55 protein-coding genes, 1 tRNA gene and 1 pseudogene are annotated in these 55,920 nt (G+C 62.6%); 37 read left to right on the forward strand and 20 right to left on the reverse strand.

Annotated features, from left to right (window positions below; genetic code table 11):
- Positions 1–274: 274 nt before the first annotated feature.
- From choV to NKJ09_RS14865, 4 genes are all read right to left on the reverse strand, one after another.
- On the reverse strand, positions 275–1,456 hold the full coding sequence (gene choV, locus NKJ09_RS14850; RefSeq protein WP_023719229.1) for a choline ABC transporter ATP-binding protein: 1,182 nt from the start codon (positions 1,454–1,456) through the stop codon (positions 275–277).
- A complete protein-coding gene (gene choW, locus NKJ09_RS14855; RefSeq protein WP_352494787.1) occupies positions 1,453–2,307 on the reverse strand; it encodes a choline ABC transporter permease subunit in 855 nt (284 codons plus the stop codon). The genes choV and choW overlap by 4 nt, the downstream gene beginning before the upstream one ends.
- A 117-nt stretch (positions 2,308–2,424) precedes the next feature.
- Positions 2,425–3,360 carry a choline ABC transporter substrate-binding protein gene (locus NKJ09_RS14860; RefSeq protein ID WP_023719231.1) on the reverse strand — a complete coding sequence of 312 codons (936 nt, stop codon included), beginning with the start codon at positions 3,358–3,360 and terminating at the stop codon, positions 2,425–2,427.
- Positions 3,361–3,375: 15 nt separating this feature from the next.
- On the reverse strand, positions 3,376–3,504 hold the full coding sequence (locus NKJ09_RS14865; RefSeq protein WP_280940418.1) for a hypothetical protein: 129 nt from the start codon (positions 3,502–3,504) through the stop codon (positions 3,376–3,378).
- Between the two features lie 93 nt (positions 3,505–3,597).
- Between NKJ09_RS14865 and NKJ09_RS14870 the strand changes: the two genes are divergently transcribed.
- From NKJ09_RS14870 to NKJ09_RS14910, 9 genes are all read left to right on the forward strand, one after another.
- Entirely contained in the window at positions 3,598–4,209 is a 612-nt protein-coding gene (locus tag NKJ09_RS14870; protein WP_023719232.1) for a thymidine kinase, read from the forward strand.
- Between the two features lie 120 nt (positions 4,210–4,329).
- A complete protein-coding gene (locus NKJ09_RS14875; protein ID WP_023719233.1) occupies positions 4,330–4,719 on the forward strand; it encodes a c-type cytochrome in 390 nt (129 codons plus the stop codon).
- A gap of 212 nt (positions 4,720–4,931) precedes the next feature.
- The gene (locus NKJ09_RS14880; RefSeq protein ID WP_352494786.1) at positions 4,932–6,020 is read left to right on the forward strand and encodes a hypothetical protein; all 1,089 of its coding nucleotides are present in this window, start codon (positions 4,932–4,934) and stop codon (positions 6,018–6,020) included.
- Between the two features lie 35 nt (positions 6,021–6,055).
- Positions 6,056–7,201, forward strand: coding sequence for a hypothetical protein (locus tag NKJ09_RS14885; RefSeq protein WP_023719235.1), 1,146 nt, complete (start codon positions 6,056–6,058; stop codon positions 7,199–7,201).
- A 24-nt stretch (positions 7,202–7,225) separates the two neighbouring features.
- Complete coding sequence (locus tag NKJ09_RS14890; protein WP_352494785.1) at positions 7,226–9,136, forward strand: AAA family ATPase; 1,911 nt, start codon at positions 7,226–7,228, stop codon at positions 9,134–9,136.
- Positions 9,137–9,273: 137 nt separating this feature from the next.
- Positions 9,274–9,690, forward strand: coding sequence for an endonuclease domain-containing protein (locus tag NKJ09_RS14895; RefSeq protein WP_084642682.1), 417 nt, complete (start codon positions 9,274–9,276; stop codon positions 9,688–9,690).
- A gap of 109 nt (positions 9,691–9,799) precedes the next feature.
- Positions 9,800–11,104: a DUF6638 family protein gene (locus NKJ09_RS14900; RefSeq protein WP_352494784.1), complete on the forward strand. Its 1,305-nt coding sequence runs from the start codon at positions 9,800–9,802 to the stop codon at positions 11,102–11,104.
- A 15-nt stretch (positions 11,105–11,119) separates the two neighbouring features.
- On the forward strand, positions 11,120–12,244 hold the full coding sequence (locus tag NKJ09_RS14905) for a DUF2333 family protein (RefSeq protein WP_023719239.1): 1,125 nt from the start codon (positions 11,120–11,122) through the stop codon (positions 12,242–12,244).
- Positions 12,245–12,547: 303 nt separating this feature from the next.
- Entirely contained in the window at positions 12,548–14,227 is a 1,680-nt protein-coding gene (locus tag NKJ09_RS14910; protein ID WP_352494783.1) for a formate--tetrahydrofolate ligase, read from the forward strand.
- A 71-nt stretch (positions 14,228–14,298) separates the two neighbouring features.
- On the opposite strand, the gene NKJ09_RS14915 is transcribed toward NKJ09_RS14910, so the two are convergent.
- Positions 14,299–14,946: a cysteine hydrolase family protein gene (locus tag NKJ09_RS14915; protein ID WP_352482061.1), complete on the reverse strand. Its 648-nt coding sequence runs from the start codon at positions 14,944–14,946 to the stop codon at positions 14,299–14,301.
- A gap of 128 nt (positions 14,947–15,074) precedes the next feature.
- Here NKJ09_RS14915 and NKJ09_RS14920 point away from each other — a divergent pair, with 128 nt between their 5' ends.
- Positions 15,075–16,061, forward strand: coding sequence for a helix-turn-helix domain-containing protein (locus tag NKJ09_RS14920; protein ID WP_352482060.1), 987 nt, complete (start codon positions 15,075–15,077; stop codon positions 16,059–16,061).
- Positions 16,062–16,067: 6 nt separating this feature from the next.
- Here NKJ09_RS14920 and NKJ09_RS14925 read toward each other — a convergent pair whose 3' ends face one another.
- Positions 16,068–16,625 carry a sugar O-acetyltransferase gene (locus NKJ09_RS14925; RefSeq protein WP_352494782.1) on the reverse strand — a complete coding sequence of 186 codons (558 nt, stop codon included), beginning with the start codon at positions 16,623–16,625 and terminating at the stop codon, positions 16,068–16,070.
- A gap of 146 nt (positions 16,626–16,771) precedes the next feature.
- Here NKJ09_RS14925 and NKJ09_RS14930 point away from each other — a divergent pair, with 146 nt between their 5' ends.
- The 3 genes from NKJ09_RS14930 to NKJ09_RS14940 all read left to right on the forward strand — a co-directional run bounded on the left by NKJ09_RS14930 (position 16,772) and on the right by NKJ09_RS14940 (position 19,796).
- Positions 16,772–17,233, forward strand: a complete 462-nt coding sequence (locus NKJ09_RS14930; protein ID WP_352482058.1) for a DUF4126 domain-containing protein — start codon at positions 16,772–16,774, stop codon at positions 17,231–17,233.
- The gene (locus tag NKJ09_RS14935) at positions 17,230–18,606 is read left to right on the forward strand and encodes an FAD-containing oxidoreductase (RefSeq protein ID WP_352494781.1); all 1,377 of its coding nucleotides are present in this window, start codon (positions 17,230–17,232) and stop codon (positions 18,604–18,606) included. Before NKJ09_RS14930 ends, NKJ09_RS14935 begins: the two co-directional genes overlap by 4 nt.
- Positions 18,607–18,746: 140 nt before the next feature.
- On the forward strand, positions 18,747–19,796 hold the full coding sequence (locus NKJ09_RS14940) for a M14 family metallopeptidase (RefSeq protein ID WP_352494780.1): 1,050 nt from the start codon (positions 18,747–18,749) through the stop codon (positions 19,794–19,796).
- A 14-nt stretch (positions 19,797–19,810) separates the two neighbouring features.
- Here NKJ09_RS14940 and NKJ09_RS14945 read toward each other — a convergent pair whose 3' ends face one another.
- Positions 19,811–20,581, reverse strand: coding sequence for an isocitrate lyase/PEP mutase family protein (locus NKJ09_RS14945; RefSeq protein WP_023719246.1), 771 nt, complete (start codon positions 20,579–20,581; stop codon positions 19,811–19,813).
- Between the two features lie 319 nt (positions 20,582–20,900).
- Here NKJ09_RS14945 and NKJ09_RS14950 point away from each other — a divergent pair, with 319 nt between their 5' ends.
- Together NKJ09_RS14950 and NKJ09_RS14955 are read left to right on the forward strand one after the other, a co-directional pair.
- The gene (locus tag NKJ09_RS14950; RefSeq protein ID WP_352494779.1) at positions 20,901–23,090 is read left to right on the forward strand and encodes an anthranilate synthase; all 2,190 of its coding nucleotides are present in this window, start codon (positions 20,901–20,903) and stop codon (positions 23,088–23,090) included.
- Between the two features lie 32 nt (positions 23,091–23,122).
- Complete coding sequence (locus NKJ09_RS14955; protein WP_023719249.1) at positions 23,123–24,052, forward strand: cation diffusion facilitator family transporter; 930 nt, start codon at positions 23,123–23,125, stop codon at positions 24,050–24,052.
- A 216-nt stretch (positions 24,053–24,268) separates the two neighbouring features.
- On the opposite strand, the gene NKJ09_RS14960 is transcribed toward NKJ09_RS14955, so the two are convergent.
- Positions 24,269–24,517: an antitoxin gene (locus tag NKJ09_RS14960; protein ID WP_023719250.1), complete on the reverse strand. Its 249-nt coding sequence runs from the start codon at positions 24,515–24,517 to the stop codon at positions 24,269–24,271.
- Between the two features lie 24 nt (positions 24,518–24,541).
- Entirely contained in the window at positions 24,542–25,642 is a 1,101-nt protein-coding gene (locus NKJ09_RS14965; RefSeq protein WP_352494778.1) for a hypothetical protein, read from the reverse strand.
- A gap of 102 nt (positions 25,643–25,744) precedes the next feature.
- On the opposite strand from NKJ09_RS14965, the gene NKJ09_RS14970 reads away from it, so the two are divergent.
- The 4 genes and pseudogenes from NKJ09_RS14970 to NKJ09_RS14985 all read left to right on the forward strand — a co-directional run bounded on the left by NKJ09_RS14970 (position 25,745) and on the right by NKJ09_RS14985 (position 28,783).
- A complete protein-coding gene (locus NKJ09_RS14970) occupies positions 25,745–26,197 on the forward strand; it encodes a DsrE family protein (protein ID WP_352450551.1) in 453 nt (150 codons plus the stop codon).
- A gap of 72 nt (positions 26,198–26,269) precedes the next feature.
- Positions 26,270–27,067, forward strand: coding sequence for an SDR family NAD(P)-dependent oxidoreductase (locus tag NKJ09_RS14975; protein ID WP_352494777.1), 798 nt, complete (start codon positions 26,270–26,272; stop codon positions 27,065–27,067).
- A 49-nt stretch (positions 27,068–27,116) separates the two neighbouring features.
- The gene (locus NKJ09_RS14980; protein WP_352494776.1) at positions 27,117–27,425 is read left to right on the forward strand and encodes a putative quinol monooxygenase; all 309 of its coding nucleotides are present in this window, start codon (positions 27,117–27,119) and stop codon (positions 27,423–27,425) included.
- Between the two features lie 270 nt (positions 27,426–27,695).
- Positions 27,696–28,783 (forward strand): annotated as a pseudogene (locus tag NKJ09_RS14985) (AbrB family transcriptional regulator).
- A gap of 19 nt (positions 28,784–28,802) precedes the next feature.
- On the opposite strand, the gene NKJ09_RS14990 reads toward NKJ09_RS14985, so the two are convergent.
- Complete coding sequence (locus NKJ09_RS14990; protein WP_352494774.1) at positions 28,803–29,117, reverse strand: nuclear transport factor 2 family protein; 315 nt, start codon at positions 29,115–29,117, stop codon at positions 28,803–28,805.
- A 591-nt stretch (positions 29,118–29,708) separates the two neighbouring features.
- Here NKJ09_RS14990 and leuA point away from each other — a divergent pair.
- The 4 genes from leuA (at position 29,709) to NKJ09_RS15010 (ending at position 35,058) form a co-directional block, all read left to right on the forward strand.
- On the forward strand, positions 29,709–31,385 hold the full coding sequence (gene leuA, locus NKJ09_RS14995) for a 2-isopropylmalate synthase (protein ID WP_352494798.1): 1,677 nt from the start codon (positions 29,709–29,711) through the stop codon (positions 31,383–31,385).
- 142 nt (positions 31,386–31,527) lie between these two features.
- Positions 31,528–33,318: a tetratricopeptide repeat protein gene (locus NKJ09_RS15000; protein WP_023719258.1), complete on the forward strand. Its 1,791-nt coding sequence runs from the start codon at positions 31,528–31,530 to the stop codon at positions 33,316–33,318.
- A 185-nt stretch (positions 33,319–33,503) separates the two neighbouring features.
- Positions 33,504–34,307, forward strand: coding sequence for an alpha/beta fold hydrolase (locus NKJ09_RS15005; RefSeq protein ID WP_352494773.1), 804 nt, complete (start codon positions 33,504–33,506; stop codon positions 34,305–34,307).
- Between the two features lie 133 nt (positions 34,308–34,440).
- Positions 34,441–35,058, forward strand: coding sequence for a hypothetical protein (locus NKJ09_RS15010; protein WP_352494772.1), 618 nt, complete (start codon positions 34,441–34,443; stop codon positions 35,056–35,058).
- A gap of 76 nt (positions 35,059–35,134) precedes the next feature.
- Here NKJ09_RS15010 and NKJ09_RS15015 read toward each other — a convergent pair whose 3' ends face one another.
- Positions 35,135–36,079, reverse strand: coding sequence for a metallophosphoesterase family protein (locus NKJ09_RS15015; protein WP_352494797.1), 945 nt, complete (start codon positions 36,077–36,079; stop codon positions 35,135–35,137).
- A gap of 53 nt (positions 36,080–36,132) precedes the next feature.
- On the opposite strand from NKJ09_RS15015, the gene NKJ09_RS15020 reads away from it, so the two are divergent.
- Both NKJ09_RS15020 and NKJ09_RS15025 read left to right on the forward strand, forming a co-directional pair.
- Positions 36,133–36,630, forward strand: a complete 498-nt coding sequence (locus tag NKJ09_RS15020; RefSeq protein ID WP_023719262.1) for an NUDIX domain-containing protein — start codon at positions 36,133–36,135, stop codon at positions 36,628–36,630.
- 93 nt (positions 36,631–36,723) lie between these two features.
- Positions 36,724–37,197, forward strand: coding sequence for an ABZJ_00895 family protein (locus tag NKJ09_RS15025; RefSeq protein ID WP_280940419.1), 474 nt, complete (start codon positions 36,724–36,726; stop codon positions 37,195–37,197).
- A 10-nt stretch (positions 37,198–37,207) separates the two neighbouring features.
- Here NKJ09_RS15025 and NKJ09_RS15030 read toward each other — a convergent pair whose 3' ends face one another.
- Positions 37,208–38,197: a glutathione S-transferase family protein gene (locus tag NKJ09_RS15030; RefSeq protein WP_352494771.1), complete on the reverse strand. Its 990-nt coding sequence runs from the start codon at positions 38,195–38,197 to the stop codon at positions 37,208–37,210.
- Positions 38,198–38,469: 272 nt separating this feature from the next.
- On the opposite strand from NKJ09_RS15030, the gene NKJ09_RS15035 reads away from it, so the two are divergent.
- From NKJ09_RS15035 to NKJ09_RS15050, 4 genes are all read left to right on the forward strand, one after another.
- Positions 38,470–39,006, forward strand: a complete 537-nt coding sequence (locus NKJ09_RS15035) for a GNAT family N-acetyltransferase (protein ID WP_352494770.1) — start codon at positions 38,470–38,472, stop codon at positions 39,004–39,006.
- 63 nt (positions 39,007–39,069) lie between these two features.
- Positions 39,070–39,831: a 3-hydroxyacyl-CoA dehydrogenase gene (locus tag NKJ09_RS15040; protein ID WP_352494769.1), complete on the forward strand. Its 762-nt coding sequence runs from the start codon at positions 39,070–39,072 to the stop codon at positions 39,829–39,831.
- A gap of 16 nt (positions 39,832–39,847) precedes the next feature.
- The gene (locus tag NKJ09_RS15045) at positions 39,848–40,609 is read left to right on the forward strand and encodes a HugZ family pyridoxamine 5'-phosphate oxidase (protein WP_352494768.1); all 762 of its coding nucleotides are present in this window, start codon (positions 39,848–39,850) and stop codon (positions 40,607–40,609) included.
- A gap of 173 nt (positions 40,610–40,782) precedes the next feature.
- The gene (locus tag NKJ09_RS15050) at positions 40,783–41,121 is read left to right on the forward strand and encodes an ArsR/SmtB family transcription factor (RefSeq protein ID WP_023679553.1); all 339 of its coding nucleotides are present in this window, start codon (positions 40,783–40,785) and stop codon (positions 41,119–41,121) included.
- Between the two features lie 80 nt (positions 41,122–41,201).
- Here the strand turns inward: NKJ09_RS15050 and NKJ09_RS15055 are convergent, their stop codons facing one another.
- On the reverse strand, positions 41,202–42,206 hold the full coding sequence (locus NKJ09_RS15055; protein ID WP_352494767.1) for a L,D-transpeptidase family protein: 1,005 nt from the start codon (positions 42,204–42,206) through the stop codon (positions 41,202–41,204).
- Positions 42,207–42,506: 300 nt separating this feature from the next.
- Between NKJ09_RS15055 and NKJ09_RS15060 the strand changes: the two genes are divergently transcribed.
- The gene (locus tag NKJ09_RS15060) at positions 42,507–43,304 is read left to right on the forward strand and encodes a TrmH family RNA methyltransferase (RefSeq protein ID WP_023719270.1); all 798 of its coding nucleotides are present in this window, start codon (positions 42,507–42,509) and stop codon (positions 43,302–43,304) included.
- Between the two features lie 137 nt (positions 43,305–43,441).
- Here NKJ09_RS15060 and NKJ09_RS15065 read toward each other — a convergent pair whose 3' ends face one another.
- Entirely contained in the window at positions 43,442–44,605 is a 1,164-nt protein-coding gene (locus tag NKJ09_RS15065) for a coiled-coil domain-containing protein (RefSeq protein ID WP_352482035.1), read from the reverse strand.
- 168 nt (positions 44,606–44,773) lie between these two features.
- Positions 44,774–45,310, reverse strand: a complete 537-nt coding sequence (locus NKJ09_RS15070; protein ID WP_245278600.1) for a DUF1134 domain-containing protein — start codon at positions 45,308–45,310, stop codon at positions 44,774–44,776.
- 385 nt (positions 45,311–45,695) lie between these two features.
- On the opposite strand from NKJ09_RS15070, the gene chpT reads away from it, so the two are divergent.
- Together chpT and NKJ09_RS15080 are read left to right on the forward strand one after the other, a co-directional pair.
- Positions 45,696–46,325, forward strand: a complete 630-nt coding sequence (gene chpT, locus NKJ09_RS15075) for a histidine phosphotransferase ChpT (protein WP_023719273.1) — start codon at positions 45,696–45,698, stop codon at positions 46,323–46,325.
- Positions 46,326–46,561: 236 nt separating this feature from the next.
- On the forward strand, positions 46,562–46,930 hold the full coding sequence (locus NKJ09_RS15080; RefSeq protein WP_023719274.1) for a response regulator: 369 nt from the start codon (positions 46,562–46,564) through the stop codon (positions 46,928–46,930).
- A 94-nt stretch (positions 46,931–47,024) separates the two neighbouring features.
- On the opposite strand, the gene ctrA is transcribed toward NKJ09_RS15080, so the two are convergent.
- A complete protein-coding gene (gene ctrA, locus NKJ09_RS15085) occupies positions 47,025–47,720 on the reverse strand; it encodes a response regulator transcription factor CtrA (RefSeq protein WP_006203583.1) in 696 nt (231 codons plus the stop codon).
- A 450-nt stretch (positions 47,721–48,170) separates the two neighbouring features.
- Between ctrA and NKJ09_RS15090 the strand changes: the two genes are divergently transcribed.
- Positions 48,171–48,548 (forward strand): flagellar export protein FliJ, encoded by a 378-nt coding sequence (locus NKJ09_RS15090; RefSeq protein WP_023719275.1) that lies wholly within the window; start codon positions 48,171–48,173, stop codon positions 48,546–48,548.
- A 62-nt stretch (positions 48,549–48,610) separates the two neighbouring features.
- Here the strand turns inward: NKJ09_RS15090 and NKJ09_RS15095 are convergent, their stop codons facing one another.
- The gene (locus tag NKJ09_RS15095) at positions 48,611–49,006 is read right to left on the reverse strand and encodes a winged helix-turn-helix transcriptional regulator (protein WP_023719276.1); all 396 of its coding nucleotides are present in this window, start codon (positions 49,004–49,006) and stop codon (positions 48,611–48,613) included.
- 94 nt (positions 49,007–49,100) lie between these two features.
- Between NKJ09_RS15095 and NKJ09_RS15100 the strand changes: the two genes are divergently transcribed.
- Positions 49,101–50,027 carry an NADP-dependent oxidoreductase gene (locus NKJ09_RS15100; RefSeq protein ID WP_023719277.1) on the forward strand — a complete coding sequence of 309 codons (927 nt, stop codon included), beginning with the start codon at positions 49,101–49,103 and terminating at the stop codon, positions 50,025–50,027.
- Between the two features lie 57 nt (positions 50,028–50,084).
- On the opposite strand, the gene sciP is transcribed toward NKJ09_RS15100, so the two are convergent.
- Positions 50,085–50,360 (reverse strand): CtrA inhibitor SciP, encoded by a 276-nt coding sequence (gene sciP, locus NKJ09_RS15105; protein ID WP_023679563.1) that lies wholly within the window; start codon positions 50,358–50,360, stop codon positions 50,085–50,087.
- Between the two features lie 260 nt (positions 50,361–50,620).
- On the opposite strand from sciP, the gene mnmA reads away from it, so the two are divergent.
- Complete coding sequence (gene mnmA / locus NKJ09_RS15110; RefSeq protein ID WP_023719279.1) at positions 50,621–51,811, forward strand: tRNA 2-thiouridine(34) synthase MnmA; 1,191 nt, start codon at positions 50,621–50,623, stop codon at positions 51,809–51,811.
- A 14-nt stretch (positions 51,812–51,825) separates the two neighbouring features.
- Here mnmA and NKJ09_RS15115 read toward each other — a convergent pair whose 3' ends face one another.
- Positions 51,826–52,785, reverse strand: a complete 960-nt coding sequence (locus tag NKJ09_RS15115; protein ID WP_352482033.1) for a Gfo/Idh/MocA family protein — start codon at positions 52,783–52,785, stop codon at positions 51,826–51,828.
- Between the two features lie 236 nt (positions 52,786–53,021).
- Here NKJ09_RS15115 and NKJ09_RS15120 point away from each other — a divergent pair.
- Positions 53,022–53,098, forward strand: a tRNA-Met gene (locus NKJ09_RS15120).
- Here the strand turns inward: NKJ09_RS15120 and NKJ09_RS15125 are convergent.
- A complete protein-coding gene (locus tag NKJ09_RS15125) occupies positions 53,055–54,689 on the reverse strand; it encodes a recombinase family protein (RefSeq protein WP_352515703.1) in 1,635 nt (544 codons plus the stop codon). The two genes, NKJ09_RS15120 and NKJ09_RS15125, sit on opposite strands and share 44 nt — an antisense overlap.
- A 347-nt stretch (positions 54,690–55,036) precedes the next feature.
- On the opposite strand from NKJ09_RS15125, the gene NKJ09_RS15130 reads away from it, so the two are divergent.
- Positions 55,037–55,552, forward strand: coding sequence for a hypothetical protein (locus NKJ09_RS15130; RefSeq protein ID WP_023719281.1), 516 nt, complete (start codon positions 55,037–55,039; stop codon positions 55,550–55,552).
- Positions 55,553–55,920: the final 368 nt, after the last annotated feature.

Here is a 55,920-nt window from a genome sequence, read left to right on the forward strand (position 1 = left end):
CAAGGCAGGAAATGGCAGTCGCTCCTTCGCTCAACTGCCTCTCCAAAGAATCCTTTCTCAGCCTAAACTCAACCCCAAAATCGCCATATGCGATTCCCCTGCCCACAGGTGGGAGATTGGCTGTCGTCGCCGATTTCGCCAACTACAAACGTTGGAGTGTGAGAGCCGTCTGCGAAACCGCCGATCTCCCCCAAGTGGGGGAGATGTCCGGCAGGACAGAGGGGGGCGCGACAGAACTCGGCGTTGGTCTTGGTTCTCTCCCCAAGGAGAAAAACTACCGCCGCAACACCGCGCTCAGCACATCCCTGACGCCGATGGCGCCGACGAAGCGCGATTGGTCGTCGAATAGCGCCACGGGTGCTGTCTGTGAGCGATGCATGGCCAGCATCACCGTCTTCAGCGAGGTGCCGGGATTGGCCCAGAACACCTGCGCCGTCTCCTCCGGCTGAGCCTCGACGTCGGCGCAGGAGACCCACACCGCCGGCTTGCCGTCGCGCTCGGCCGCCGCCACCAGCCCATGCTCGTCGATCTTGAAGCGCGTCGTCTTGCGGCGGTCGAGCCACACCCAGCCGTTTTCGCCATGTTCGAGGTCGCGGCGGTCGCGCATGACGTTCCAGGCGGTCAGCACCGAGAGCGGGTTCACATTGGCGATGAAGTCGCGGACATAGTCGTTGGCAGGCCGCAGCACGATGTCTTCCGGCGCGCCGGTCTGCACGATGCGCCCGCCCTCCATGATGGTGATGTGGGTGCCGATCTTCAGCGCCTCCTCGAGGTCGTGGCTGACGAAGATGATGGTCTTCTTCAGTTCGGCCTGAAGCTGCAGCAGCTCGTCCTGCAGCTTGGTCCGGATCAGCGGATCGAGCGCCGAGAACGGCTCGTCCATCAGCAGGATCGGCGCCTCGGTGGCGAAGGCGCGCGCCAGGCCGACGCGCTGCTGCATGCCGCCGGAAAGCTCATGCGCGTATTTCTTCGACCACTGGTCGAGATGAACCAGCTTCAGCTGTTTGCTCACCCGCTCCTTGCGCTCGGCTTCCGGTACGCCGGCGAGCTCGAGGCCAAGGCCGACATTTTCCTCCACTGTGCGCCAAGGCAGCAGGCCGAACTGCTGGAACACCATTGCCACCTGCTTTTGCCGCAACCGCCGAAGCGTCGCCTCGTCGCAGGTGACGACGTCGACCGTACCATCGCCGTCCTTGACCAGCACCTGGCCGCGCGAGACGACGTTCAGCCGGTTGACGGCCCTGAGCAGCGTCGACTTGCCGGAGCCGGACAGGCCCATCAGCACCGAAATCTCACCCTCGTGCACGGTGAGGCTGGCACCGGCACAGCCCAGCACGTTACCGGTCTGTTCGAGGATCTCGGCACGGGTGGCGCCGCTGTCGATCAGCGCCAGCGAACCGGCCTGGTCGGCGCCAAAGACGATGTCGACATTCCTGAAATCGACGGCGACGGTCATTTCTTGCCTCCCACGCCGATGCGCGTCATTCGATCAAGCACGATGGCGAGCACGACGATGGCCAGACCTGCCTCAAGCCCGAGGTCGATCCGGCGCGACCCGAGCGCCCGGTTGATCTCTGTGCCGAGGCCGCCGGCGCCGATCAGGGCGGCGAACACCACCATCGACAGCGACAACATGATCGATTGGGTCAGCCCAGCCATGATGGTCGGCAGTGCCGAAGGCAGCTCGACCTTCCACAGCAGCTGGCGCTTGGTGGCGCCGAACGCTTCGCCCGCCTCGACGATCGATTTCGGCACCGAGGTGACGCCGAGATGGGTGAGCCGAACCGAGGTCGGGATGACGAAGATGATGGTGACGATCAGGCCGGGCGCGTTGCCGAGGCCGAACAGGGTCAGCACCGGGATCAGGTAGACGAAGGTCGGCAGCGTCTGCATCAGGTCGAGCACCGGCAGCATGACGCGATAGATCTTCGGCTTGTGCGCGGCCCAGATGCCGAGCGGCACGCCAATGGCCATCGAGACGGCGGCGGCGGCAACGACCAGCACCAGCGTCTCCACTGTCTGCCTCCACAGGTTCTGGTTGAGGATGAACAGCAACCCGATGAACACCGCCAAAGCAAGGCCTTTCGAACGCTGCAGGAAATAGGCGAGCAAAGCGATCAGGGCGATCAGCAGAACCGGCGGCAGCAACAGCAACCCGTCGACGATGCCATCGAGCAGGAAGTTGAGGCTGTTGGAGAAAGCCCTGAAGACGGTGTCGAAATTGTCGGTGAGAAAGCCGAAAAACGCCTTCCCCCACGCGCCAATGGGGATCTTGTAGCTGACCAGGAATTTGGAGATCGGATCCATCTAGCCCCTCTTCTGCCGGCGCCGTCCTTTGCCGGACGGTCATCTTGTCACAGGATATGAAAAAGGGCAGCCATTTCTACCGTGGCTGCCCCTCGTCTTGTCGTGCAAGCGGTCAGGTCAGCTTCCGAGCGCTGTTTTCACCGCTGCCGCCGCGTCGCCGCCGTCGAAGGTGGTGACGCCGGCGATCCAGGGAGCAACCGCGTCCGGGTGCTTCTTCAGCCAGTCGGTCGCGACCGTATTGGCGTCGCCACCCTTCAGGATCGCGTCCATCATCTCGCCTTCCATGTCCAGGTTGAACTTCAGGTTGGTGATGAACTTGCCGGCATTCGGGCACTCGGTCGTATAGCCCTTGCGCACGATCGTATGCACGGTGGCGGCGCCGAAGCCAGTGTCGCCCATGCCGTCGAGATAGGTGATCTTCATGGCGCCCATCACCGGATGCGGCGTCCAGCCGAGGAAAGCGATCCATTCATTGTTTTTGATCGACTGCTCGGCCTGGGTGAGCATGCCGGCTTCGGAGGATTCGACCAGCTCGAAGCCTTCGAGATTGTCGGCCGGGTTCTTGATCATGTCGAGGATGATGCGGTTGCCGTCATTGCCGGCCTCGATGCCGTAGATCTTGCCGTCGAACTTGTCCTTGAACTTGCCGAGATCTGTCAGCGTTTTGACGCCGGCGTCGGCGACATAGGTCGGCACGACGATGCCGTAGCCGGCACCGCTCAAATTCTCGCTCACGGTCTCGATCGAGCCTTCTGCGGTGTAGTCCTTGATGTCGTTGGTCATCGACGGCATCCAGTTGCCGAGGAAGACATCGAGGTCCTTGTTCTTCAGCGACGCCATCGTCACCGGCACCGAAAGCTGGATTACCTGCGGCTCGTAGCCGAGCGCGGTGAGCAGCACCGAGGCTATGCCGGTTGTCGCCTGGATGTCGGTCCAGCCGACATCGGACATGCGCACCGTCTTGCAGCTTTCCGGATCGCCGGCGAAGGCCGCAGTCGTGGATAGAAAAGCCGCCAGGCCGAGACCGGCGACGAATGAATTCATGCGCGACATCAAAATTCTCCCATTTCAGTTCTCGGTGAAGCGAAGTGGCGGTTTTATCTCCACCTTTGTTCCGTCAGCCAAACACCATTCTGCTGCGGTTTCAAGCACTAAGGCAACCACGATCAACGGCGCAGGCTGGTCGATCAACGACACGCCCGCCGCTTTCCGGATGGAAGTCGTCTTTTCCCGGTGGAATGTAGGCGCTCCCCCTCCCCGCTTTGTTGCAACTCGGCTTAAAAGGACGGCATGGCCAAGCTGTACTTCCACTATGCAACGATGAATGCCGGCAAGACGACGATGTTGTTGCAGGCCTCGTATAATTACCGCGAGCGCGGCATGACGACGATGCTGTTCATCGCCGGCCACTATCGCAAGGGCGATACCGGGCTGATCTCGTCGCGTATCGGCCTGGAGACGGAAGCCGAGATGTTCCGCGACGGCGACGACCTATTCGCCCGGGTCGCCGAGCATCATGACCACGCCACGGTCCATTGTGTCTTTATCGATGAGGCGCAGTTCCTCGAAGAGGAGCAGGTCTGGCAACTCGCCCGCATCGCCGACCGGCTGAACATCCCGGTCATGTGCTACGGCCTGCGCACCGATTTCCAAGGCAAGCTGTTTTCCGGCTCGCGCGCCCTGCTGGCGATCGCCGACGACCTGCGCGAGGTGCGCACCATCTGCCGCTGCGGCCGCAAGGCGACGATGGTGGTGCGCCTCGGCGCCGACGGCAAGGTGGCCAAACAGGGCGAACAAGTGGCGATCGGCAAGGACGTCTATGTCTCGCTCTGCCGCCGCCATTGGGAAGAGGAAATGGGCCGCGCCGCCCCAGACGATTTCATCGGCTTCACCAAAGCCTAAACCAGCGCTATTGCTTTCATCCGACCTCCCGGCTGACATTCGTTCCGCAATCGCGCCATTGCGGCCTTTGTTGAGCGTGCTGCCTATTTTGATCCACTGCCAGAGCCGTCGGGAGTTCCCATGCTTCGAGTAATTTCGTCTGCAACTGCTTTCCTCATTGCCGGCATCGTTGCCGCGCATGCCGACGGCGATGCTGCTCTCGGCAAGAAGGTCTTCAACAGATGCATGGTCTGTCACGAGGCAACGAGCGACCGCGACAAGGTCGGCCCGCATCTGCTTGGTGTCGTCGGCCGCACCGCCGGCACCGCGGACAGTTATCTCAGCCGTTACTCGCAGGCGATGAAGGATGCCGGCGCCGCCGGTTTGGTCTGGGACGAAGCAAACCTTGCCGAATACCTGCGCGCGCCCCGGCAGAAGGTCCCCGGCAACAAAATGGCCTTCTCCGGCCTGACCAGCGACGAGGACATCGCCAACGTCATCGCCTACCTCAAAGCCGATCCCAAGCCTTGAGCGTCGCTCCCGAGCAAAAATCCAGCCGAGGTCGAAGCGGTGCCTGACCGGCCGGCAGTTACAGCGTAATCATGGCTTGATTATCCTGCAGTCGCCTCCTGAAATTCTTTGTTTTCCTGTAATCCCATGTCTTCCGTCTTTCATTCGCCAAACCCGGCACATATATTCGCGGCGGTTTGCGAAACGAAACCGATGCCGAAGCGGAGGCCCCAATGGCGACATTGCAGAATTTCGATGCCGAGATTGCCAAGACCAAGCAGGTCGTGCAGGACATGCGCACCAAGATTGAGCAGTCCGGTGCCGTGCTCGACACGCTCGCCACCGCCGACAAGAAGATCGGCGATGCCAATTTCGACATCGAGAATGCCCGCATCGAGGATGTGCTGAAGCAGCAGAAGGTGATGGAAGGCAATATCGCCGACCTGATCATCGGCCTCGAGGACGCTACCAACGTCTTCGGCGCCGAATTCGAGAGCATGAAGAACTACACCGGCTGGGAAAGTTTCGTCGGCGTCTTCTCCAGCCAGCGCAAGCAGCGCATGCGCACCGACCGCGTCCGCAACATGTCGCTGGCCGGCAATTTGCAGGAACTGCTGGCGAAGTCCGACACCATCGTCGGCATCCTCAAGGCGCAGAAGCAGGTTCTCGACACGCGCTACAAAACCTCCGAGGCCAGCCTGTCGCAGGTGATCGAGCGCCGCAAGACCACGATGTCCAATCTCGAGACCGTGCAGAAGCGCATCGAGGAGCTCAACCCGATGCTGCTCGACATCGAGAACAAGATCGCCGCCTCGACCAGCCAGAAGGGGCGCACGCAGCTTGAAGGCGAGCGTTCGAAACTGGCCACGGAATACAACGAGAAGCAGGCCAAGGAGCAAGAATTGCTGGCCGAAAGCCAGACGCTGGAGCGCTACACCTCGATGTTCCAGACCTTCGTCGATTCGCTCAACAACCAGATCGCGGCGCAATCGACGCTGATCAACAAGCTGACCATCGATACCGAGCAGCGCATCGTGCTGTACAAGGCGCTGGAAGATTCGCTGAAGACCGCCGCCCAACAGGATGTCGCCCACAAGATCAACACGCTGGGCAGCCAGGTCGACAACACCGCCGAAGAGACCATGGCCGGCATTGGTGCTGCCTCGCAGAAGCACATTGGCGATCTGCTTGAAATGCACGAGAAGAACATGGTCGCCACCGCCGACATCCAGCGCCGCAAGAAGCTCGCCGACGATGCCTTCGCCCGCCGCTTCGACGACGTGATGAAGAAGCACAATTCGGCAAATTACGTGCAGTCGTAATTGCTGCACGTGCACTGCTCCCAAGGGCTGGCAGCATGACCCCCGAAAACGAAGCGGCGGCGCGCTATTTCTCGGCGATCGCGGCGGCACTTGGCGGCCTCGAAGTGTTCATGCGCGACGATCGCTCGCCGCTCTACCGGCACGGCATCGTCGCCAAGATCGTCGCCGAATATATTGCGCGGCTCGACAAGTCGTTCTCATGCTGGCGCAACCGGCTGGGCTTCACCGAGACGTTCCGCATCTCGCGCGCCGAAAGCGGTTTTCCGGTCTTTCAGAACCTGCTCGAGCTGGAAAACGACCGCCTCCAGGCCGATGCGCGCCTCGCCAACCTCCCGCTGGCCGGCGAGCTGCGCGAGGAAATGGCGGACTTCATCCTGCGCCACAAGGAATTTCCCGAAGCGCTGCAGAAATCGATGGCCGAGCGGCTCTACCTCGAAGACGTCAAGAGCGAGACCACCTTTGGCCCGTTCACGCTGGCCCAGACGGCCAAGGTTTCGGTCAATCCGAAGACGTTGCGGCCCTATTATCTGGTCCACTGGGCCTGCTTCGATGGCAGCGCCAACCTGCCGCTGGTCTATATGGTGACGGTCGAGGATTCCTCGGATGACATGATCCGGCAACTGGTCGACTCCGGCGGCAAGCTTAATGAGAGGGTCGACATTCCGCTGCCGGTCGACGGCCTGCTCAATCCCGAGCTCGCCCACCGTTTCGACGATTTCACCGAGAAGAATTCCGCCTACACGCTGTCGCCGGCGACCATCGCGGTCAACCTCGACAAGGATTTCGAACCGCTGCATCCCAAGCAGCTGCGTCGCGTCGTGCTCGGCCCGTTCTATTCTGCAGGGATTACCGACAACAATTCGACGGTAAGCGAAGTGCTGGCCAAGGTGCGCAAGCCGGAAAACGCCTGGCTGCTGACCTGGACCATCCAGGAGGTCTTTTCCAAGGCCGAGAAGCCAGGCCGCAAGGGGCTGTTCTCGAGCGAAAAGACGACGCAGGAATTCTTCATCAATACCGACGATCTCGAGGCCGCGCGCCAGGGCGTGTCGAGCTATGAGAACCATGCGCTGATCCCGCACGAGGCCTATCAGGCGCTCTATGCCGCCGGCGAGGCGCAGAAGATCTTTTCGGGCTACAAGGTCCACATCCTGTCCAAAGGGCAGGTCATCAGCGACGTCTGACCGTCAAATCGCGGAGCATCTTCCATGGACACCGGCCTGACCACCATCCCGGAAGCGGCAATTGAAAAGCACCGCGCCACTGCGCAAAGTTTCATCACCCGCATCGTCGTGCTGGAAGACCCATCGCGCGAGTCCGGCACAGCGCTTGCCGGCACCAACCGCCGCTTCGTCTCGACCGTCTCGGTCGGCTCGGTTCGCCGCACGCGCGAGGTCGAGCTCGCCAAAACCGTCGCCGCCGTCCATCCCGACGACCAATTGCTGACCATACCGCAGCACATGCTGTTGTTTCGCGCTCGGCGCGGGGCGGCAATGGCGCTAGCCATATCGGATGTCTTCGCCGAAGGCTCGGACCTCGAAAGCCTGCAGGCGAAAAACGCCCGCGCGCCGCTCGAAGGCGACGAAGCTGCCACCTTCAAGAAGCTGCTGTCGGCCTCTGCCTACATCTCCGCCTTCAGCCTCGCCTCCTATTTGTTCCAGCTGATCGACAGCGACGGCGAGGCGCCGAACGACACGCCCGAGCCGGACTTTCTGTTCGACACCCCGCAGGATGCGGTGAAGTCGATCGTGGCCGGGCTCGACAGGGCGATAGCAGGTTCGAAGGACGACGCCGACCTGATGACCCGCGCCCGCGCCTTTGCCCGCGTAGCCATCGACGGGCTGTTGGCGCGAAAGGGCCGCTTCGACGGCATCGGCCCGTTCGAGAACGCCCATATCCGCATCGACGTCGACGATTTTACCCTCGATGGTTTCGACGTCGCCCCTGGCAAGCGGGCAAAACCGCTGGTGATGACCTTCAAGAAACCGGAAGAGGTCGTCGGCAACCACATCGCCAAGTACCAGTCGGTAAAGCTCGCCAAGATGCTGATGGCGTACGACTTCGAGCGCGAGCTGAACCCATTCGTCGAGCTTGGCGGCTTCCTGTTCACGTTTATCGGCGACGGCGCGCCCGGCACCGGCAAGACGACGCTGATCCAGATGATCGCCGGCCTTCTCAACGGCTACTGCCAAGTCGCCGGCTATCCCTTCGCCTACGAAAATTTCGGCGTCGACCAGATCTCCTCCTACCAGGGCAAGTCCGGCCAGAACTGCCGCCAGTTCATCAACAATGTGCTGAACCCGCGCGTCATCGGCTTCGGCACCATCGACGATATCGACCAGGTCGCCGCACGCCGCTCAGACGACCGCGCCTCGGCCGGCCAGCAGGAAATCACCGGTGTGCTGATGGACGCATTTGCCGGCGCGGCAACCGTGGTGCGCGGCAATTGCTCGTTCGGCATGTTTTCCAACTATCCCGAAAACGTTGACGACGCATTGCGCCAGCGCGCCGGCGCCCGCTGGCTGGTCGACGGCCCGCAGAGCCGCGACGACTACATCGACATCTTCGTCCTGCTCGCCGGCAAGAACCACAAGATCCCGCTCGGCGACCACAAGCTCTATGCCGCTCAGGAAATCCAGCGCGCGGTGATGGAGGCTTACGAGGAGCATGAGAAGCCGCAGGAAGACGGGCTGATGAAGGTCTATGAGCGCTACATGAAGGACAACGGCGCGCCGAAGTCGATGGCCGATATCGGCACCTATCTGCACTTGATCAAGGATGCCGAGCCGCGTTTCACCGGACGCGCCATCAAGAACGTCACCGACGCGATCAAGATGCGCGCCATGGACATCGAATTGCCCGACGAGTGGTTCGAGAAGCCGGAAGCCTTCATGCACAAAAGCTACGACGACAAGAAGGCGATGATCGAGGAACTGCGAGGGCCGTTCTCGATGGACATGGTCATGCAGGAGATCAACCGCTATGCGGATTCCGAATTCCGCTATTCCGACAAGTCGGACGATGCGGCGGTGAGCAAGATGATCCGCGACACCCGTCTGCGGGAGCGTGCCGTCCGCGAGATCGAGGAGTTGAAGAAGAAGGGAATGTGGAATGCGTGATCTTCCTTCTCACCGGATAGCACTGTTTCCGGTGCGATGCATAAGCTCCCACAGCAACGCTGAAAGACGTGGCTCAAACGCTGACGCCCCCCTCTCCCCGTTCTTCACGGGGAGAGGGTAAGGGTGAGGGGCAGCGCATGCGTGGGCCAGAAATAGACACAACCAAGCGCGCAAGGCGCCTGCGTCAATCCGACAACGATGCAGAAACCGCGCTCTGGCTGGAGTTGCGCGACCGCAGACTGAACGGCCATAAATTCGTACGGCAGTTGCCGATAGGCTCTTACTTCGTCGATTTCGCCTGCAGAGACTGCCAGCTCGTCGTCGAAGTCGATGGCAGTCAGCATGTCGGCAGCCAATATGATCGAATCCGAGATCGCTTCATCGTCTCCGATGGCTGGTCTATCCTTCGCTTTTGGAACGTAGACGTATTGAAGGAGCGGGAAGCAGTCCTTGAAACAGTGGTGGCTGCGATCGAAGGGCGCCTCGAACGCCATATCGAAACGCGTGATCTTCGATTTGTCGCCGCCAAAGGCTATGGAGAGACATGTCCTTGACCGTTTGCGCTGCCCCTCACCCTTACCCTCTCCCCGTGAAGAACGGGGAGAGGGGGGCGTCAGCGTTGGAGCTCGGTCATCCAGCGCAAGATCCGTTGGGACTACGCGCATGAGTCCTGCCAAGAAACCCGACCTGCTACGCGACAACGAGCTGATCTACGGCCGGCTGCTGACGGTCGACGAGCCGCATCTGATCCAGCGCTACAACAAGGCGATGGTCGCCTTCGGGCTGAAGCCGACCAAGCTGAAAAGCTTCGAGATCGACCGTACCGGCTTTTCGCCGCAGGTCGCCGAGGAATGCGGCGACTACAGCTACCTCGATCCGAACGAGGTCAACCGCCGCTTCATCATCCTGACGCCGTCGCAGATCGACCTGCCGGTGGTGCACACGGCTTTCTCCAACACCTCGCTGCTGATGTACGAGTTCATGTCGAAGAACCAGCGCGCCATCGATGCGCTGACAATCAAGGACGTCATCTACGGCGAGATCGAGGATTCAGTCCCCAAGGTCGACGACATCGAGGATCTGCTGTCGATCAACCAGGTCGAGTTCAAGGTGCTGTCGGCCGAGGACGTGCTGGGCAAGGCCGCCGAGCTCGGCAAGCTGGTCGACCGGCTGAAGCAGGAACCGGATGCCTGGCGCGACAATGCCATGCTTGCACACATGGTCGAGCTGGCGAAGGTCTGCGGCGACATCCGCGAGAATGCGCTGGTGCCGGACCAGGTGATCTTCCGCCACAACGCCTATTGGACCAGCCATTTCGGCGGGCTCTATGTGTTCGTCGATCCCGACGTGACGACGGTGATCAGCGACCCGGCAGCGCCGGGTTTCCGCCGTTCGCGGCCGTGGCAGGTGAGCTACCTCTCGATCCACGACGCCGACAAGGTGTTCAAGTTCCTCGCTTCGACCGGCCGCATCGAGCTGCCGCGCGCCTCATGGATCGAAACCTCCGGCTATCTCGAGCATCGCGCCGAAATGGTGGTGCGCGCGCTGATCCGCGACGCCGAGCCCGACCGCAATCTGACCGACGTCGACAAGGTCTGGCTGCAGACCTGGATCCACGGCCATGCCGATCTGATCGCCAGGGATGGCAATTTTCCCTTCCTCAACGCCGCCAAGCGCGAGATCGCTCAGCTCGGCCATCTCAAGATAGAGGATGTGTTCCCGCAGCAGCGCTTCCTGGTGATCCGCGCCAAGCCGGACCATCAAGACGCCTGGCTGACCAACCAGCTGATCTCGGACTTCGTGCCGCAGGACTTCGTTTCGCGTTACGTCTTCAACAAGCCGGGCTTCTACAGGGATTATGACGGCTTCAGCGACGCTTGGCGATCGCATGTTGTGGACGTTCTGAAAACCACATATTTGAAGGACAAGGTGGCGTTTCGCACACGCCTCTACGGCTTGACTGACTGAGGGGGTGACATCGCCATGCTTGATCCGATCGTGAATTTCTTCACCCGGATTTTCCAGTGGATTGGCCGCGGCATCGGCTTGCTCATCGGCGCGATCCTGTGGCCGTTCCTGTGGGCGGGGCGCTGGTACACGCAACGCGGCTGGATCCTGAAGGCGGTGCTCGGCCTGGCTGTCGTCGTGCTGATCGGCCTCTACATTAATTTCTTCTACGCCACCCAGTGGTGGAACAATTTCGACCCGAATTACGTCGACAAATACACGTTCGAAAAGCGCAACAGCTCCGCCGGTGAACAGGTCTCTGCAGGCGCCGGCACCGACACGGCCAAGACCTGCGGAAATTCAGCCATTGCCCAGGTTGCGGCCGACCTGACCGACTTCAACGTCAACCAGAATGCCTGGGTGTCGTCGATGATCCTCTACAAGCTCGGCCTGTTCGGCATCGACTGGGACCACACGCCGTTCATGGACAACAAGGCTTCGTTCCAGCGCGGCATCAACCAGGCGGTGCGGCGCACGGCGACCGAGCTTGCCGACAATCTCGGCCGCGTCCGCACCACCTCGCAGATCGACGCCGACCTGCAGGACGCCCGCGGCAATCTGCAGTTCGATGAGGAAACCTGGTACTTCGGCTTGAACCCGTTTGGTCCCAAGACGCCGACCCCGAGCTATTATCGCGACGCGGTGCGCAAGCTGCGTTCCTTCAACGCCCGTCTGGCAGCCTGCCAGGCCACGTTCGATGCCCGCGCCGACAATCTCAAGCAGTATATCGACCGCATCTCGTCCGACATCGGCTCGACCTCGGCGATCCTCAAGGAGCGTGCCGAAAACCACAACAATGGCTGGTTCGACACCCGTGCCGACGACCGCTTCTGGTTCGCCTATGGCCAGCTTTATGCCTATTACGGGCTGATGAAGGGCGCGCAGGCCGACTTCGAGGACGTCATCAAGGAAAAGCACCTGCAGAACCTGTGGGATACGATGGACGCGCAATTCGTCTCGGCGCTGCGCATCCAGCCCTTCATCATCGCCAATGGCCGCGAGGACGGCTGGCTGTTGCCGACACATCTGACGACGATGGGGTTTTACATACTCAGGGTCCGCTCGAACATGGTCGAGATCAGCAACGTGCTGACGCAGTAGCGGATCGTTCCGCGCAGCCGGCGCTGGTGAATTTGCGCCGTTGCTTCTGTCGCTTTTCGCGTATTACGCGGCTGTTTTGAGACGGCGGAACCGCGCCTGCTCTGGCTTCTATACGGCGCGGCGACCGGCGCGAAAAAAGAACCTGTAGCAGGGCAGCCGACCGCAGAGGCACTTTCTTCGTAGGAAACATAGTTGCATGAAAGTTGACGCCGCGGCAGCGACAGGGGTAGAACATGCCCGCGCCTGCAGTGCCGGGCTTGCGACCACAGTAATCGAATCCGTTCAATTCAGAGGGAAGCCGTCATGGCCGAAGTGAAGTCCGACATCGAGATCGCGCGCGGCGCCAGGAAGAAGCAGATCCAGGAGATCGGCCAGAAGATCGGCATTCCGAGCGAACATCTTCTGCCCTACGGCCACGACAAGGCGAAGATCTCGGCCGAGTTCATCAAGTCGGTGAAGGGCAACAAGGACGGCAAGCTGATCCTCGTGACCGCCATCAACCCGACACCGGCCGGCGAAGGCAAGACGACGACGACGGTGGGCTTGGGCGATGGCCTCAACCGCATCGGCAAGAAGGCCATCGTCTGCATCCGCGAGGCTTCGCTCGGACCGAATTTCGGCGTCAAGGGCGGTGCCGCCGGCGGCGGCTATGCGCAGGTCGTGCCGATGGAGGACATGAACCTCCACTTCACCGGCGATTTCCATGCCATCACCACCGCCCATAACTTGCTGTCGGCGCTGATCGACAACCATATCTATTGGGGCAACGAGCTCGGCATCGACACCCGCCGTGTCGTCTGGCGCCGCGTCATGGACATGAACGACCGGTCGCTGCGCGAGATCATCTGTTCGCTCGGCGGCGTCGCCAACGGTTTCCCGCGCGAGGCCGGTTTCGACATCACAGTCGCCTCGGAAGTCATGGCCATCCTGTGCCTGTCGACCGACCTGAAGGACCTGGAAAAGCGCCTCGGCGACATCATCGTCGCCTATCGTCGCGACAAGTCGGCCGTCTATGCCCGCGACCTCAAGGCCGACGGCGCGATGGCCGTACTCTTGAAGGACGCCATGCAGCCCAATCTCGTGCAGACGCTGGAGAACAACCCGGCTTTCGTCCATGGCGGCCCCTTCGCCAACATCGCGCATGGCTGCAACTCCGTCGTTGCCACCACGACGGCGCTGAAGCTTGCCGATTACGTCGTCACCGAAGCCGGTTTCGGCGCCGATCTCGGTGCCGAAAAGTTCTTCGACATCAAATGCCGCAAGGCCGGCCTGAGGCCGGCAGCGGCGGTCATCGTCGCCACGGTTCGCGCCATGAAGATGAATGGCGGCGTCAAGAAGGAGGAACTCGGCAAGGAGAACGTCGAGGCGGTCAAGAAGGGATGTGCGAATCTCGGCCGCCACATCGAGAACATCCGCCAGTTCGGTGTGCCGGCCGTGGTCGCCATCAACCATTTCTACTCCGACACCGAGGCAGAGATCCAGGCGATGAAGGATTATGTCGCCTCGATGGGCGAAGAGGCGATCCTGTGCAAGCACTGGGCTCAGGGATCGGCCGGCATCGAGGAACTGGCCAAAAGAGTCGTGGCGTTGGCCGAATCCGGCGCGTCGCAATTTGCCCCGCTCTATCCCGACGCCATGCCGCTGTTCGAGAAGATCAACACCATCGTCCAGCGCATCTATCGCGGTTCCGAAGCGATCGCCGACAAATCGGTGCGCGACCAGCTCCACGCCTGGGAGCACGCCGGCTACGGTCATTTGCCGGTCTGCATGGCCAAGACGCAATATTCCTTCTCCACCGATCCGAATCTGCGCGGCGCGCCGACCGGCCACACCGTGCCGGTGCGCGAGGTCAGGCTGTCTGCCGGCGCCGGCTTCGTCGTCATCATCTGCGGCGAGGTGATGACCATGCCCGGTCTGCCCAAAGCGCCATCCTCGGAAAAGATCTTCCTGAACGAAATGGGCCAGATCGAGGGCCTGTTCTAAGGATATCAACGCTCGAACGGCAAAGGGCGCCGCAACGCTGCGGCGCCCCTCTGCCTGCTCGCAATAGTCTCCTACGCCGCGCTTCGCGCCAGCGCGCGCTGGTTGGAGGCATAGGGTGTGTCGTGCTGGGGTACCACGCCGGTCTTCAGGCAATCGATCCATTCGGCGGTTTTGAGAACGGCCGCGAAGCGCGACTGCAATACGATCGTCACGACGCGATGGATTTCCTCGCCCGAAGCGTAGCCGGCGCTGTTGGCGTAGGGCAACGACCCCGTCGCGTCCGACAGGAACTCGACCTCAAAACCCATATGCACGGCATGGATGACCGTGGACAGATCGCAATTATGCGTCATGTAGCCGATGACCGTGATCGTATCGATAGAGTTGGCGCGCAGCCACTCCTCTAAATCCGTGCCGGTGAAGGCGCTGGGCAAGTTCTTTTCGATGTAGTGGTCGCGGTTTCGCCTGGCGATTTCCGGGTGCAACTCGGCGCCATGGCTGCCCTTGGCGAAGACCGATGAGGTTTCCGGTGCCAACTGCTTGATGACCACCACCTTGACGCCTGCCTCGGTGGCCGCGTCCATCGCTCGCGCCACATTGACGACGCTCTCGCGGAACGGCGGATGCTGGATGGCGAGGTTGCCGCCGTCATAGTCGTTCTGAACATCGATGACGATGAGGGCGCGGCGTGGAGCTTTGCCTTTGGCTGGGTCCGACATGGGGTTTTCCTTTCCCGTTTGGCATTGATGGGTGGACGATAAGCGCGGCGCCGGATCGCAAAAAGTGTCCCGATTGACATTGTTCGAAAGAATTGGGACAATCGGTGTCACCCTTTGCTGGAGCTCCCATGGCCGATCCTGTCGTTGCCGCCATCGCCTTCGATGGCATCAGCCCGTTTCATCTCTCCGTGCCGTGTCTCGTGTTCGGCGCGGATCGCACGACGCTCGGCCTGCCGCGCTTCGACTTCCGGGTCTGCGCGATTGAGAACGGGCCGATCCGCACTGATGCCGGGCTGACCATCAGCGTCCCGCACGGGCTTTCAGCGCTCGATGATGCCGACATCGTCATCGTGCCGAGTTGGAAGAATCTCGGGATCTCACCGCCGACGACACTGATCGAGGCGTTGCTTGGCGCGCACGAGCGCGGCGCGCTGATTGTCGGACTGTGCTTGGGAACGTTCGCTGTCGCGGCGACCGGATTGCTTTCGGGGCGGCGAGCCGCGACGCACTGGGCCTACGCGGATCAGCTGCAGGAACTCTATCCCGACATTCTCGTCGAACCAGAAGTGCTCTACATCGACGATGGCGATGTCGTGACATCCGCCGGCGTCGCCGCCGGGCTTGACTGCTGCCTGCACGTCGTACGGGCTCGTTACGGCGCGGAGGCAGCGCTTCGCCTTGCCCGGCAGATCGTGCTTTCTCCGCATCGGCAGGGCGGGCAGGCGCAATTCATCGAACGTCCCATCGCCAGAACCGGCAATGCGGACCGCTTCACCCAGGCTCTCGAAACGGTGCGCAAAACCCTGGGTGATCCGCACAGTCTGGACAGCGTTGCCGGTCTCGCCGGCCTCACCCGCCGGACGTTCACGCGCCGTTTCCAGAAAACGATCGGCACCAGTTTCGGCGACTGGCTGACCGACCAGCGTGTGCAACTCGCACAGCGGCTGCTGGAAGCAACGGAAAAATCGATGGATACGGTTGCCTTCGAGGCCGGCTTCGGCAGCGCCACCTCGCTGCGCCAGCATTTCGCGGCGCGGCTCAGAACCTCGCCCGTGCAATACCGGCGCGAATTCTCGAGGAGTGTCGATTTGGATAGACGCGGCGCTTCACGCTGATCCGGCTCACCCGCTCCTGATTACCCGTGCCGGATTGCCGACCACCGTGGTGTTCGCCGCCACGTCGCGCGTCACCACGGCACCGGCGCCGACGATGGCGCCATCACCGATCCTGACCCCGCCGAGGATGATGGCACTACCGCCGATCCAGGCATTGTCGCCGATCTCGACCGGCCTGGCGATCTCCAGCCCTGCCCGTCGCCCCGCAGCCTCCCTGTGGTGCTCGGCGCAATAGAGCTGCACATTGGGTCCGAGCAGCGTTCCGTTGCCGATGCGGACTGGCGCCGTGTCGAGAATGGTGCAGCCGGCATTGAGGAAGACGCGGTCGCCGAGAAAGATGTTGAAGCCATAAGCGCAGTGGGACGGCGCTTCGATCCGGGCGCCCTCGCCTGCAGCGCCGAGCAGCGCCCGCAAGGCAGGCCCGATATCGCCGCGCTGTCGTGGTGGCAGGCTGTTGTGCTCGAACACCGCGTCGCGTGCCGTGATCCGCAGCGCCTCCAGTTCCGGGTCGAGGCAGCAATACCACTCGCCCGCCGCCATTTTCGTGCGTTCGCTCCCCGTCATGGCCGCAACTCCAGTCTCAATCTTTGCCAAGCACAACTGGTGAAAATACGGAAGCGCCGGCGGCGACACCACCTCTGGTCAAATACCGGACCTATGGTAGCTTGCTCTCTCGGACCTGTCCCAAGCCGGCCATCGAGGGATCAATCATGCTGTACATTCTTGCACTCCTGATTGGCATCGTTGCCGGGCTTCGCGCCATGACTGCGCCCGCCGCGGTCGCCTGGGGCGCCTGGCTAGGCTGGTTGCCGGTCACCGGCACCTGGGCGAGTTTCATGGGTCACTGGATCGCCGTCGGCATCTTCACCATCCTGGCCATCGCCGAACTGGTCACCGACCAGCTGCCATCGGCGCCGAGCCGCAAGGTGCCGCAGCAATTCGGCACGCGCATCGTCTTGGGCGCTTTCACCGGCGCGGTGATCGGCGCCACCGGCGGCGCCACCATCGGCGGCCTGATCGCCGGCGCCGTCGGCGCGGTGATCGGCACGTTGGGCGGCGCCGAGGCGCGTAAACGCCTGGCCACCGCCTTCGGCAAGGACCCGCCCGCCGCCTTCATCGAGGACGCGGTGGCGATCGTCGGCGGGCTTCTGATCGTGGCGGCGGTGGCATGACGGCAAAGACATTCGACGCCATCATCGTCGGTGCCGGGCAGGCCGGCCCACCGCTCGCCGGCCGGCTGAATGCGGCCGGCATGAGCGTGGCGCTGATCGAGCGAAAGCTGGTCGGCGGCACTTGCGTCAATACCGGCTGCACGCCGACCAAAACGATGGTGGCAAGCGCCTATGCCGCGCATCTCGCCCGCTGCGCCGCGGACTACGGTGTGACGCTCTCCGGTCCCATCGGCGTCAACTACAAGGCGATCAAGGCGCGCAAGGACAAAGTCTCGAACGATGCCCGCGGCAATCTCGAAGACTGGATTGCCGGCATGGACAAATGCACGCTCTATCGCGGCCATGCGCGCTTCGTGACCGCCAATACGGTGCGCGTCGGCGACGATCTGCTGAGCGCCGAAAAGATCTTCCTCAACACCGGCGGCCGCGCCTCGGTGCCCGACCTGCCCGGCATCGACGGCATTTCTTACCTGACCAATTCGTCGATGATGGATCTCGACGTGCTGCCGCGCCATCTCATCGTCGTCGGCGGCAGCTATGTCTCGCTCGAATTCGCGCAGATGTTCCGCCGCTTCGGTTCCGAAGTCACGGTCATCGAAAAGAGCCCGCGCCTGATCGGCCGCGAGGACGATGACGTCTCGGACGCCATTTTGTCGATCCTCGAAAACGAAGCCATTGCCGTCCATCTCGGCGCCGACGATATCCGCTTCGCCAGGCGAGGCAACGAAATCGCCGTGACCTTCTCGCCAGGCAAGGCGGCTGCGGTCGGCTCGCATGTGCTGCTGGCCCTGGGCCGCACGCCAAACACCGACGATCTCGGCCTCGACAAAGCCGGCGTCGAGGTCGACAAACGCGGCTTCATCGTCGTCGACGACCAGCTGCGCACCAGCGTGCCCGGCATCTGGGCGATGGGCGACTGCAACGGCAAGGGCGCCTTCACCCACACCTCGTACAATGACTACGAGATTGTCGCCGCCAACCTGCTCGACAACGATCCGCGCAAGGTGAGCGACCGCATCGAGGCCTATGCGCTCTATATCGACCCACCACTCGGCCGCTGCGGCATGACCGAAGCCGCGGTAAGGAAATCCGGCCGCCGCGCCCTTGTCGGCCAGCGGCCAATGACCCGCGTCAGCCGTGCCGTCGAAAAAGGTGAGACGCAAGGCTTCATGAAGATCCTGGTCGATGCCGACACCAAGGAAATCCTCGGCTGTTCGGTGCTCGGCCCGGGTGGCGACGAGGCAGTGCACTGCGTGCTCGATCTGATGTATGCCAAGGCGCCGGTCAGTACGCTGGCGCGCGCGGTGCACATCCACCCGAACGTCTCGGAGCTTCTGCCGACCATCGCCCAGGAATTGAAGCCGCTGGCATAGGCCGGGCGCAGGCGTTATCTCGCGATCCTTTGAGCGCCAGGCCCGGATAGAGCCGTGCGCCCATAGCGCGAAAAGCTGGACCAATCGACAGTGTATTGGCGAAAGGGCATGTGTTCGGTCTCGTTTCCTGGAGACAGTCCATGCAGAAATCCATCGAACGCATCGCCGGCGACAGCGAGGGCGTTTCCTACGAATTCCCCGTCTTCCGCTTCACCGGAACGGACAAGACAGCGCCTTCGGCCTATCTGCAGGCGGCACTTCATGCCGGCGAATTGCCGGGCGTCGTTGCCATCGATGCGCTGATGCCGATGCTCAGCAGGGCGGAAGCCGAAGGCCGCATCAGCGGCAATATGACCATCGTGCCCTGGGCCAATCCGATCGGCCGCGCGCAATATCTCTATGGCGACCATCAGGGCCGCTTCCATCTGGGGACGCACACCAATTTCAATCGCGGCTTTCCGCGGCTCGCCGCGCCCGACCTCACGCTCCTGCCGGCGCACGGCACGGTCGATCAGCGGCTGAAGACGCGGCTGCTGCAGCTCTCCATCGGCCACGACATCGTGCTCGACCTGCACTGCGACGATGAAGGCCTCGCCTACCTCTACGTCCACACCAGCCTGTGGCCGGCCATGGCGGATTGTGCGGCGGCTATGGGCGTCGATGCGGTGATGCTGTGGCACGAAGATCCCGACGGCACCTTCGAAGGCGCCTCGATCATGCCGTATCAGAACGTTCCCGCCGACGTCGCGCGCCTCGATCGGCGCGTCGCCACCACCGTCGAATATCGCGGCATACTCGACGTCGACGGCGCCCTCGCCAGCGCCGACGCCGAAGGGCTCTACCGGCTGCTGGTGGCGCGCGGCGTCATCCGGGATCAGGCGCTGCCCGCGTCTGGCAGCTTCGGAGGACTCGTCGCGCCGATCGAAAATATCGAGATGATGCCGGCGCCCCGTTCGGGCGCGATCCTCTACCACGTGAAGCCGAGCGACCGCGTCACCAAGGGTGCGCGCCTTGCCACCATCGTCCACGCGCCGGGTGAGCCCGACGGCCGCACGGAAGTGTTGGCGCCCCAGGCCGGCCTCATCCTGACACGCCGCTCGCGCCGCATAATTCGCGCCGGCGAGGACCTCTTGAAGCTGGTCGGCGACAGGAAGAGTGCCGATGCAAGGTCGGGGACGCTGGAGGACTGACGCAACCCGCCAGGCTACCCCGAAATCGCCTGTCGCGCCTTGGACTCCAGCCATTCGGCCATCTGCCGGTAAGGCACCGGACCATGGCTCACGCGGGCGACGCCGAGTTCGGCAAGCCTCTGGCGCGGCGGCACATGCGCCAGTGCAATGATGTTGACCGGCAATGCCGTTGCCTGGCAGAGCGCCTCGATCAGGCCTTCATCGGCAAGCCCCGGCGCAAAGAAGCCATGCGCTCCGGCCCTTTCGTAGGCGTGCGCCCGCTCGATCGCCTGATCGAGGAGAGCCTTGTCGTGCGCATCCGGTTTCGCCTTCAGGAAAATGTCGGTTCGGGCGTTGATGAAGGCCGGAATACCCGAGGTCTTCACGGCCGCCGCGGCGGCTTCGATCCGCCTCACCTGTATGGCGATGTCGTGCAGCCCACTGCCGCCGACAATCTGATCCTCGAAATTAAAGCCGACGGCTCCAGCCTGCACGGCGAGCCCCACGCTGCGGGCGACAACCTCCGGAGCGACCCCGTAACCGCCCTCGAGGTCCATGGTTACCGGCAGATCCACCGCCGCAACGATGCGTTTGATGTTTTCGAGCGCCAGTTCCAACGGGATTTTCTCGCCATCGGCGAATCCGAAAGCGGCCGCGACCGGCCAGCTTCCGGTGGCGATGGCCTTGGCCCCTGCTTGCGCGATGATCTTGGCGGAGCCTGGGTCCCAGGCATTGTAGAGGACAATCGGGTTGCCCTTGACATGGAGGGAATGGAACGTCCGTGCGCGGTCGATCTGCTCGGTCATCGATGTTTTCCCGTCTTCCTGCTGTTTGATGCAGAGTCTAGGCAGGACTGCCGGTCTTGGCCATGTGCCATGGGTTGCGAAAGCAGCAGCCACCCCACAGACTTTCAAACCTGTTGCGCATACCGCTTTTCGCGGCTATGGATTTCGCCATGAATATGCGTTCGATCAAGACCATTTGGTGGTGGGCTCGCTGACAGCGGCCTGTTCGAACGCGTTCGCGTGACAATAGAAGGTGGCCGCAGCGGAATGTCCGGGCGGCCATTTGTTTTTTCAAGCCATTCCCGGGTCCGTTGCCCCAAAGACGCTGATGGAGACGGCAATGACGACGAAAATTCTGGAGAATGGCGCCGAGCGCTTCGTCACCGCGGGTGGCGTGGCGATTACCCGCCAGCGCCATGACCGGCCATATGAGGGCGCGATCGACGGCTATGTCGATGGCCTGAATTCGCGCCGCGGCGCCGTGTTTTCCTCGAATTACGAATATCCCGGCCGTTATACGCGCTGGGATACCGCCATCATCGATCCGCCGCTGGTGATCTCGGCACGCGGCCGCGCCATGCGCATCGAGGCGCTGAACCGCCGTGGCGAGGTGCTTTTGCCGGTGATCGGTACGGTGCTTGCCGGCCTTGACGATGTCACGATCGCCGAGACGTCGAACAAACTCATCCGCCTCGAGGTCGCCAAGCCCGGCCGTGTCTTCACCGAAGAGGAACGCAGCCGCGTTCCCTCCGTGTTCACCGTGCTGCGCGCCATCACTGCTTTGTTCAAGACCGAGGAAGACGCCAATCTCGGCCTCTATGGCGCCTTCGGCTACGACCTCGCCTTCCAGTTCGATCCGGTCGACTACAAGCTCGAGCGCAAGCCAAGCCAGCGCGATCTCGTGCTGTTCCTGCCCGACGAGATCCTCGTCGTCGACCACTATTCCACCAAGGCCTGGACCGACCGCTACGACTATTCCGGCGACGGCTTTTCGACCGAAGGCCTGCCGCGCGACGAAATCGTCGAGCCGTTCAGGACCGCCGACCGGATCCCGCCGCGCGGCGACCACGAGCCCGGCGAATATGCCAAGCTGGTGCGCAAGGCGATGAAGAGCTTTGAGCGCGGCGACCTGTTCGAAGTGGTGCCGGGGCAGATGTTCTACGAACGCTGCGAAACCCAGCCCTCCGAGATTTCCCGCAAGCTGAAGAGCATCAATCCCTCGCCCTATTCCTTCTTCATCAATCTCGGCGAGGGCGAATATCTGATCGGCGCCTCGCCGGAAATGTTCGTTCGCGTCAACGGCCGCCGCGTCGAGACCTGCCCGATCTCCGGCACTATCAAGCGCGGCGACGATGCCATTTCCGATAGCGAGCAGATCCTCAAGCTGCTCAATTCCAAGAAGGACGAGTCCGAACTCACCATGTGCTCGGATGTCGACCGCAACGACAAGTCGAGGGTCTGCGAGCCGGGCTCGGTGCGCGTCATCGGCCGTCGCCAGATCGAGATGTATTCGCGCCTGATCCACACCGTCGACCACATTGAGGGACGGCTGCGCGAAGGCATGGACGCCTTCGACGCCTTCCTGTCGCATGCCTGGGCCGTCACCGTCACCGGCGCGCCGAAATTATGGGCCATGCGCTTCATCGAGCAGAACGAGAAGAGCCCGCGCGCCTGGTATGGCGGGGCGATCGGCATGGTCAATTTCAACGGTGACATGAACACCGGCCTGACGCTTCGCACCATCCGCATCAAGGACGGCATTGCCGAGGTGCGCGCCGGCGCCACGCTGCTCTTCGACAGCATACCCGAAGAAGAAGAAGCCGAAACCGAACTGAAGGCATCCGCCATGATCTCCGCCATCCGCGACGCCAAGTCAGGCAATGCCGCCAGCACCGAACGCAGCACCGCGCGGGTCGGCGATGGCGTCAACATCCTGCTGGTCGACCACGAGGACTCCTTCGTCCATACGCTGGCCAACTATTTCCGCCAGACCGGCGCCAACGTCTCGACGGTGCGCACGCCGGTGCCGGACGAGGTCTTCGACCGGCTGAAGCCAAACCTGGTCGTGCTGTCGCCCGGCCCCGGCACGCCGAAGGACTTCGACTGCGCCGCCACCATCAAGCGAGCCCGTGCGCGCGACCTGCCGATCTTCGGCGTCTGCCTCGGGCTGCAGGCGCTGGCCGAGGCCTATGGCGGCGAGCTGCGGCAATTGCACATCCCGATGCATGGCAAGCCGTCGCGCATCCGCGTGTCGAAGCCGGGCATCATCTTCTCCGGCCTGCCCAAGGAGGTAACGGTCGGCCGCTATCATTCTATCTTCGCCGATCCGGTGCGGCTGCCCGATGGTTTTGTCGTCACCGCCGAGACCGAGGACGGCATCATCATGGCCTTCGAGCACCGCAAGGAGCCGATCGCCGCTGTGCAGTTCCACCCGGAATCGATCATGACGCTCGGCCACAATGCCGGCATGCGCATCATCGAGAACATCGTCGCGCACCTGCCGCGCAAGGCCAAGGAAAAGGCCGCTTAATTCGAGGGCTCAGTGTTGGGATTTCTTCCCCAGTGACCGCGGCAGAAATCAAAGCAGCCGCCAGGCAGAAGGTCGCCAGCCTCGCTTTCTGGTCGATCGTCGTCGCCTTCGTCGTGCTCGGCCTCAAGCTGGTGGCCTGGTACGTCACCGGTTCGGTTGCGCTTTATTCGGACGCGCTGGAATCGATCGTCAACGTCATTGCCTCGGCCGCCGCCTATTGGGCGATCCAGGTCAGCTACAAGCCAGCCGACCAGGACCATCCGTTCGGCCACCACAAGGCCGAGTATTTCTCGGCCGTCCTGGAAGGCGTGCTGATCGTGCTTGCCGCCCTGCTCATCCTCAACGAGGTCTGGTGGTCGTGGCAGCATCCGGCCCCGCTCGAACAGCCATGGACCGGCCTTGCCGTCAACGGCGTCGCAACCGTCATCAACGCCGTCTGGGCCTTGACGCTGATCCGCACCGGACGGAGTGAAAAATCACCGGCGCTGGTTGCCGACGGCAGGCATATCATGACCGACGTAGCGACCTCGGTCGGTGTCTTCATTGGCCTGGTCGGCGCCGTGCTGACCGGCTGGCAGGTTCTCGATCCGGCTCTTGCGGTGATCGTGGCGCTGAACATCCTGTGGCAGGGCTGGCACGTCATCGGCTCGTCGATGAACGGGCTGATGGACCGCGCCGTCGACACCCAGGAACATATCCGTATCCGCGACATCATCTCTGCCAATTGCAAGGGCGCGCTCGAGGTCCACGACCTGAAGACGCGCATCGCCGGCCGCGCCACCTTCATCGAGTTCCATCTGGTCGTCGACGCCGACATGTCGGTCGGCGCCAGCCACGTCATCTGCGACCGCATCGAGGACGCGCTGCGGGCAGAGATTCCTTCGGTTCGCGTCATCATCCATGTCGAGCCCGACGACGAAGCGAAACTGCCCAAGGGCACGACGGCCGTGCCGTTCGCGTGAAGCAATTCGCGCAGAAAAATCGCTCAGTCGTGACCCTTCGCGCCCCCTCTGTCCTGCCGGACATCTCCCCCACAAGTGGGGAGATTGGCCGTCACCGCGGCTTTTGCCAATAGCCATAGTCGCAGGAGTGAGTGACGCGAGGAAGCTGCCGATCTCCCCCCAAGTGGGGGAGATGTCCGGCAGGACAGAGGGGGGCGCGAAGGATCGCTGTAGCCCTCATTCCGAGCCGCTGCGCGCCATGGATTCGAGGATCTGATCCGACGGACTTTCCAGAGCCGCCTCCGCGAAATCGTCATCAAGCGGACCGATCACTCTGTCCAGCCAAGCCCAATCCTGCGCAAGAGGCTCGATAATGACGCTCTGGCCGTGGCGGCTGATGAAAACCTCTTTGGTGTCGAAACGGTACTCCTTTGGCAAGCGCACCGCCTGCGAGCGGCCGGACCAAAACACCCTTGTCTTGCGCATGGCATCCACCTCCTCGTCACATGATCAAGGCCCGCAGGCGGCCTGCGGCATCGGCTCCAGCCGGTAGACCTTGTCGTCGGAGCTGGTGTCGCCTTCCGCCGCCTTCGAGCACAGATCGACGATCGGCAGGCCGCTGTTTGGGTTGGCCAGCATCATCGTGCCGTTGGCGCCGCGGCGGAGGAAAATCTCCTTTTGCGCGATATCGCAGGAGGCACCACCCGTCTTCGCGCTCGCCGCGCAGCGCCACTGGTCGCCCTCGCCCTGGCAGTTATAGACCTGCGTGACCTTGGCCGATTTCTGCCGCGTGGTAACCGAAACGGCGATGTCTGCGCCGCTCGGCCAATTGGCGAGGTCGCCGCCCTTGGCGAAGGATGCCAGCTCGACCGGTCCGCGGAAAACCCGGATCGTCTGGGTCAGCTGATCGGGATGCGAGCCGAGATGCGCGGCATCATAGTCACGCCCGTAGCAGAAGGCCTGGTCCGGCTTCAGCCGCTCGCGCAATGGCGGGCCAAGTGCCGGATCGATCGGGTCGATGCGGGCGAACTCCGCCTTGCAGGTCGCGGCCGGCATCGGATCGAGCCTGAAGCCGTTGTCGTCCTTGCCCAACGCCTGCCGTTCGTACTCCGCCTTGCCGAGCTCGTCTTCCGATCCGGCATCGAGATAAAGATCGGGCTGCACGTCCGAGACGATCAGCCGGCCCTTGTCGTCGACCTTCAGCGAAGCCATGGTGCGATCGCAGTCCATGCCGCAACGGATCGGACCGGTTTTGCCGTCCTCCGATTCATGGCTGCACCAACCGCCGAGCCATTCCGGCGCCTTGGCGCCGCGTACCGTCGTCGCCATGAAGCCATTGTAGGAGGAATCGATGCCGGTGCTTGGCTCCTCGTTTGGCCGGCTGACCGGATCGCGGCCGTAATAGAAGAAGATGCGCGCCACCTTCTGGTGCGGATGCGACTTGAGATGCGCGGCGTCGTAGACGCGGCCGAAACAGGCGTCCTTGCCGTCGGGGCTGAGCTCGGTGAGTTTGAGCGTGTCATCGGCGAAAGCAGCGCCGCCGACGGCGGAAAGCAAGGCAGCCCCAAGCCCGGCGCCCACAATGGTCCCCGTTATGGTCCTCGACGTCATGCTACCCCTCCATTGCCCCGACAAGACGTGACGTCAATTTATGCTAGGATCGAGGCCGAGGCCACGCAATTTGCGCGGGCCGGCTAAATGGGAGATGAAGCCATGCGACGCCGCGATATTTTCCGCGTCGGTCTTGCCGGGGCCGCCGGGCTTTTCGGGCTGCGCCCCACCAAGGCGGCAGCCATTGAAGTCAAGGCCGTCGAAGAGGAAAGGCAAAAGGTCGCCTATCACCTCAGCGATCTCGACAAGGTCAATTTCGTGCTCGGCAACATCAAGAACCACTTCGAAGGCACCGACGGCAAGGTCGACATCGCGCTTGTCGTGCACGGCCCAGCACTTGCCGCCTTCAAGTCGAAGGGCATATCCGCCGCCATTTCCGGGCGTTTCGCCGGCCTTGTCCAGGATGGGCTCAGCCCGCACGCTTGCGCCAACACCATGCACGGCATGGATATCGGCCTGGCCGACCTGCTCGACGGCTTCCATGCCGCCGACAGAGGCGGTGTCGTCAAGCTCGCCGAATTGCAGCGCCAGGGCTACGCCTATCTCAGGCCATAGGCTTTTACGGACTTGAACGCGAGGACTGCGAGGGCCTACGAAGAGCAGGCCGAGTCCCCCGGAGGAATAGACGTGCCAGCCACCACCACCCTTGTCAGCCCCTCTCTGGTCATCCCCGACCTTGCCGGAAAGGCGGTGCTGGTCACCGGCGCGTCGACCGGCATCGGCGCGGCGCTTGCACTTGCCTACGCCGCGCAGAAATGTCGCGTCGCACTGCACTACAATTCGAGCCGGGTGGCTGCCGAAAACCTGGCGGCGACCATTCGCAACGGTGGCGGCGACGTGTTCCTGACCCAGGGCGATTTCTCGATCCCCGCCGATGTCGAGCGCGTCGTCGAGGACAGTGCGCAACATTTCGGCCGGCTCGACGGCCTCGTCAACAATGCCGGCGGCATGCTCGGCCGCGTGCCCTATGCCGAGCAGACCGAGGCGCATTACGACGCGGTGATGGACCTCAACGCGCGTTCCGTGCTGACAGCTTCGCGCAAGGCGATCCCATGGCTGAAGCGGCAGGGCGGCTTCATCGTCAACACCTCCTCGATCGCCGCGCGCAACGGCGCCGGTGGCGGCGCCGGCCTTTACGGCTCCGCCAAGGCCTTCGTCTCCAACGTCACGCGCGGCATGGCCAAGGAGCTGATCGGTTTCAACATCCGCGTCAACGCGGTGGCGCCCGGCACGATCGCGACACCTTTCCACGAGCGCTACTCGACCGACGACCAGATGAAAGGCATGATCGCCACCATCCCGCAGGGCCGCGCCGGCACCGCCGAGGACTGCGTTGGCGCCTATCTGTTCCTCTCCTCCGCTCTGTTGAGCGGCTACATCACCGGCCAGGTGATCGAGGTGAATGGCGGCCAGTTGATGCCGTAGACGGCGAACTGCATACTCCTGGTTGCGTAATCTCAACGGAGCAAAGCGAATGTACGGACTGATCGGCAAGATGCGGGCGACGCGCGGCCAGCGCGACGCGGTCATGGAGGTCCTGCTCGCCAGCACCGGCGCCATGCCCGGCTGCCTGAACTACATCATCGCCACCGACCCGGCCGACGCCGACGCGATCTGGGTGACCGAAGTGTGGACCGACGCCGAAAGCCATAAAGCTTCGCTGCAGCTGCCCGAAGTCCAGGCGGCAATCGCCAAGGCACGGCCGATCATCGCCGGCTTCGAGTTCCAGGTGGAGACGCGTCCGGTTGGTGGGTTTGGGTTGCCGGCGGTGAAGGCGGGATAGAGGAGAGGCCGGCGGGACAGCGCCCCCCCTCTGGCCTGCCGGCCATCTCCCCCTCAAGTGGGGAGATTGGCAGCTTCGCCGACAGCTCTCTTTTTGGAGATTGGCGAAGGCCGACGTGACATCCAATCTCCCCACTAGAGGGGGAGATGTCCGGCAGGACAGAGGGGGGCGCGAAGGATCGCTACGGATGGCTGGTGCCATTACCACCCAAGCCCTTTTCCCCCGCAAAAAGGGTTCGCATTTTTTCGCGACCGGTCTAAGAGCCGATCTATGGATTCTTCCCCGAACCCGCCGGCCATCGAGCACCTGGGGCGGATCCACAAGGGCTGGCAGTGGCCGGTCCTGGTGGTGGTCTCGGTGCTGTTTGCCGGCGCGCTGGAACTCGCCGCCCTGCCCGCCGCACTGCTGATCGGGCCGATGCTGGCTGCCATCGCTGCCGGCACCAACGGCGCCACGGTGCGCGTGCCGCGGGTTCTGTTCGGCTCCGCCCAGGCGGTCGTCGGCTGCCTGGTCGCCAGTTCCATCTCGGCCGATATCTTCCCGTCTTCTACAAGGAATGGCCGCTGTTCCTCGGCGTCGTGATGGCGACGGTCGCGGCATCCAGCCTGCTTGGCTGGCTGATCAGCCGCTGGCGCATCCTGCCCGGCACCACCGCCGTCTGGGGTTCGTCGCCGGGCGCCGCCACCGCCATGGTGCTGATGGCCGGTGCCTTCGGCGCCGACCAGCGCCTCGTCGCCTTCATGCTCTATCTGCGCGTCATCTGCGTCTCGATGACGGCGGCCCTGGTGGCCAAGCTTTGGGTCGACACCTCAGGCATCGAGGTGCCGGCCATCGTCTGGTTTCCGCCGGTCGACCCGAAAGGCTTGGCCGCGACATTCGGCGTGGCGCTGGTCGGCGGCCTCGCCGGAAAGCTTTTCAGGCTGCCGTCGCCGTTCTTCCTCGGCACCTTCATTTTCGGCACCGTGATCCATCTCGGGCTCGGCGTGACCATGCAGCTGCCGCCCTGGCTGCTCGCCTTGAGCTATACGATGATCGGCTGGAGCATCGGCCTGAATTTCACCAGGGCCATCTTGCGCCACGCGGCCCGCGCGCTGCCGCAGATCGTCGGCTCGATCATTGCCCTGATCGTCTTTTGCGGCGGCCTCGCCTTCCTGATCAGCCGCCTGCTCGGCATCGATCCGCTGACCGCCTATCTGGCGACCAGCCCCGGCGGCATGGACAGCGTCGCCATCATCGCCGCCGCCGCGCAGCACGTCGACATCTCCTTCGTCATGGCGCTGCAATCGGCACGCTTCCTGATCGTGCTTCTGGTCGGCCCAAGCGTGGCGCGGCTGGTGGCGAGAAGCCTGCGGGAGTAAAGACCAGCCGGGCAGTGCGTCAGCTGATCACCAGGCCCGATATACGCTCGCCGTCCAGCGTGAAGACCATATCGCCGTCGCCGTTGAAACCGTTGCCTTCGACGGCGATGCGAACGCGGTAGGTGCCGTCCTTCGCTGCGATGCCGAGGATGCGGAGTCTGGATTGCACGCCGATATTGTCCGACTGGTTCCAGCGCGCAATCTGCTCGCGGCCCTTGAACGACCGGCCCCAGTCGCTCAGGAAGGCGTCGGGCGTGAAACTGTCCAGGAAGGCTTCGCTATCGCCGGCATTGGTGGCTTCGACAAAGCGGCGGATCGGATCGGGTGTGGTCATGTTTCCTCCTGGGAGGTGCCGGAAATAAAAAACCCGCCTCGACGGCGGGTCCTCGGCGCCAATCAGCACCATAGCCAGATTAGTAGCATAGCTGCCGGCACAAAGCAAGAACAAAGTTGCCCCACCCTCAACTTTGAATGTTGGCGAAAACCAAGGCGACATCCAATCTCCCCCTTGCGGGGGGAGATCGGCAGCTTCTGCGACGGCGAGGCTCCCACTTGCCTCGCTTTGCCCGCTCCTGTATGAAATCCGCCATGAGCCCGCGCGCCACCTCTTTTGCGTCCCGCCCGACCGGCATTGCCGGCCAGACCGTTCGCGCGCTTGCCTCCACCCTGCTGCTTCTCGGCCTTATCGGCGATCGCCGGGTTCGCTGAAGGAGCGCCCGGCGGTCGAATTGCCGCTCACGCGCACGCTCCTTGGCCAGTCACAAATTGGCACGTCACATCAAGCGAACGAAATTCTGGTAAAGGCGCCGCTCGCCACCAATCCGGCTGAAGCTGGATCCGCGAGCCGCCGGGAGAAATGACGATGAACGCACGAGAAGATATCCGTCTGAATGTAGAGGAAATCAGCAAGCCTGCGGTAAAGGGCATGCCGGACGCCGCCCGCAAATACCAGCCCTATCCGACCGTCGGCCTTGCCGATCGCACCTGGCCTTCGAGAGTGATCGACAAGGCGCCGATCTGGTGCTCGGTCGACCTGCGCGACGGCAACCAGGCGCTGATCGATCCGATGGGCCAGGAACGCAAGGCGCGCATGTTCGCCCTGCTGCTCGACATGGGCTTCAAGGAGATCGAGATCGGCTTCCCGTCGGCCTCGCAGACCGACTTCGATTTCGCCCGCTGGTGCATCGAACAAGGCAACGTGCCCGCCGACGTCTCGCTGCAGGTGCTGGTGCAGTGCCGGCCGGAACTGATCACCCGCACTTTCGAGGCGCTCAAGGGTGCCACCAACCCGATCGTCCATTTCTACAATTCGACGAGCGAGCTGCAGCGCCGCGTCGTCTTCGAGAAAGACGTCGCCGGCATCAAGCGGATCGCCACCGATGCGGCCAAGATGATCACCGACATGGCGGCGAAGGCCGGCGGCGGCTATCGTTTTGAATATTCGCCGGAGAGTTTTACCGGCACCGAGCTCGAAGTGGCGCTGGAGATCTGCAACGCCGTCACCGAAATCGTCCAGCCGACGGCGGAAAACAAGCTGATCATCAACCTGCCCTCCACGGTCGAGATGTCGACGCCCAACATCTATGCCGACCGCATCGAATGGATGTGCCGCAATCTCGACAACCGCGAGAACCTGTTGATCTCGCTGCATCCGCACAACGACCGCGGCACCGGCATCGCCACCACCGAACTCGGCCTGATGGCGGGCGCCGACCGCGTCGAAGGCACGCTGTTCGGCAATGGCGAGCGCACCGGCAATGTCGACATCGTCACGCTGGCGCTCAACATGTACACGCAAGGCGTCGATCCCGGGCTCGACTGCTCCGATATCAACCGCATGAAGGACGTCTACGAATACTCCAACCAACTGAAGATCCCCGAGCGCCATCCCTATGTTGGCGAGCTCGTCTACACTGCCTTTTCCGGCTCGCACCAGGACGCCATCAACAAGGGCATGAAGGCGCTGCGCAAGGCCAACACGCCGCACTGGGAGGTGCCCTATCTGCCGATCGACCCGGCCGATGTCGGCCGCAGCTACGAAGCCATCATCCGCATCAACTCGCAGTCCGGCAAGGGCGGTATCGCCTATGTGCTGCATGCGGATTACGGCCTCAACCTGCCGCGCAACCTGCAGATCGAGTTCAGCCAGGCCATCCAGGCGATCACCGACGCCGAAGGCAAGGAGGTGCCGGCCAAGCGCATCTACGAGCGCTTTCTCGACACCTATGTCGACCAGCCCGGCGCGCGGCTGAAGTTCCTCGACCACCACACCTACCCCGACACCGAGGTCAAGGGCCGGCGCGTGGTCGAAGCGGTGATCCTCGACGGGGGCAAGGAGGTGACCATATCCGGCACCGGTACTGGCCCGATCGACGGCTTCGTCGATGCGCTGTCGCGCCACGTCGGGGTGCCGATGTCGGTGCTCGATTATTCCGAGCATTCCATGCAGCGCGGCTCGAATGCCTCGGCCATTTCCTATGTCGAGATGGAACATCCGGGCGGCAAGCTGTTCGGCGCCGGCATCAACACCAATATCGTCGCCGCCTCGCTCGAAGCCGTGGTTTCGGCCGCCAACCGCATCGTCGGCCGGAAGGGCGGCTAGCCGAAACTGCCAGGCCCGCGCCATCAGCCACCGGATATTTATCCGGTGGGTACGCTATCGCACCATAAGCACATGCTTGTAAGGCGGCGCCAGCGCTATATGATCGTACCTCAACCTGTGCCGAATTCGAAGGGATCGACACTTGCAGCATACCACGCCTGCCGCCCCCGCAGTGCGCGAAACGTTGGAGCGATTGCTGGCCAGCGAAACGTTCGGACGATCCGAGCGCGCGCGCAAGCTGCTCCGCTACCTGGTCGAGCGCGAGCAGGCAGGCGAAGCCGACCGGCTCAAGGGCTTCTCCATAGCGATGGACGTTTTTGGCAAGGACGGCGATTTCGATCCGTCGACCGATGCGGTGGTGCGGGTGCAGGCCGGCAGGCTGCGCGAGCTGCTGCAGCAGTACTTCGCCAACGAGGGCGTTGCCGAACCGGTCCGCATCGCCATTCCGCGCGGCGGCTATGTTCCATCCTACGAACTCAATGCCATTCGCTTGCCGGCGGAGGCCGAGGCAGAGAGCAAGCCGCAGCCGGCGACAGAGGAGGCGGCGACGAGCGCCCCGCCTGGATCCTCGGAGGATGCCCGCAACCGGGCACATCCGGCTGCATTGCTGAGCGTTCCAGCGCTCAGCCCCGCTGCACCGTCGCTGCAGCGCCATTTGCAGTTCTTCTGGCTGGCGATCGCGCTGGTCATCCTCATGCTGGGTGTGCTGATCCTTCGCCAGGGCAGCGTGGTGTTGCTGACCGGCGGCGACACGGCGGTCGAGACCGCGGTGGCGACCGGCAGCATAGCGGCGCCTCCGGTTGAAACCCTCCCCCAGGTTTACATTGCCATCAAGGCCGACAGCGACGTGGCTCGCCGTGTCGCTGCATCACTGCGCGCCGGCCTTAGCGGCTTCGATACCATCAACTTCATCGGTCGTGATGCCGACAGCCCGCCCGATCCACTTACCGACGCCGCCAGCTTCGTGTTCGATGTCCTGCCCGGGCCGCGCAGCGGCGACATTATGCTCGAGCTGCAGAGCGTGGCGACCGGCCGCGTGCTGCTGTCACGCAACCTGACCGCCGGCGACAGCGCAAACACCGCTATCGAGGACCAAATCTCCGGCATTTTGAGCTCGGCTCTTCCCGCCTCGGGCACGATCTACAATTACATCGAGCAGAGCGGCATCCAGACCGGGCTGACGGCGTGTCTGGTGCTCAACGGCAAATATTATCTCGACCAGAACGCGCAGACGCACGAAGCCGCCTACCGCTGCCTCGAAGATCTTGCCAACCGGGAGGCGAAGTCGTCGCTCGTCTATTCGGAACTCGCGTCCTTGCATCTGGAGGCGGTCACCGACCATTATCCCTACCCCGCCGACGCGACGATGGAAAAGGCGATGATGTTTGCCCATCGCGCCATCCAGATGGGCCCCACCAGCCCCTATGCGCACCGCGCCCTTGGTTATCTCAATTCGCGCATCGGCAATTCCGAGGAATCGATCCGCTGGATGCGCAAGGCTTACGAACTCAATCCTTACGATCTCGCAATGGCCGCCGCCTATGGCTACGGGCTCGTTTTCGCCGGCAGGTACAGCGAGGGCACCCCGATCCTTGCTCACGCGGTGGATATCGCCAGCGCCCATCCGACATGGTGGGATTACGGGCTGTTCGCAGGAGAGTTCATGATGGGCGACATGAACAAGGCGACGCTTGCCAGCGACGGCTTGCGAACGACGGAAATGAAATCGCATTATCTGGCGGCGCGGCTGATCGGTGCCAACGCTGCCGGCCGCGAAAAGCTGGCAAGCAGGCTGCTGCAGGAATTGACCACAAAATTCCCGAAATTCGCAGCCGATCCGCGTGCAACGTTCGTCGAGCGCAGATATCCCGCCGATCTGACCAACCGACTGGTAGAGGCCCTGCGCGCCGCCGGGCTTGGCGGTGCCAGCTGACGTCTTCCGGCGCGCGAACGACGTCAGCTGATCGCGAAAATTTTACTGGCCATCCGCACGGCCAAAGCGCAATTCAGACACGATTGAACCGCCCCAAACCCATCGCGGCATAAAGACCAATCGCGGCACAAAGACTGATCCCCCCGGCATCCGGACTGATCCCGGCACAAACCCATTAAGTTTGCATGACCCGATCCCTTTACGCTGCCGAACGGGGCACCGGCCCGACGACGATTGTCTTCCTGCATGGCTTCGGTGGCTGCCACGACGACTGGCGCGATGTGGTCGCGCCTCTGGCTCCGGGCGCGCGGACCTTGGCCTATGATCTGCCGGGTCATGGCTTGTCGTTCGATTTTCCGGGCGGCGGTCCGGCCAGGATCGCAGCCAGTGCCGTCCTTGCGGACCTTTCCGCACGCGGGATAAAGCGGGCCCATCTCGTCGGCCATTCGATGGGCGGCGCCGTGGCCGCCCTGATGGCATTGAGCGAGCCCGAAAGAATGGCCTCGCTGACGCTGCTGGCACCGGGCGGTCTTGGTCCTGAGATCAATGGCCCGCTGCTGCGCCGCTACGCCGCCGCTGCCGGCACCGACGAAATCCGCGCCTGCCTTGCCGCCATGTCGGGACCGCAAAGCCAGCCCCCGCAGCACCGGGTCGATCTCCTCAACGAGATGCGCCAGCGTCCCGGCCAGTTGGGGACACTTGTCGAGCTCGCAGCCGCAATGACCAGGGATGATCGGCAAGGTGTCATCCCGAGCGAACGGCTTGAAACGCTGAACATGCCGGTGATGGTGGTTTGGGGGACGGACGACGCGGTGCTGCCTGTCAGCCAAGCGGACGGCCTGCCGAAGCGTTTTCATCTGCACCACGTGCTGGAAGCCGGCCATATGCTGGTCGAGGAAGCGCCCGGCCTGATCGTCGAAGCCGTCCGTCGCAATATGAGGCGCCGCGGCAGGCGGCTTCGTCCGGGATTCGCCGCTGCGGCGAGCTGATCGGTCTTCGCACAGGCACGGCGGCGGCGCTGGTGCTGCTCCAGCGAACCCTTGCCCACCCATCGATCTCGCAAGTGCATTTTGCTGGCGGCTGTGTTAATTCGGTGTTAACCAAACCCGCGAGGCTACGCCGATGAAGGACGCAGGCGAGAACATCACCCAGATCGATCAGTCGCGAAAACTGTCCGATGCCATTCGCGACGTCAAGAACGCCTTCGCCGACCGCGACGATGTCGTCGTCGACATGCGCGAGGCGCATCGTATGCGGCTCGATCTGCTTGCCGCCGAACTCGCGCCGGTGTTCGGCGACGTACCCACCGACATGGACAGTTTCGACTTCGCCGTCTCGTCCGGCCTGCAGCCAAGGCTGTGGATCGACGCCGTCAGCCATGTCGCCATGGGACGCGACCGCCGCACCTACCGCTTTCTCAAGGACACGCGCATCGGCCGCGTCGTGCTCGCCGAGTCGACCGAGATGAAGGTCGTTGCCGATCAGGTGACGCGCTATGTCGCCGAGCGCGTCGTCGAACGCCAGAGGATGATGGAAGGCGGCATCGAGCAGGCCGTCGCCGGCCTGAAACGCGCCCTGGTGGCGGAGGCCGAGCCGCCGCTGCATGTCCCTGCGCGCAGCAACGGCTGGTCGGCCTTCTTCTCGGGCCTGGGCCTGATCGCCGCCGGCGCCCTGGTCGGCCTGGCGATTTCGCTCGTGCTGTTCTGGGACCGCATCGTCGCAATGAAAATCAGCTTCTAGAGCCATTCAGCGTTTCACGGAAACGCTGAACGGCTCTATCTCTTTGTTTTGACGCAATTCCGGACGGAAAACCGTTTCACACTTTTCCTGGAATTACTCTAGCCATCGACGCCTCGGCCTCGACGCCAAGCTCCATTGTCTGCAGGTCGCTGGGCGGCAATGCCGGCCCGGTCAGGCCGCGGCGCGTCAGCTTGATCCGCCAATTGTCCTTTTCACCGTCGATGTCGAGCAGATTGTATTGCGCCGGCGCATGCGAACTGCCGGGGGCCTGCCCGGCGGCGGCGACCCCGACCACCGGGATTTTGGCCTTGCGGGCGCCGATGAAGAAGAGCGACGGCACATGCGAATGGCCGTGCAGCACAAGCTCGGCGCCGTGCCGGTGAAGAACCTTGTGGAAGCGCGAGATGCCAAACAGCCGCTTGTTCTGCGAAACGGCGCCGCGCACCGGCGGGTGGTGGATCATGATCACCCGGAACAGGCCGCGCTTGCCTGTGGCGTCGAGCATGTCGCGCAGCCTTTCCGCCTGGCCTTCCAGAAAGAAGCCGTTGGCCATGAACGGAGCCGTGGCGCGCGCCGTGGAGACGCCGATCAGCGCAGCATCGCCGCGCACGCGCAGATAGGGAAAGGTGTTGCGGTCGACCGGCGTATTGACGCCGTCGCCGGTCATCCATGCTGCCCAGGACCGGCAGGTCTTGTCGAAGGCGCCCGGCACATAGGCATCATGATTTCCTGGCACGACCGACACGTCATTCGGCGAGCCCAGCGTCTCCAGCCAGTGCTTGGCCATCTCGATCTCTCCGTCGAGCGCCAGATTGACCAGGTCACCGGTGATGGCGAGATGGTCCGGCCCGCTGGCCTTCATGTCGGCGACGATCGTGTCGATGACGGCGTCGTGCATGTGGCGGCGGCGGTTACGCTGCCAATTGACGTAACCGACCACGCGCTTGGAGGCGAGATCGCGATAGGTTACATCGGGAAGCGGCCCCAGATGGACATCGGAAATATGCGCGAGCCTGAACATCTTTTCTTCATAGGCGAGGCGCGCGCGGCTTTCCACTCACGGTTTCGCGGACGATGACGCCGGATCCGGAGCAAGCCCTGCGCCAGACCGGCTGGCCAGGCTTCAGGGCAAGGCTGTTTCACCTGTACTTCGTACTGCGGCGGCCGATGACGCTCGGCGTGCGCGGCTTGATCCACGACCGCCCCTCCAATTCCATCTTCCTCATCCGCCACACCTATGTCCCTGGCTGGCACCTGCCCGGCGGTGGCGTCGAGTTGGGCGAGACGATGATCGAAGCGCTGACGCGCGAAGTCTTCGAGGAAGGCAACATCGCGCTGACCGGACCGCCGGTGCTGAAGTCCCTGCATTTCAACCGCCGCGCCAGCCGCCGCGATCATGTCGGTCTCTATCTGGTCGAGGAGTTCGATCAGCCAGCACCCAAGCTGCCCGACCGCGAGATCGCCGAAGCCGGCTTCTTTCCGCTCGACCGCTTGCCGGAAGGCACGACACCGGCGACGCTGCGGCGGATTGCCGAAGTTTTTGAGGGGAATTCGGCATCGCCTTACTGGTAGATCATCTCTCCAACAGCTTTGGCTGCTTCGGTTTAGGCCGGCAACATCCATTGTTCTCCGAGAGAAATATATATATTAGGCGATAAGAGAAAAATGAAACATAGCCAAAACGACAGGCTTAGAATCGTACTATATATCTCACTTTACACGGTAATTACTGTGACAACAATTCTTGCTACAGCCTTAATTTCGACAATGGTCCTTGGGATAGATCCATCCAGGTTGGAAAAAAGTGGAAGAGGCATCCAGTTCGCAATACAACTTTTTGCGGCATTCGTGACATATTTCGTTTTTATAAAGCGACATGCTCGGCTTTTTACTCGCACTGAATTCTGGAAAATGGTCGGCTTCTCAAGCCTGATAGAAATGGGTTTGGGAATGGCCGTGCTTCTGCTGTCGGGATCGTTTCGCGCAATCCCGCTCCAGATGTCGGTCCAGATCGTCATGATCGGCGGCATCGTGGCGTTCCTGGCAACGTCGCTCGGCTACTCCAATCGATTTGGAAATACCACATTGAAAGCTGATCTCGTCAGACGGGCAAAGATGGACTCAGAAACCTTCCGCTAGGGCGCCGGTCTCACGCCGCCTTCCTGAACCTGTCGCGGTCGTGCAGCGCGCCATAGTCGAGCTCAGGCCCGACCGGCACGATGCGTGTCGGGTTGATGGTCTCGTGGCTGCCGTAATAGTGCGACTTGATGTGGTGCAAATTCACCGTGCCGGCGACGCCTGGCACCTGGTGGAGGTCGCGCAGATAATTCGACAGGTTCGGATAGTCGGCGATGCGGCGCAGATTGCACTTGAAATGGCCGACATAGACCGGGTCGAAGCGGACCAGTGTCGTGAACAGCCGCCAATCCGCCTCGGTGATGCGGCCGCCGACGAGATAGCGCTGCCTTGACAGACGGTCCTCCAGCATGTCGAGCGTCGAGAACAATTCGCCGAACGCCTCCTCGTAGGCTGCCTGCGTGGTGGCGAAGCCGGCACGGTAAACGCCGTTGTTGACCGCGGGATAGACCAGCGCATTGACCGCATCGATCTCGCCGCGCAACGGTTGCGGATAGAAATCGAGCTTGGCATCGCCCCATTCGTCGAAGGCCGAATTGAGCATGCGGATAATCTCGGAGGATTCGTTAGAAACGATGGTCTGCTCGCGTTTGTCCCACAGCACGGGAACGGTGACCCGGCCCGAATAGCCGGGATCGGCCCTGGTGTAGATCTGGTGCAGGAAATCGAGGCCGTAGAGCGTGTCGCCGGTGGCGCCGTCCTCGGCCAGGAACGTCCAGCCGTCGGTTCCCATGAAATGATGGACGACCGCGACGGAAATCACGTCCTCGAGTTTTTTGAGCACGCGAAAGATCAACGTCCGATGCGCCCACGGGCAGGCGAGCGAGACATAGAGGTGGTAGCGGCCGGGCTCGGCCTTGAAGCCACGTTTTCGCCCTTCGGCCGGGAAGCCGTGGCGGGTCACCCAGTCGCGCCACTGCGACCGCGCCCGCACGAATTTGCCGCCGCTCTCCCCGGTATCGTACCAGCGGTCCTGCCATTGGCCTTCGACTAGCAATCCCATGAAATGTCCTTTCGCGTTCCTGCCTGATGTAGGGCATGAAATGGACCTGCCGAAATCGCCAGCGCTGAACAGATCGTCAACAGCTGCGTCGTCGAGCGCAACCGGCCGATTGCGGCGGCTGAAAATTGGTGCTAGCGGACAATCCGCATGTTCGACTTTGCCCTAATCCGGTTCGACCGACGACGAAAGAGCGCCCGCGCTTGATGAAGCGCTGACTGGCGAACGCTGCCGCTTGCAGCAAACCTTTCCTCGCATACCGGAACGCAAAGACCATGAGCCTTGCCGACGTGAAATACCTGCCGGAAACTCCGGCGCATGATCCTGAAATCGAAGCCATCAATGACGAAGCCTTCGGGCCGGGCCGTTTCGTGCTTGCTGCCTACAGGATCCGCCAAGGTGGCCCGCATGAACGGGCTTTGTCCTTCGTGGCCGTCGACGGCGCAACCGTCGTCGCCTCGGTACGGATGACACGCATCGCCGCGGGCGCCGGCCGCGCGCTGATGCTAGGGCCGCTCGCCGTGCAGCCGGCCTTCAAGAACCTCGGCATCGGCCGCCGGCTGGTGGCAATCGCGCTCGAAGCCGCTGCCAAAGCCGGCGCGCCGGCCGTGATGCTGGTCGGCGACGAACCCTATTACGGTCCGCTCGGCTTCAGGAGGCTGCCGCGTGGGCAGATCTCGATGCCGCGTCCGGTCGACCTCGACCGGCTTTTGGCGCACGAGATCGTGCCGGGCGCAGTGGCAAGGCTGGTGGGCGAGGTTTGCCACGCCGACCAGGCGAGGATTGGCGAGCACATCGCGGCGATGGCGTGACCGTGCCGGTGCTGTCGCACGGTGGCTTGGCAGAATAGTCTGGGCTCGGAGGAGGACGTCGAGATGAACCCGAACGGCCAGATTGCGATCGTCACCGGTGGCGGCTCCGGCCTTGGCGAGGCGACGGCGCGCGCTCTTGCCGCCGGCGGCGCCAGGGTTGCCGTCCTCGATCTCGGCATCGAGCGGGCGGCCAAGGTGGCGGCCGACATCGGCGGCATTGCCGTCCGATGCGATGTGAGCGACGCGGAAAGCGGTGCCGCTGCTGTCGCGGAAGTGGCTGAGACGCTCGGCGAGCCGCGCATCCTGGTCAATTGCGCCGGCATCGTTATCGGCATGAAGACGATCGGCAAGGACGGACCACATCCGCTCGACCAATACCGCAAGGTGATCGAGGTCAATCTGATCGGCACCTTCAACATGATCCGCCTGGTCGCCGACCGGACCGCCAGGCTCGAACCGCTGCAGGGCGGCGAGCGCGGCGTTATTATCAACACCGCATCGGTCGCAGCCTATGACGGCCAGATCGGCCAGGCTGCCTATTCCGCGTCCAAGGCCGGCGTCGTCGGCATGACGCTGCCGGTGGCGCGCGATCTCGCCCGCTCCGGCATTCGCGTCTGCACCATCGCACCCGGCATCTTCAGGACGCCGATGATGGCCGGCATGCCGCAGGAGGTGCAGGATTCGCTCGGCGCCGCTGTGCCCTTCCCTTCCCGTTTGGGCGAGCCTTCGGAATACGCGGCACTTGCCTTGCACATCATCGAGAACCAGATGCTCAACGGCGAGACAATTCGCCTCGACGGCGCTATCCGCATGGCGCCGAAATAAACGCGACGGTGGTGCTTTGGACAAACCAAAAAAGGACGTGATCCGCGCGACCGATCCCGAGGCGATCAGGCTGGCAAAGACGCTGATCCGCAGCGCCCGTTTCGGCGCGTTGGCAGTGCTCGAACCAGGAACCGGTTCGCCGCTGGCCAGCCGGGTCGGCGTCGCCACAGACATCGACGGCACGCCATTGATCCTGGTATCGATGCTGTCCGCCCATACCGGCGCCATCCTTGCCGACCCGCGCTGTTCGTTGCTCGTCGGCGAACCCGGCAAGGGCGATCCGCTGGCGCATCCGCGATTGACGCTCGTCTGCCGCGCCGTGCGGCTGGAACGCGGCTCGAACGAGCACGCCCGCGCCGAGCGGCGCTACCTCAACCGCAATCCCAAGGCAAAACTCTATGCCGGGCTCGGCGACTTCTCGATCTTCCGGCTCGAACCGGAGCGCGCCAGCCTGAACGGCGGCTTCGGCAAGGCCTATCTGCTCGACCGCACCGATCTGGTCGCGACGGGAGCGATCGTCGAAGAGCTTGCCGCCGGGGAGCAATCGGCGCTCGACCACATGAACGCCGACCATCTCGATGCGATTGCCCTCTACGCAAGCCATTTCGGCGGGGCCGAGAGTGACGGCTGGATCGTCACCGGGTTCGACGCCGACGGGATGGATCTCATATCGGGCGACAATGTCTGTCGGGTTTTCTTCCCCGAGCCGCTGAGAGCGGCGCGCGACCTCAGGCCTGTCCTGGTTGACATGGCAAAGGCTGCCCGATCGGCAAATTAATCACAGCCGCACGGTTAATCGGCTTGCATGGAAAGCAAGCCTTGAGATTTGAGCGAAATGTTCTACCTTTGCGAGTGACGCTGAATCGCTGGCGTGCATCTATAGGGAAAGTCTATGGAATCCGACGCTATTGCCCCCATAGCGGCGGATGAGCAAGAAGGCATGGGGGATCTATGGTCTCGAACAAACTAGTCGCCAACGCCGGAACCGCGGCTGCGTTTCTGACGCTGATGGGCAACGAAAAACGTTTGTTGATCATGAGCTATCTGGCCGAGGGCGAGATGTCGGTCGGCGCCATAGCCGAGAAGGTGTCGCTCAGCCAATCCGCCCTGTCGCAGCATCTGGCCAAGCTCAGGGCTTCCGACCTTGTCGAGACCCGCCGCGATCGGCAAATGATCTATTATTCCTGCAAATCCGCGGCGGTCCGCGAATTGCTGCACATGCTGGACGGCATTTTCGGCGAAGGTGAGCTGTCGCAGATGGCTCACCGGCTGCGTCGCGCCGGGACCTGATTGGCCGGGGCGGCCGGAGCGGAGGATGCCCCGCCAAGTCCGTTTGGCCGGCAAGTCCGCTTTGCTGCCAAGTCCGCCTGCTACTCAGCGCGCTCGTCGGCGGCCTGCGCAATCTCGTCCTTGAACTCGACCTTCGTGCCCGGCTGCACCATGGAAGCAAGGTCTTCGGCATCCCAATTGGTCAACCGGATGCAGCCATGCGAAAAGGTCGTGCCGATCTTGCCCGGTTCGGGCGTACCGTGGATGCCGTAGCTTTCGATGGAGAGATCGATCCAGACCAATCCCACGGGATTGTTCGGCCCGGCAGCGATGGTGAAGGGCCGCTTGGTCTTGACCCCCTTGAAAGCGAAGTCCGGATCGTAGTGATAGGTAGGGTTGTGCACCACGCGCTTGACCTCTGCCGTGCCGCTTGGCGCCGGTTTCTCATCGCTCCCAATCGAGGCGGGGTAGACCGCCAGCCATTTGCCGGCACGGTCGAGCACACGCACCAGGCGAGCGCCCTTGTCGATCTCGACGGCGGCAACCCCGGCGGCAGGGTCGCCCCTGCCGACATCAGGCACCACCAACGTCCTGCCTGGTTTCCTGAGACTGGTGCCAGGATTAAGCATTCTCAACAATTGTTCGCTGATATGGAAGCGCTCGGCCAACTTCTCCACCGCATTGCGGTAACCGAGCCGCCGCAAGCGGGCCATCCTCTCCAAGCGGGCCGGAATACGCTTGGTGAAAGGTCCGCGCACGTCCTTGCGCATCACCTCATAGGTCACCAGCACCGGCCTGGCGGAGGTTGCGATGAGTTTGCTCCAGGTCTGTGGATCGAGCTTGCCGTCGGGCGGAAGTCCGTTTGCCGCCTGAAACGCGGCGACGGCCTTGGCGAAGTTCTGGGAAAGACGACCGTCGATCAGGCCCGGCGAGAAGCGGGCGCGATCCAGAAGGATCTGCGCCTTCAGCAGCATCGGATCGACACCCTTCGGTTCGCCGATAGTGAATTGGGCCTGATTGACGGTGGCTGGATCGAGCTTGGCTGCGCGAGCCACGCCGCATGCGAGGGCAAGCGTGGCGGCGAAGACGAGGAGGAGCCTGATCATCGATGTCCTCCCAGGACTGCAGCAGGAGCCCGCTTCTATGACGCGGCATGGCCCTGTGTGGTTCCTTCGCCCGATCGAAATTCTGAATTGAAGCGGCTTGGCCGAAGGGCCGTGCCGCGGGAATCAAGTATTTCTCGTCGCCAGGGGGCCTCGGCCCGGCGTCCAGTGATTGGGCTTGACCGTTCGAACGGCGTGCATCCATTTGGACGCTGAGATACGGTCCGAGCTTCGGATCCGGCATCATGCCTTCCGAAACCGAATCCCGATTCGCGGCCGATGCCATGGTCGGCCGAGGAAGCCATGAATCCGATCCGCATAGACGACCCGCAGGATCCCCGCGTCGCCGCCTATCTCGACATCCGGGAGCGAGATCTTGCCGGCCGGCAAGGCCGTTTCGTCGCCGAAGGCAAGGTGGTGCTCGACACGCTGCTCGCCGCCCGGCGCTTCGAGGCAGAATCGGTGCTGGTACTCGAAAACCGGCTGGCCGGCCTCGATGACGTCCTGCGCAAGGCGCCTGCCGGGCTCCCGATCTATGTCGCATCCAGCGAAATCATGGACAGGATCGCCGGATTCCACATGCATCGCGGCATATTGGCGATCGGCCGCAAAGGTGCGGCCATCTCCGCTGAGGCCTTGCTCGGCGCGCTGCCCGCCCGCGCGCTGATCGTTGTGCTGGTCGGCATCGCCAATCATGACAATATGGGCTCGATCTTCCGCAATGCCGCCGCCTTTGGCGCGGATGCCGTGCTTCTCGATCCGACCTGCTGCGATCCGCTGTACCGCAAGGCAATCCGCGTCTCGGTGGGCGCCGCCTTGAAAGTCCCCTTCGCCTCCTTTGCCGACGCCGCCGGCTGCATCGCCATACTCGACCAGCAAGGCTTCAGCCAATTCGCGTTGTCGCCGCACGGGCAAATCGACATTCGCGATGCCAAGAGAAACGAGCGGCTGGCTCTCTATCTCGGCACCGAGGGCGAAGGCCTGCCGGAAAGCCTGCTTGCTCGCCTGCAGACGCTGCGGATCGGTATGGCGCAGGATTTCGACAGCCTGAATGTCGCAGCGGCGTCAGCCATCGCACTTCATCATTTTTCCGGGGCCTGATGCATGTCGCGCAAAAGTGTGCAGCGGTTTTGCGGTAACGACATGCATCAAAACAAGAACATAAAGCGCGTCGCATGAGGCCGGTCGAACACGACGCGCTTTAGAGCCGGGCGTCTCGCTCTTGCGCTTGCGGCGTCTCAGTTGGTCGATGCGGCCTTCTGCAGCGCCCGCACGCGATCGGCAAGGCTGCGTCCGCCGCTCTCCGGCCGCGCATCCTCAGGCGCTGCAAGCGCCTGGGCGATCGGCGAATCCGGGCCGTCGAGCTTGGCCGTCAAGGCGACGACTTGCGCTGCCAGATCGTTCATCTCTTCGCGCAATGCCGCGCTGGCGCTGCCGGTATCGTCTCCGGCGTGTGATTTCGATGTTTCGACGGCAGCAAGATCTGTCTTCAGCCTCCTGTTCTCGCGTGCCAGCGATGTCAGCCTGGCCTCCAGCCGCTCGCGGTCGGCATCGAGCTTGGCGCTTGCCTTTTCGATGTCGCCGTTGGCGGTCGCATTGACCTGGCTTCCTGGCATGCCGGCAAGGGCCGCCGCAGGCGGGCTTTCAGCGCCTTTCGCCCTTTCGCGAAGGCGCACCAGTTCCTTTTCGCGGCGCTCCAGCCTGTCCTCGCGATCGGCCAACGTGGCGAGCAGGCGTTCGACCTTCTTTTCCAAGTCGCCGGTTCTTTTCTTCTCGGCCTTCAGCGCGTCCCGCAAAACCTTGCTTTCGGCTGTCAATTCCTGGCTGCGCCTGTCCGCCTCCTTGCGCTGGCCGCGCAGCAGCGAAATGTCGCTTGCCAGCTTCTGCAGCTCGGATTCGCGCGCCACCAACTCGATCTGCCGGCTGCTGGACGAAAAACTGGCGTCGTCATACATGTGCTCCAGTTTTCGCAGTTCGAGCCCGCGCTTTTCGAGCGCGCGCTCGGTCTCCGCAAGCCTCTCCGACAGCTGCTGCAGCTGCTCATCGCGCTTGCGAAGCTCCTCGCTCCTGGTTGTGAGGTCGGCGACGACCCGGTTCTTGTCCTGCCGCTCGGCCGCCAATTCCTTCAGGGCTTCGCGGTCGCGGCCGATCTCGACCAGCTGTTCGGCGGCTTTCTCGCGCAATGACTTGATGGTCATTTCGAGCCGGCGCGCCGAAACGGCGAACTCGGCGCGGACGCGATCCTTGTCCGCCTGGATCTCGGCCAGCGTCAGCGGCATCGAACCCTCGACGCGCCTGCGCGTCAGCGCCACCGCCCGCCGCCAGACGGCCGGGGCAATCATCAGCGCCAGAAAGCCCGCGCAGAGAAAGCCGAGGACAAAGAACAGGATCGACTGGACCAAGATGACTATCCGTTATGCATGGCCGGCCGTTATGGGCGGCAGGCAATGGTCAAAGTTCGACTTTGCCATCTTCGCATGACGGAAATCCGGCGCCGCGGCAAGGGTCTGCCGCGGCAAAGCTCAGACCGTGGGATCACAGGGCCAACCGCAGTGGCGCCATCGTGCAGGTCAGAACGGATTCCAGGTCGCGCGTTGGGTGAGCTTGAGGTAGCCGAGATTGACGCCAAGACGGGCGCCGACGCCGGTACGGATCGGCACGAGCAGCACATTGTTGTTCTTCAGCACGTTGAAACCGACGCCGGCGATGACATAGGCAGAGCCGGCGACGCCGCCAAAGCGGTTATAGAGGCTGCTCACATCGTCGAGATTGTAGACCAGCATCATCACGCGCGAGCCCTCGCCGCCGAAATCCCAGCCGAGCGACGGGCCTTGCCAGAACACTTTGTGATCGCCGGCATTCTTGGTGTAGAGCGTGCCTTCGCCATAGGTCAGGCCACCGATCAGCGCCCCGGACCCCTCTTCGCCGAGCAGATAGCCGTTCGGCAGGCCATAGGTGGCGAAAATCTTCTCGACGACCGTGGCCAGCCCACCCGATGTCGCGCCGAAGAATTTATGACCGGAATCAACGATCTCCTGGGCGGTGTACTCTTGCGCCCGCGCGGCCGATGTCGAAAAGGCGACAAGGCCGATGAGCGCGATCGTCATTGAGATGACACGGAAAAAAGTCCGGTCGTAGAATCGGGAAACCATGCTTCCAATCTCCGTCAGGGAGCACTTTCGCCGACGCCTCGCACCCGTACGGCTCTTTGGCGGCCGTTAAGGATGACTGTTAGGGGCAAACTATGCCGTAATCCTTTTTCAACCATTAAACTCTCACATGAACATGGCGGTTCGAAGGCTGTTTTCGCATGCCCGCGCAGCACCCAGGCTGCGTGAACACACCATTTTCGACAATGATAATTTTGGATTTGTTGCTGCACGCACAAGCGCTGTGTATTCACAATGCTTGGGAGAGAGGGTGATTCGTGTGGACAGGCGTGATCATGATCGCCCGGTCATTTTGTTGTGAAATTTGCAGGGATTTTTGCCGATGGCCGAGCTTTTCACCCTTTCCGCACCCGACCTGGCAGCGCTGCTGTGCAGCCGGGTCTGCCACGACATCATTTCGCCGGTCGGCGCCATAAACAACGGGCTTGAGCTGCTCGACGAAGGCGGCGCCGACGAAGACGCCATGAAGCTGATCCGCCAAAGCGCCAAAAACGCCTCCGCCCGCCTGCAATTCGCCCGCATCGCCTTCGGCGCCGCCGGTTCGGCCGGCATGCTGATCGACACCGGGGACGCCGAGGCCGTGGCCATCGCCTTCCTGAAGAACGAGAAGCCGGAACTGGTCTGGAACGGAACCCGCGCCCTATTGCCCAAGAACAAGGTCAAGCTGCTGCTCAACCTCATCCTCGTCGCCAACGCCGCCATTCCGCGCGGCGGCAGGCTGGTGGTCACGCTGGAGAACCTCGAGACCGAGCCGCGCTTTGCGCTCGCGGCGAGCGGCCCGATGCTGCGCGTGCCGCCCAAATTCCTGGAATTGCATTCCGGCCACAGACCGGAAGAGCCGATCGACGCGCATTCGGTGCAACCCTATTACACGCTGCTTTTGGCCCGCGAAGCCAACATGACAATATCGATCCATGCGACCGCCGACGAGATCGTCCTTTCCGTAGCCTGAAGTTCTCCAAAAGAGCGCGAAGTATTTCTCCAGGTCATATTTGCGGCGCCGTCCTAACATCTGTCAGACGGGCTTGCAGATTGATTGGATGAAGCATTGCGAAAGAAGATTTCGCTTACAACACCTTCAGGAAAATTTTACCTAACGGCTTTTCGGCTTCTTTACCAGATCGGCCTATGTTCCCCGGCAGATGCCACGACGCTGCCGGTTCGCCGCATGGCAAAGAGGGTCCGGGAATGAAACGCTGCATGTTCGTCGACAATTCGAGCGTCATCAGGAAGGTTGCAAAGCGTATCCTGGGCGGCTCCGGCATGATGGTGATCGAAGCCGCCAGCGGCCATGAGGCGATCGAGATGTGCACTGCCGACATGCCGGACATCATCGTCGTCGACGGCGCCTTGCCGGACATGCAGGCGCAGGACCTCATCCGCCGCGTGCGCTCCATGGAAAGCCCGGTATTGCCGCAAGTTCTGATTTCGCTGGTCGAGGTCGACGTCGGGGCGATCATGCGGGCAAAACGCGCCGGCGCCCAGGGTTACCTGCTGAAGCCGTTCAACCGGCCGCAATTGCTCGAGTGCTTCCGCGCCTTGAAGATTGCCGCCTGATCAGGGGTCGTTCCATTCCGATGAAATCGGGATGAGGCTCTATCCTATTGTTTTACTGTGTTCTTTTCCGAAAACCGGCATCCACTTTTCGGGATCAGGCGCTGACGCGGATATCTTCCGGCTCACGCAGCACATAGCCGCGGCCCCAGACGGTCTCGATGTAATTCTGCCCGCCCGATGCGGCGTCGAGCTTCTTGCGCAGCTTGCAGATGAAGACGTCGATGATCTTCAGCTCCGGTTCGTCCATGCCGCCATAGAGATGATTGAGGAACATTTCCTTGGTCAGCGTGGTACCCTTGCGCAGCGAGAGCAGCTCCAGCATCTGATATTCCTTGCCGGTCAGATGCACGCGCTGGCCACCGACTTCAACGGTCTTGGCATCGAGATTGACCACCAGGTCGCCGGTGGTGATGACCGACTGGGCATGGCCCTTGGAACGCCGCACGATGGCATGGATGCGGGCGACCAGTTCGTCCTTGTGGAAGGGCTTGGTCATGTAATCGTCGGCGCCGAAGCCAAGGCCGCGCACCTTGTCCTCGATACCGGCCATGCCGGAGAGGATGAGGATCGGCGTCTTCACCTTGGACAGGCGAAGTGTCCTCAAAACTTCATAACCCGACATGTCGGGGAGATTGAGATCGAGGAGAATGATGTCGTAATCGTAAAGCTTGCCTAGATCGACACCCTCTTCACCAAGGTCGGTCGTATAGACATTGAAACTTTCCGATTTCAGCATCAGCTCGATGCTTTGTGCGGTTGCACTGTCGTCTTCTATCAGCAGAACGCGCATTTCATTCCCCTTTTCTGCCGCCGGACCATTTCACGACCCGTCCAGGACCGGAGCAGTGATTGCCTGAGCAGAGGCTGCCATCGAATGGTTAATAAAACCTAATTCCCCGTCCATGACGGTATCAGATTTTTTAACCCCTTTCTACACCTTGTTGAATCCAATAATGAATCACAGACCCAAACCGTTAATGCAGCACATTAATAAGCCAGACTAAGTGACTCTTCGGACTCGTTGGCCGGGTTTCGCGACGAGTAGCAGAATTTTTACCCGCCCTTAAGTCCTGAGCCGTATGATTAACAATGCCCGTAAACGAATGGTTACCGCCGGCAAAAAACTTTAGGAGTTTGTTTCCCATAGTTCCGGGAAAGCCGGTGGAAACGGGTGAAGCCTGGGCCTTGCCGGGTGAATTGGACGATATGTGCAGGTGTGCGTTTCCGGGAGTACCGAATCATGAAGTCACGTGAAAACCTCGTTCGGCTGAAGCAATTTCAGGTGAGCGAGAAGCGGCGGCAGCTGCTGCAGCTCGACATGATGATCGCCGAGTTCGAGCGCATGGCCGTCGAGCTGGAACTTCAGATCGCGGCCGAAGAGAAGAAGGCCGGCATCACCGACATCAATCATTTTGCCTATCCGACCTTCGCCAAGGCGGCACGCCTGCGCCGCGACAACCTCAGAAATTCGCAAAGCGACCTCGCCCAGCAGCGAAATGTCGCCGAATCATTGCTGAGCGAAGCCGAAGCGGAGCTTTCCAAGGCCGAGATGCTCGAATCGCGCGACACCAAGGCGCGCGACACGGAAGCCGGCGGCCGCAGCGCCATGATCGGCTGAAAACAAGGCTTTAACGCGCGTCGCGCTTGAGCGCTATTGCTGTGCACCGAACGGTGCCGGCCTCAGGCATCCAGATCTTCTTGCTGTTCGGCCGCCCGCGCGCGGGCGTCCTTGATGTCGGGCACATGCTGCTCCGACCAGGCCCTGATCTGATTGAGCAGTCCTGCCAGGTTCTGGCCAAGTTCGGTCAGCTCGTATTCGACCCGCGGGGGAATGACCGGGAACACCTCGCGCCGCACCAGGCCGTCGCGTTCCAGGATACGCAGCGTCTGCGTCAGCATTTTCGGGGTGATGCCTTCGAGCTTGCGCGCCAATTCGCCGTTGCGGAGCCGGCCCCGGCGCAACGCACAAATCACCAGGTGGACCCATTTGCTGGCGAGCGTCTCAAGCACCGCGTGCGAGGGGCACGTCCGTCGGAACGCGTCATAACCGGAAGGGAAACAATCTTCGCTATCCATGAGGTGCGTATATATCAAAAAGGTACATACTAGACAAGAGAATATTACTATCCAAATGATAGTGGCATATCAAACCAGCAGGAGAGAGCCTCCCATGCGTGCCATTATCCAGAATTCCTTCGGCGCACCCAACGTCCTCGTCATTGCCGATCGTCCCGCGCCATCACCCGAGGCCGGCGAAGTGCTGGTCCGCATCGAGGCGGCCGGCATCAATCCGGTCGACGGCGCAGTGCGCGGCGGCCACTATCCGCTGCTTGGCGAGCCGCCCTTCATCCTTGGTTGGGACGTTTCGGGAACTGTCGAGGCGCTGGGCTCCGGCCTGTCCGGCCTTAAGGTCGGCGATGCCGTCTTTGGCATGTCGCGCTTTCCCAAACAGGCGGCAGCTTACGCCGAACTCGCCACTGTCCCGGCTGATGAGCTTGCGCCGAAACCTGAAGGCATAGACCACGCCCAAGCCGCCGCGCTGCCGCTGGCCGGCCTGACGGCCTGGCAAGGCCTTGTCCGCCATGGCCGGCTCAATCCTGGCCAGCGCGTGCTGATCCACGCCGGAGCCGGCGGCGTCGGCCATCTGGCGGTGCAGATCGCCAAGGCGCGCGGTGCTTACGTCGTCGCGACCGCCAGCCCGGAAAAGCTCGATTTCGTCCGCTCGCTCGGCGCCGACGAGGTGATCGACTACACAGAGGATGATTTCACCGGAAAGGCTCGCGACATCGATCTCGTTCTGGAGCCGTTCGGCGGCGAGCATGCGGAGCAATCGCTAAAAGTGCTCAAGGCCGGCGGTGTTCTGGTGTCGCTGCTCGATGTCAGCGATGCCACCAAGGCAAAGGCCAGGACGCAAGGCATCCGCGTCGAGCGCATGTCCGTGGTGCCCGACCGTGCCGCTCTGGTGGAACTCGGCAAATTGATCGACGCGAAAAAGCTGGCCGTCCACGTGGCAAAGGCGTTTCCGCTCGAACAGGCCGGTGCCGCCCATGCCTTTCTCGCCACCAGGCCGATCGGCAAGGTGGTGCTGACGGTCTGAAATCCCAGATCGTCGCTCCGGCAAACTTTAAGGGCGCGGATCAGCGCCCTTATCGGACTAATGCCGGTATTGCTGGATGCGCGTGGTGCGCAGCCCGGCAAGGCCGTATTCGTCGATCGACGCCTGCCAGGACAGGAATTCCTCGGTGGTGAGCTTGTAGCGCTGGCACGCCTCTTCCAGGCTCAAAAGCCCGCCACGCACCGCCGCCACCACTTCCGCCTTGCGCCGGATAACCCAGCGACGTGTGTTCGTCGGCGGCAGATCGGCGATGGTAAGTGGGCTGCCGTCAGGCCCGATAACGTATTTGACTCGCGGTCTAATTAGATCGGTCATCGTACTCTCTACAAAAAACTCAAAGACCCAATCCCCACCACATTACCGCCACAGCTTTAAAATTTGGCTAAGCAGACCCTAATGGATAGGTAAGGATCATGAACGCCGCGTTAGTCTTTTCATCGGCATTTGAGATATCTGCCGGCACGCGCATTGAACCCGGCTGGAAAAATGAGCCGGCCTGCAAAGCTGGCGCGGCCGGGACGCTTGACCTATATTCCGGCCATTGGCATTGAAGCGCCGCGCAGAACGAAAGAACCATGAACAGCCTCGATCTTCCCGGACGCCCCGAAAACACCCGTGTCGTCGTCGCCATGTCGGGCGGTGTCGATTCGTCGGTTGTTGCCGGTCTCTTAAAGCACGAGGGCTACGACGTCGTCGGCGTCACGCTGCAGCTTTACGACCACGGCGCGGCAACGCACCGGGCCGGCTCATGCTGCGCCGGCCAGGACATCGACGATGCCCGCCGCGTCTCCGAGACGCTCGCCATCCCGCATTACGTGCTCGATTACGAGGAGCGCTTCCGCAAGGCGGTGATTGACCCGTTCGCCGAGAGCTATGTCGCCGGCGAAACGCCGATCCCTTGCGTCTCCTGCAATCAGACGGTGAAATTCGCCGATCTTCTCGCGACCGCCAAGGAACTCGGCGCCGACGCGCTGGCCACCGGTCACTACATCCGTTCCGGCGCCAATGGCGCCCACCGCGCGCTTTACCGGCCGGTCGACGCCGACCGCGACCAGAGCTACTTCCTGTTCGCCACCACCCAGGCGCAGATCGACTATCTGCGTTTTCCGCTCGGCGGCCTGTCGAAGCCTGAGGTTCGCGCCATCGCCGAGGAGATGGGACTGACGGTCGCCGCCAAGCAGGACAGCCAGGACATCTGTTTCGTGCCGCAGGGCAAATATTCCGACATCATCGCCAAGCTGAAGCCGGCTGCCGCCAATCCGGGCGACATCGTCCATATAGACGGGCGCGTGCTTGGCCGCCACGAAGGCATTTTGCGCTACACCGTCGGTCAGCGCCGCGGCATCGGCATCGCCTCCGGCGAGCCGCTCTACGTCGTCCATCTCGACGCCGACCGGGCCCGCGTCGTCGTCGGCCCGCGCGAGGCGCTGGAAACCCACAAGATCTTCTTGCGCAACATGAACTGGCTGGGCGATGGCCCGCTGACCGAGATCCTGGCGGCCGGGCTCGAGCTTTTCGCCAAGGTGCGCTCGACGCGGCCGCCGCGCCCGGCCGTGCTGCATCACCGCGCGGGCGTCACTTCGGTGGAGCTGGTCGACGGCGAGTCCGGCATCGCGCCCGGTCAGGCCTGCGTGCTCTATTCCGACGACGGCAACGAGGCGCGCGTGTTCGGCGGCGGCTTCATCGAGCGCTCCGAGCGCGGCGCCGAAGCCGAGGCGATGCTGACGCGGCTTGCCGTCCAGCCGGCGCGGGTTCCCGCCGAATAGACGGCGTTTTTCGCTTAGGGCCTGGTGTGGGCGACGGTGCCGGCGGTCAGGATGCGCAGCACTCGGATGGCTTCCTCGCCGCTGGTGCGCGGTTCGGCCCGCGTCTCGATGCAGTGGATGAAATGCTCCAGCTCGCGCGTCAGCGGCATGCCCTCGCCGACCGCCACATAGGACGGCTCGTTGGCGGTGAACGCCCATTGGCCGCTGTCCTGCCACACCGCGTGGCGGTAGACGGCAAGCTTGCGCTCCCACGGCTCGACATCGTCGAACACCGCCATCGCCTTGGTGCCGACCACGGTCAGCCGCCGTTCGCGGTAAGGGTTGAGCCGCGAGGCGAACAGATGGCCGCGCAGGCCGTTGGGAAAGCGCATGTGCAGATGCGCAAAGTCGCTGAGATTGTCGAGAAGGGCAGCGCCTTCGCCGCGCACCTCGACCGGCTCGGTGCCGGTGATGGCCAGGATCATCGACAGATCGTGCGGCGCCAGATCCCACAACGCATCGTTTTCGGTGTGGAACTTGCCGAGGCCGAGCCGGTGCGAATGGATGTAGCGGACCTCGCCGAGCTCGCCATTGTCGATCAGCGCCTTCAGCGTCTCGAATGCGGGATGGAAGCGCAGCACATGGCCGACCATGAAGACACGGCCATTGTCGGCGGCAGCCTGCACCGAGCGCTCGGCGTCGGGCACCGTCAGCGCGATCGGCTTCTCCACCAGCACGTCCTTGCCGCCGAGCACGGCGCGCACCGCCATGTCGGCATGGAACTGCGGCGGCAGCGCCATGACAATGGCGTCGACATCGTCGCGGGCAAACAGCGCCTCCGGCTCGATCGCCAGGCAATCCTGCTCGCTGGCAAAACCTTCCGCACGCGCAGGGTTGACGTCCGAAACCGCGTGCAGCGCGCCGAGCGCCTTGAGGGTGCGGATGTGGTTGCTTCCCCAGTATCCGCAACCCAGGACTGCAATGCGCGGTTTCATCAATTTCTGACCATGGCTTTCGTGGGCGAGACATAGCGACGTGCCTCGCCGAACTCAACCCCGGCCTGTGCGCCCAAATGTCTGCCCGGCAAAGCTTTAGGCGCCAGCAATATGCCGGCGCGGCAGCCACTTCGATGCTTGACAGGCTTGGCCTCGCAACCTTATATCCGCGCGACCTTGGCGAACGCGCCGATATGCCTGCCGATTTAAGCCGGATTTCGGGCCTTCGCCGCCCTGGCGGGGTAGCTCAGTTGGTTAGAGCACGGGAATCATAATCCTGGGGTCGGGGGTTCAAGTCCCTCTCCCGCTACCATCGCTCCCCCCCGAACGGAGACGCGGTGGCTCAGGCCCTGGTCGACCATGTTGGACAGATATCCATCGATCAGGATCGACGGCTGCTCACCCGCCTTTGGCGGGTAGACCGTCACTGTGGTCACGACGTCGCGGACGATCTTCTTGGCCTCTTCAGAGACGAAACCGTTGTCGCCGATCGCCGCGGCGAGCGCTTCGAGATCTCTGATATAGCGGGTGACCAGCGCCGGCTTCAGCGTAACGACCTTGGGCGGCTGCGGCGTCACCGCGAGCTCGCCCTCGAGGCGCTGGCGCTCAGCGCGCAGCTCGGGCAGGCGCTGCTCGGCCTCGGCTTCGGAGATCATACCTTTGACGTAGGCGTTCAGCACCCGGTCATATTCGCGCTTGGCAGCGTCAAGCCGTTGCGCTGCCTTTTCGCGCGAGGCGCCCTGCCCCGAATAGAGCTTTTGATGCTCATCATTGTAGGCGGCGACATAGTGGTCGATCAGCGCCTTGTCGTTCAGCCTGGCGCGCAAACCGTCCAGCACCGTCGCCTCGATATGATCGACGGCATAGGGCCGCGTGTTGGTGCACGAGCGCGATTCCTTGGCGCGCGTGCAGACGATGCGGGTCAGCCGTCCCATCTTGTCCTTCACCGACATGCCCGAGCCGCAGGCGCCACAGCGAAGCAGACCTGAAAGCAGCCGCGTGTTCTTGCGCTGCGGCGTCTCGCAACGATTGCGCGGCTTGCGGTTGTTGACCGCGGCGAACAGCTCGGCCGGCACGATGCGCAGATGCTCGGCGGCATGCTCCTGCCACTCGGACTTCGGATTGACGCGCGACTGGCGCCGGCCGCTATCCGGATCCTTGACCATGTGGACACGGTTCCAGACGATGCGGCTGTCATAGATGGCATTCTGCAGAATGCCGTAGCCTCGCTTTGGGTTGCCGTTGATAGTCCCACCCGACCAGTAGCGACCGCGCGGCGGGGCAATGTTGTCATCGTTCAACCCGCCGGCGATGTCGCGCGGCGTTCGGCCGGCCGCATACTCCTCGAAGATGCGCAGCACGATCGCCGCTTCTTCCGGCAAGATCGACAGTTCGCCAAGCTTTCCCGGCACCGGCGCATAGCCATAGGCCTTGCCGCCGGCGCTGCGGCCGTCGCGCACCACGCCGGCCATGCCGCGCCGCACCTTCTGCGCAAGATCCTGTAGATATAGCGCGCCGACCAGGCCGCGGATGCCGATCTGCACGATGTCTGCCCGGCCGTCATGCACGGCGCGGATTTCGATGCCGAGATGGGTGAGCCGCTTGTAGATGCCGGCGAGGTCTTCCTGGTCGCGCGACAGGCGGTCAAGCGCCTCGACGATGGGGACGTCGAACAGGCCGTCGCGCGCGGCGTCCATCATCGACAGCACGCCGTCGCGGCCCATGATCGAGGCGCCGGAGCGGGCGCGGTCGTGAAAGACGGTGGCGACGGTCAGCTGCTGCTTGGCGGCATAGTCCGAGCAGAGCGCTACCTGGTCCTCAATCGACCTGTCGGTCTGCAGGTCGCTTGAATAGCGGGCATAGAGTGCCGCTCGTTTCATGGGTGTTCTCCTGGCGGCGCTCATAAGCGTCGCGCGCCGCCTGACGCGCAAGGGCCTCGACGAGGCGCGCCAGCGCCGCGGGCAGCGAGGAACCGCCGCCACAAGAGACGAGGAACCGCCGCCACAAGAGACGAGGCGGCCTTCGAGGTCGAGCGCGAGTTCACGTGCTTCATCGCCGAGACTGATAAGTACCGGTGCTGATGCCGCGACGGTTTTACAATCCCGCCGTAACCCGTTGATATCATACAAGCGACTTTCCGCCTGTTTTACAGGCAAGTCCTTGGAATCGGGTCGAAAGGGCTAGCTTCCCAAGCTGAACGCCTATCTGCCCTCAGTTTGAATTGGAAACTCGATTCTGCTATGAACCGGCAATGACCAAGACCTACTGGAAGACCATTGCAAAGCGCGCCTGGCGGGAAAGTCTCGCATCGGTCAGATGGAACAATTGGGAGCGCATTCTAGTTACTCTGGCTCCGCTTTTCGCTGTGTTTTTTGCCACTTGGTATTTCCTTGGCGATATGTCCGGAGCGCTAGTAAAGCTTGTGGCGGCCGTAGGTATGACAACGGTGCTGGCGGCGATTTTCTTTGTGTCGAAACTTCTTACTGTGCCCGCGAAACTGCAGGCCGAAGTTGAAGAGAGATTGAGCGCGACGACGAAGGCCGTTGATAAGGATGCTGCTCAAAAGGACCTAATCGCCAATCGCGTTGAAATCGTCCGGCAATTTGCCGGACTGTACGTCCTAAGCCACGACGGCATAACTTCTCGTATGATGGCAGGACTAGAGCTTCCTCCTGCCAAGTGGCTAAACACAGAATTGGCTAATGCAGGCCACAACTGGCGAGTTCGCAACATCTCCGGCTCCAATTTTGAGATGGTCGAAGATTGATTGCCGCTAACACTGGCCTCGGTCTTTGATAGACCATGGCCTGGGGGTTCTGGTTTCAACTTTTGTCCATTTTCGTGCGAATTCGGCCTGACGAACAATCGAAACTGTCGTTGATCAGAATGGCCTTTTCACTGGCCTGTCACGCCGGCATTCTAACCGCCCCGCTCTGACACAGCCTAGTGCGGGCTAAACGGACAACCTATCAATGAGGCGAACAATCACTTCGTCGTCTACTTTCTTCTTCCGGGCTCCTAACGGTAATGATTCAAAATGTGTCGCCGCCCGTCTGCGGCCCGCCGTTTCGCCCGAAATCAGGGAACGATATCGGCCCCCATGTATTAGAAATCAATGGACACTATGGAACCCCA

The sequence above is a fragment of the Mesorhizobium sp. M0189 genome (assembly GCF_040322135.1).
Taxonomy (GTDB): Bacteria; Pseudomonadota; Alphaproteobacteria; order Rhizobiales; family Rhizobiaceae; genus Mesorhizobium.

Bases quoted from the DNA above. Each gene is read 5' to 3' on its own strand.
- choV (WP_023719229.1), bottom strand. From the start codon at position 1,456: ATGACCGTCGCCGTCGATTTCAGGAATGTCGACATCGTCTTTGGCGCC.
- choW (WP_352494787.1), bottom strand. From the start codon at position 2,307: ATGGATCCGATCTCCAAATTCCTGGTCAGCTACAAGATCCCCATTGGC.
- NKJ09_RS14860 (WP_023719231.1), bottom strand. From the start codon at position 3,360: ATGTCGCGCATGAATTCATTCGTCGCCGGTCTCGGCCTGGCGGCTTTT.
- NKJ09_RS14870 (WP_023719232.1), top strand. From the start codon at position 3,598: ATGGCCAAGCTGTACTTCCACTATGCAACGATGAATGCCGGCAAGACG.
- NKJ09_RS14875 (WP_023719233.1), top strand. From the start codon at position 4,330: ATGCTTCGAGTAATTTCGTCTGCAACTGCTTTCCTCATTGCCGGCATC.
- NKJ09_RS14880 (WP_352494786.1), top strand. From the start codon at position 4,932: ATGGCGACATTGCAGAATTTCGATGCCGAGATTGCCAAGACCAAGCAG.
- NKJ09_RS14885 (WP_023719235.1), top strand. From the start codon at position 6,056: ATGACCCCCGAAAACGAAGCGGCGGCGCGCTATTTCTCGGCGATCGCG.
- NKJ09_RS14890 (WP_352494785.1), top strand. From the start codon at position 7,226: ATGGACACCGGCCTGACCACCATCCCGGAAGCGGCAATTGAAAAGCAC.
- NKJ09_RS14895 (WP_084642682.1), top strand. From the start codon at position 9,274: ATGCGTGGGCCAGAAATAGACACAACCAAGCGCGCAAGGCGCCTGCGT.
- NKJ09_RS14900 (WP_352494784.1), top strand. From the start codon at position 9,800: ATGAGTCCTGCCAAGAAACCCGACCTGCTACGCGACAACGAGCTGATC.
- NKJ09_RS14905 (WP_023719239.1), top strand. From the start codon at position 11,120: ATGCTTGATCCGATCGTGAATTTCTTCACCCGGATTTTCCAGTGGATT.
- NKJ09_RS14910 (WP_352494783.1), top strand. From the start codon at position 12,548: ATGGCCGAAGTGAAGTCCGACATCGAGATCGCGCGCGGCGCCAGGAAG.
- NKJ09_RS14915 (WP_352482061.1), bottom strand. From the start codon at position 14,946: ATGTCGGACCCAGCCAAAGGCAAAGCTCCACGCCGCGCCCTCATCGTC.
- NKJ09_RS14920 (WP_352482060.1), top strand. From the start codon at position 15,075: ATGGCCGATCCTGTCGTTGCCGCCATCGCCTTCGATGGCATCAGCCCG.
- NKJ09_RS14925 (WP_352494782.1), bottom strand. From the start codon at position 16,625: ATGACGGGGAGCGAACGCACGAAAATGGCGGCGGGCGAGTGGTATTGC.
- NKJ09_RS14930 (WP_352482058.1), top strand. From the start codon at position 16,772: ATGCTGTACATTCTTGCACTCCTGATTGGCATCGTTGCCGGGCTTCGC.
- NKJ09_RS14935 (WP_352494781.1), top strand. From the start codon at position 17,230: ATGACGGCAAAGACATTCGACGCCATCATCGTCGGTGCCGGGCAGGCC.
- NKJ09_RS14940 (WP_352494780.1), top strand. From the start codon at position 18,747: ATGCAGAAATCCATCGAACGCATCGCCGGCGACAGCGAGGGCGTTTCC.
- NKJ09_RS14945 (WP_023719246.1), bottom strand. From the start codon at position 20,581: ATGACCGAGCAGATCGACCGCGCACGGACGTTCCATTCCCTCCATGTC.
- NKJ09_RS14950 (WP_352494779.1), top strand. From the start codon at position 20,901: ATGACGACGAAAATTCTGGAGAATGGCGCCGAGCGCTTCGTCACCGCG.
- NKJ09_RS14960 (WP_023719250.1), bottom strand. From the start codon at position 24,517: ATGCGCAAGACAAGGGTGTTTTGGTCCGGCCGCTCGCAGGCGGTGCGC.
- NKJ09_RS14965 (WP_352494778.1), bottom strand. From the start codon at position 25,642: ATGACGTCGAGGACCATAACGGGGACCATTGTGGGCGCCGGGCTTGGG.
- NKJ09_RS14970 (WP_352450551.1), top strand. From the start codon at position 25,745: ATGCGACGCCGCGATATTTTCCGCGTCGGTCTTGCCGGGGCCGCCGGG.
- NKJ09_RS14980 (WP_352494776.1), top strand. From the start codon at position 27,117: ATGTACGGACTGATCGGCAAGATGCGGGCGACGCGCGGCCAGCGCGAC.
- NKJ09_RS14990 (WP_352494774.1), bottom strand. From the start codon at position 29,117: ATGACCACACCCGATCCGATCCGCCGCTTTGTCGAAGCCACCAATGCC.
- leuA (WP_352494798.1), top strand. From the start codon at position 29,709: ATGCCGGACGCCGCCCGCAAATACCAGCCCTATCCGACCGTCGGCCTT.
- NKJ09_RS15005 (WP_352494773.1), top strand. From the start codon at position 33,504: ATGACCCGATCCCTTTACGCTGCCGAACGGGGCACCGGCCCGACGACG.
- NKJ09_RS15010 (WP_352494772.1), top strand. From the start codon at position 34,441: ATGAAGGACGCAGGCGAGAACATCACCCAGATCGATCAGTCGCGAAAA.
- NKJ09_RS15015 (WP_352494797.1), bottom strand. From the start codon at position 36,079: ATGTTCAGGCTCGCGCATATTTCCGATGTCCATCTGGGGCCGCTTCCC.
- NKJ09_RS15020 (WP_023719262.1), top strand. From the start codon at position 36,133: ATGACGCCGGATCCGGAGCAAGCCCTGCGCCAGACCGGCTGGCCAGGC.
- NKJ09_RS15025 (WP_280940419.1), top strand. From the start codon at position 36,724: ATGAAACATAGCCAAAACGACAGGCTTAGAATCGTACTATATATCTCA.
- NKJ09_RS15030 (WP_352494771.1), bottom strand. From the start codon at position 38,197: ATGGGATTGCTAGTCGAAGGCCAATGGCAGGACCGCTGGTACGATACC.
- NKJ09_RS15035 (WP_352494770.1), top strand. From the start codon at position 38,470: ATGAGCCTTGCCGACGTGAAATACCTGCCGGAAACTCCGGCGCATGAT.
- NKJ09_RS15040 (WP_352494769.1), top strand. From the start codon at position 39,070: ATGAACCCGAACGGCCAGATTGCGATCGTCACCGGTGGCGGCTCCGGC.
- NKJ09_RS15050 (WP_023679553.1), top strand. From the start codon at position 40,783: ATGGTCTCGAACAAACTAGTCGCCAACGCCGGAACCGCGGCTGCGTTT.
- NKJ09_RS15055 (WP_352494767.1), bottom strand. From the start codon at position 42,206: ATGATCAGGCTCCTCCTCGTCTTCGCCGCCACGCTTGCCCTCGCATGC.
- NKJ09_RS15060 (WP_023719270.1), top strand. From the start codon at position 42,507: ATGAATCCGATCCGCATAGACGACCCGCAGGATCCCCGCGTCGCCGCC.
- NKJ09_RS15070 (WP_245278600.1), bottom strand. From the start codon at position 45,310: ATGACGATCGCGCTCATCGGCCTTGTCGCCTTTTCGACATCGGCCGCG.
- chpT (WP_023719273.1), top strand. From the start codon at position 45,696: ATGGCCGAGCTTTTCACCCTTTCCGCACCCGACCTGGCAGCGCTGCTG.
- NKJ09_RS15080 (WP_023719274.1), top strand. From the start codon at position 46,562: ATGAAACGCTGCATGTTCGTCGACAATTCGAGCGTCATCAGGAAGGTT.
- ctrA (WP_006203583.1), bottom strand. From the start codon at position 47,720: ATGCGCGTTCTGCTGATAGAAGACGACAGTGCAACCGCACAAAGCATC.
- NKJ09_RS15090 (WP_023719275.1), top strand. From the start codon at position 48,171: ATGAAGTCACGTGAAAACCTCGTTCGGCTGAAGCAATTTCAGGTGAGC.
- NKJ09_RS15095 (WP_023719276.1), bottom strand. From the start codon at position 49,006: ATGGATAGCGAAGATTGTTTCCCTTCCGGTTATGACGCGTTCCGACGG.
- NKJ09_RS15100 (WP_023719277.1), top strand. From the start codon at position 49,101: ATGCGTGCCATTATCCAGAATTCCTTCGGCGCACCCAACGTCCTCGTC.
- sciP (WP_023679563.1), bottom strand. From the start codon at position 50,360: ATGACCGATCTAATTAGACCGCGAGTCAAATACGTTATCGGGCCTGAC.
- mnmA (WP_023719279.1), top strand. From the start codon at position 50,621: ATGAACAGCCTCGATCTTCCCGGACGCCCCGAAAACACCCGTGTCGTC.
- NKJ09_RS15115 (WP_352482033.1), bottom strand. From the start codon at position 52,785: ATGAAACCGCGCATTGCAGTCCTGGGTTGCGGATACTGGGGAAGCAAC.
- NKJ09_RS15125 (WP_352515703.1), bottom strand. From the start codon at position 54,689: ATGAGCGCCGCCAGGAGAACACCCATGAAACGAGCGGCACTCTATGCC.
- NKJ09_RS15130 (WP_023719281.1), top strand. From the start codon at position 55,037: ATGACCAAGACCTACTGGAAGACCATTGCAAAGCGCGCCTGGCGGGAA.